Source organism: Cryptosporangium sp. NPDC051539 (assembly GCF_044454545.1).
Classification (GTDB): domain Bacteria; phylum Actinomycetota; class Actinomycetes; order Mycobacteriales; family Cryptosporangiaceae; genus Cryptosporangium.
In genome coordinates, this window is sequence record NZ_JBITDV010000002.1 from 542,781 (window position 1) to 599,454 (window position 56,674).

Sequence of the window (56,674 nt, forward strand, 5' to 3'; positions counted from 1 at the left end):
CTCACCGAGGCCTAGAACATGATCGAACTCGACCACCCGCACATCGTGCGCGTATTTGAGTACGCCGAAGAGTACGAACCCCCCGCACCGATGCCTGAGGCCGATCCGGCTCTGGCCGCGGTCACCTTGCGAGGCCTGGCCAAGACACCACCCACCGGCCCGCCTCCGCCCGCGATTTTGCCCTCAGCCGGGCAACTGCCGCGGCCACCGCGCCGGAAATGGACTGGCTCGCCAAGGTTGGTGCCCCCTCCGAGTCGATCGGACAAATATTCATGCCCGACGTCAATGACGCCTTAGACCCGCGCCACCCGAACGACCCGCCTTCACCGGAGATCGAACAAACGCTCGGGCCGGAGCCGGCACTCGCACCGGGGCCGATCGTGCACACCGATCCGCTCTCCGCGACTACGGTCCATCCGATCCCGGCAAGCCAAGCGCCGCCCGAGCCACCTGTACACGGGGCCGCGGACATCGCCGGCCCGGCATCGGCGGGTGGCGCGCCGGTAGCCAGCCGCGAGGGCACCGGACCCTCGCTGCGGCGATCCGACGCACCCCGATTTCTTCGTGGGAAGCTGGTGGTGCTCGTGACCGTCGTGACGGTCCTCACCGCGTCAGCCGTGGCTGGACTGGCCTGGCAACAGCTGCGGAAGCCAGAAGCCGACAGCGATACCGGGTCGACGGCGACCCATCGCCTCTCGCGACGGCCTCTGGTCCTCACTGGCCACACCGGCCCGGTCTATTTTGTGGTCTTCAGTCCGAATGGCTCAACGCTCGCCACTGCTAGCGACGACGGCACCGCACGACTCTGGGACGCCACCACCGGCCGAACCACCCATGTCCTCGCGGGCCACAAAGGCCAAGTCTGGAACGTGGTCTTCAGCCCGGATGGCACAACCCTCGCCACTGCGAGCTTCGACAACACCGTGCGGCTCTGGGACACCACCACCGGCAAAACCACCCACATCCTCACCGGTCACACCAACAGCTTGGCCGAGCTGGCCTTCACCCCCGATGGCGCAACCCTCGCGACCACCAGCGCCGACGGAACCGCGCGGCTCTGGGACACCACCACCGGAAAGACCACCCACGTCCTCACCGGCCACACCAACAAGGTGGGACAACTGGACATCAGTCCCAACGGTAAAACGGTCGCGACCGGCAGTGACGACGGCACCGTTCGGCTGTGGGACACCGACACCGGGAAGACCACCCACATCCTTAACGGTCACAAGGACGCTGTCTACGACGTGGCCTTCAGTCCCGATGGCACAAGCCTCGCCACCACCAGCGCCGACGGCACTGCGCGGCTCTGGGACGCCACGACGGGGACGACCACCCATGTCTTGACCGGCCACGAAGGCCCTGTGTGGCACGTGACCGTCAGTGCCGACCACACCCGTCTCGCCACCAGCAGCGCCGACGGCACTGCACGACTGTGGGACACCACGACCGGGACGTGCACCCATGTCTTGACCGGCCACAAAGACCCGGTACGGGACGTGGCTTTCAGCCCGGACGGCACCACCGTGGCCACCACCGGCTTCGACCGCACCGCGCGACTCTGGAACACCACCACCGGCAGGAACACCCGCATCCTGAATGGCCACATCGGATCCGTGTGGGATGTGACCTTCAGCCCCGACGGCACAACTCTCGCCACCGCCGGCCTGGACAAGACCGCACGACTCTGGCCCCTCAAGTAGGCGGCGCGCCACTCGTCCGCGCCGAAGTCCCGGATCGATGTCGGCTCGCGCGGGCCGGTGGGCGCGAACCGCCATGCGGCGGTCCGAGGCGCGGGTTGACGGCTCCGGGATACCGCGGTGTCCGTCGCGGCCATCTGTTCGACACCCCGGAGCGGCGTGCTCGTTACTCGTGCCGTTCAGACGGAAGCATTTGTTGTCTTTTCACGGCATGCACACCCGATTGCCTCGGGGAGGAGCACCGCCGCGGTCGATACCGCGCCGACCGATCCGATGCCGGCGCGGCCCGCGGGACGCTTGACGGCCGCGCCACCGGCCGTCGTCTGCGCCGTTGACCATCCGGAACCCATTAGTCGAATTCCCGTGCTCGTCCCCCCGGGAGTGGAGTGCCGGTGTCCTCCTCCGGGTGGACCCTCGCGGCAGCGGGGGACCTCACGCGCGTCAGGTCCGACCGGCGGTGGACGCAGATGTCCGCCGCGCGGGGAGAAACCACGGAGAGGCATGCCTGGCGGCGGAGACGACACGGAGTCGCAGGGGTGACGAAAAAGACTTATCGGTCTAGGACGCTCATTCGTACCGGCAACACCGCCGGTACCGCCTGAAGGAGCAGCCCATGGCCCGGATCCTCGTCATCGACGCCGACCAGAACACCGCAGGCGAGCTGGCCCGCCGGCTCCGCGACGCCGACCACCACGTCGACCACGCCACCGACGGGCTCGACGGACTGCGCCGGTTGTTCCGGGCCCGGCCCGACCTGGTGCTCCTCGACCTCAGCCTCAACGGGCTCGACGGATGGCAGGTACTCGGCCGCATCCGCGACCTCACCGACGTCCCGGTCCTGATCCTCACCGCCCACCGCCGGGAATCGGACAAGGTCCGTGCTCTGCACAGCGGCGCCGATGACTACGTCACCAAACCCTTCGCCACCGGCGAGGTACTCGCCCGCGTCACCGCGCTCCTCCGCCGGACCCGAACCGTTCACTGGTCCGCCGAGATCTACCGCGACGACCGGCTGCTCATCGACCCGGCCGGCCGATCCGTCCAGATCGACGGCAGTCCGGTGGATCTGACCGCACTGGAGTTCCGCCTGCTGCAGATGCTCGCCCGCCACCGGGGCGCCGTACTCACCACGGCCCAGCTCCTCGACCGGGTCTGGGACGACCCCACCGGCGTGGGTCCCGAACGCGTCAAATTCGCCGTTCTCCGGCTACGCCGCCGGCTCGGATGGAGCGACCGCGCCGACAGCCCGATCCAGTCGGTCCGCGGGGTCGGCTACCGCTACCGCCCCGCGCCCGTATCCGCGGCCTCTGCATCCGTCGCGGCGTGAAGCAGGTAGGCCCGGGAAGCGGCGGGGAAAATCGTCCGCGATCACGGAGGCGGGAACTCGCTCGCCCATCCCCCTCAACCCGTCCGGACAATTCGCGCGTCAGCGGAACACGTGTCGTCACCTAGGCGCCCCACCTCCGTGAGGTGTGCTGGCGTCAGCTCCTCGACCCGGCCGGCTGAACAGATCATTTATCGATCTGCTCATCGCCTACTGGCGTCCCTCACAGAACGACTGTCGAGTATCCGACGGTCCCTCGATGTGCGCCGAAGTACGTAGAGGGTCTGGCCCGGCCCGGTTCTCATCAACACGTTGGCGGTCGGTCGCCGGCCGAGAGGTCCTATCGAAAGGAAATCCGACATGGGAATGCCCATCCACCGGATCCGAGGTCGCGCGTTCCTGGTTGTCGCCGCTGTGGTCGCGCTCGTCGCGGCGTGGAGCGGCCCGGCGCAGGCGCTTGCCCCCCATTCGCTCGACTGTTTCGGAAACCTCCTTCCCACGAACGTGCTCTACGCCGACCAGGCTGGCACCCCGGAGACGGACGCGAACGGGGGCTACCAAGTCTTCGGTACCGCCGCCGACGAGGTGATCGTCGGCTCCTCCGGCGGTGACCACATCGACGGCGGCGGCGGTACCGACATCATCTGCGGTGGTGACGGCGACGACGGCCTCTACGACATTCTCGACAGCGCGCACGCCACCATTGATGGCGAGGACGGCGTGGACACGATCATCGGCAGCACAAACCACGATGTCCTCAATGGGGGCGACGGTGCGGACATCATCTACGGCGAGGAAGGAAAGGACACCATCCACGGGGATAACGGGCCCGACACCGTCTATGGCGGCAAAGGCGACGACACCCTTTACGGTGACGACGGCAAAGACGTCCTCCACGGGGAAATCGGGGCCGACACGATCTACGGCGGCGACGGCGCGGACGACATCCTCTGCGGTGAGGGGAACTCAGGTGACTACGCCGACGGCGGCGTCGAGTCACCCACGGGCATCGATACTGTCTTTGCCAACAGCGGGTGCGACGTAACAGTCAATATTCCCTGACGAGTGCGGACGCCGGCGGGGTCCGTGGCCGCAGTAGTACCAGGCGCTGGGGGGACCCTGCACCAGGGTGTTCCGGCGCATCGCGCTCACGGATCTGGCTCGAACCGGCGTCCGGCCGCCGCGGACGCCGTGCGTCCGTCGTGCCGTGTCAGGTCTCAGCGGTGTCCTGGCTCGGCGGGACACAAGCTGCCGAGGGGCGGCTCGCCCAGGATGCTCGGCTCTTGGCGGGCGCGGCGGTCGGAAGTCCGAGCAGAGGCCTTGGCCGTCGATGCACGAGTCGATGCACGACGCGATGAGGCGACTTCAGGTGCGCGGGCTCCCGGCGGCGCGGTCGAATTCCGTCACCGCTGCAAAGCTGATCGAGGTCGTCGAAGAGGCGCGGAGGAGATTGGCCAGGCGGTGGTGCTTGCTGCCGATGGGACGACGCCGGCGTTCTCCGGACCATCCCTCCATGTGTCAGGCGGTCGATGTCCGGTTGCGGGGCATTACCGCGTTTCAGAGGCCGTTTCCGAACGATCGGGAGACGGCCTCGTCCGCGCCGGGTGGCGCGGACGGCGGCCGGCTCGGCTGAGCGTCAGTTCGCCCGGCAGCTGATCTCCATGCCGTCCTCGACCGGAAATGCCACGCTGACGTATCCGTTGGCCGGGTGGCGCACGTAGCGCAAATACTCGGCCATCGAGTCGAAGGTCGTGTCGTCGGCCACCACCAGCGCCCCCGGCGCCAGCCTCGGCTCGAGTGCTCGCAGCACGTCGAGGCAGGCGTCTTTCCATCCGTCCAGCAGGACCAGCCCGATCGGTCCGGGCACCTCGCGCAGTGTCTGACGCGCGTCTCCCGGCAGCAGGGTGACCTGGTCGGCGACGCCGGCCTCCGCGAGGTTGTCGCTTGCGGCGGCGAGCTTCCCGGCGCTCAGCTCGCTGCCGTACACGTGCCCGGTTCCGTTGTCGGAGACCGCGGCGGCCAGGTAGATCGTCGAGATCCCGAACGAGGTTCCGAACTCGACGACCGTCGCGGGGCGGGCGGAACGCGCCAGAGCGTAGAGGAGCTCGCCTCCGGCCGCGGAGATCGGCATGTAGACGTCCGCCCGCGACTCCGCGCGTTCGTGGTCCGGTGCGGCGAGGAACGCGCGGGGGTCGGCGAGGTCGGTGACCTGCTCGTCGTCGTGCGCGGCGGCGGCGAAGAGGCGGTCGAGAACACCGCGGACGGCCGGGTGCGTCAAAGTTGAAGTCATTGCCCTAGAGTAGACGCAACGTCGCGTCTACTCTAGGAGGGGCCGTCAATGCAGGGCCAGAGCGGGCATCACGGCAACCGGCACGGCCGCAGCGAGGCCGCGCGGGAGGCCGTTCTGGAGGCGGCCGACGACCTGCTCACGGAGCGGGGCTTCGCTGGAGTGACGGTAGAGGGCATCGCGGCGCGCGCCGGAGTCGCGAAACAGACCATCTACCGGTGGTGGCCCTCCAAGGTCGACATCCTGCTCGAAGCGCTCGGATCCGATCTGGCCCAGCACCTCACCCCGGCCGACCGCGGCACGCTCGCCGAGGATCTGCGCGACCACCTCCGGGCACTGGCGCGCTTCCTGACCCGGTCCGATCCCGGGATGGTTCTTCGAGCCCTGGTGGGGCAGGCGCAGCACGACCCCGTGCTGGCGGCGCGGCTGCGGACGGAGCAGCTCGCCCCGCAGCGCGAGCGCGAGTCGGGGCGGCTGCACCGCGCCATCGAGGCCGGGGAACTGTCGCCCGGCCTCGATCCGGAGAGCGCCGTCGACCAGCTCGTCGGGCCGGTGTACTACCGGGTCCTGGTCACCGGGGAGGCCGTTCCCCCCGCTTTCACCGACGCGCTCGTCGACGGCTTCCTCCGCGCCCACGGGACCGTGTGAGCGTCAGCCGGCGCACTTCCCGGCGGCCGGGCCCGCCCCGGTGAGATCGGCGGAGTTCAGGTCGTGCCCGGTGACGGTGAGGCGCAGCCCGGCGTCGACCGCCTCGGCGCTCCGGTAACTCAGGCCGTCGGGCAGTTCTGGCAACTCGCGGTCGAGAGGAAGGCCCTGACCGCCACCTACCTTGTCGAGCAGGCCCCCGGCCGGGCGGCGCACGCCCATGACCTCGATCTCGGTGGGCTCGACGGAGAGCGTACGGCCGGTCAGCTTCGGCTCGGCGATCAGCGTCACCGGCAGACCGAAGCCGGTCTCGACCTCCAGGAACAGCTGCCCGCCGGAGGTCCGGACCGAGGAGATCCTCTCCGAGCGTCCCGCCAGCGCGCTGACGTCGGCGGTGAGTGTGACCTGAACGGCGCCGACCCGCATCGACCCGTCGTCAACGGACACGTCCCGGAGCGTCGCGTCCACCGTGGCGGCGCCGAGCATGGTCCCGCTGAGGTGGGTACGGACGTCGACCCTCTGGAACGACGAGCGGAGGAGCTGGGGGAGGAACAGTGGCCCGGCGACGTCGACCTGTGGCTCGCTGCCCAGCTTCGCCGCGCAGGCGAGCCGGTCACTGATCCGGCCGGTTACGAGGGTTTCCGCGACGCGGTCGGCGGCGAACGCGATAAGCACCAGCACGGCGACGGTGGCGGCGGCCCAGATCGGCCGGCGGCGACCACGCCGGGCGTCGGCACGCCGGGCCTTCCCGTCGGCACGCCGGGCCTTCCCGCCGGTTCGCCGGGCCTTCCCGCCGGTGCGCCGCGTCCGGTGTTTCCACGGCCGGAGTTCTTGGTTCACCTCACACTCCGGCGGAAGTCGACACGTCGGCCGGGGCCTTTTCGTGCGGGGCCGACGTGTCTTCGACGTCGAGACGGGGGAGCAGGCGACCCAGCCGGGCCGGCAGCCACCAGGCCCGGGCGCCGAGCAGACCGAGTACGGCCGGCACCAGCGTGAGCCGCACGAGGAAGGCATCAAGCAGCACACCCACCGTGAGCGCGAACGCGATCGAGCTCAGCGTCGAGTTCCCGGAGACGACGAAGCTGCCGAAGACGCCGGTCATGATCAGCGCCGCCGCGACCACCACGCGGGCCGAGTGCCGGCCGCCGACCGCGATCGCCTCGCGCGGAGCGGTGCCGGACACCACCGCCTCGTGGATCCGTGACACCAGGAACAGGTGGTAGTCCATCGCGAGCCCGAACAGCACGGCCATCACGATGACCGGGTTGAAGCTCACCAGCGGACCGGTCGCGTCCTTGGTGATCGTGTCGCCGAGCCAACCCCACTGGAAGACCGCAACGGTGACGCCGAGCGTCGCACCGAGCGAGAGCAGGTAGCCGAGTGCCGCGGTCAGCGGCACCAGGACCGAACCGAAGACCAGGATCAGGAGGACGACCGAGAGCCCGACGACGACGAGCGCGAACGGCACGAGGGCGTCGGTGAGGAGCACGGAGACGTCGATGCTCTGCGCGGTCGAGCCGGTGACCTGGAGGGTGGCGCCGGTCTTGCCGGCCAGGAGGTCGGACAGGCCACGAATCGTGCTGACCAGATCGCTGGTCTCCGGGTCGGTGGGTCCGGTGGCCGGCACCACTTGGATGAGTGCCCAGCCGTGGTCGTCGGACAGGCGTGGGGGTGCGACCGCGGCGACGCCGTCGAGGTCGGCCAGCGACGTGGCGACCGTGTTCGCCGCCGCCGGGGGATCGGCCGAGGCCGAAACGTCGGCGAGGACGAGGAGCGGCCCGTTGGTGCCCGGGCCGAACGCGTCGGCGACCGTGTCGTAGGCCTGTCGCGCGGACGTGCCGGTGGGTTGAGAACCGTTGTCGGGCAGCGCGAGCCGGAGCCCGGCCGCCGGGACGGCGAGGACGCCGAGAGCCAGGATGCCCACGATCAGAACCGGCAGCGGCCGCCGCGCCGCCGCCCGTACCCACCGTTCACCCGCCGGTGTGGACGTCCGGCCGGTTCCCGAGTCGCCGGGGGCCGCCGGGCCGGCCGGGAGAGGGCCGGTTCGGGGGCGGAGCCGATCACCGGCGATCGCGAACAGGGCGGGCAGCAGCGTGATCGCGACCAGCACCGCGACGACGATCATGCCCGCACCGGCGAGACCCATGACGGTGAGGAACGGCACGCGTGCCACGGCGAGGCCGAACAGGGCGATCGCGACCGTCGAGCCGGCGAACACCACCGAGGAGCCGGCCGTGGCGACCGTCGTCGCGAGGGAGTCCCGGACCGAGGCCCCGGACGCCAGCTCGCTGCGGTAGCGCACCAGCAGGAGCAGTGCGTAGTCGATGCCGACCGCGAGCCCGAGCATCATCGCCAGCGACGGTGCGGTCGTGGAGATCGTGGTCACGTCCGACGCCAGCCAGATTCCGAGCAGTCCGGCGGCGACACCGGTCAGCGCGGTGAGGATCGGCAGACCCGCCGCGACCACCGAGCCGAGGGTGACCGCGATGATCACGAGCGCGAGCACCACCCCGACCGCCTCGGCGGCGTGACCGCCTTCTCCGGAGCCCTCCTGGTATGCGCTGCCGGTGAAGTCGAGGTCGATTCCGGCGCTCCGGGCGGGAGCCATCGACGCCTCGATCGCGTCGAGCGTCGTCTCGTCGACGTCGTTGCGGTCCACGTCCAGCTGGACCTGCGCCATCCCGACCGAACCGTCGGCGGTGAGCGTGCTGCCCTGCTTCGGCGCCACCACCGCCGCCACGTGCGGCACGTTCGCCACCGCGTCGAGCCCGGCGCGCAGCGCCTGTGCGTCGTCCCCGCCGGTGAGTGCTCGCCCGTCGGGAGCCGTCAGGACGATCTGGACGCCGGCGCCCCCGGCGGAGGGGAACTCACGGTGCACGGTGTCGAGCGCGGTCTGCGACTCCGAACCGGGGACGCCGAACTCGTCGGCCAGGTCGCTGCCCCAGGCGGCGAAGCCCGCGCCGAGCAGGACCAGGATCACCACCCAGGCGCCGACGACGGCGTGCCGCCGCCGGTGGACGAAGTGACCGAGTCGTCGTAAAAGCCGGGCCATGCGTCTCCTTCGAAGTGTTCGTCATCGACGAACCCAGCGAAGCGCGGCCGGTTCACGGTGAACCTACGGCGAACCTGACGGTTCGCTGACGGTTTCGGCCAGGAGCAGCTCGACGGCCACGGTCGCGCCGCCCCCGGGTGTCGCCGACGCGGTGACGGTCCCGCCGTGCGCCTGGACGAGCGCGCGCACGATGGCCAGACCGAGGCCTGAACCCTGTCCCCGGCGGGCCGAGGCGGACCGGTGGAACCGTTCGAAGATCCGCTCGAGCTCGGCTTCGGCGATGCCCGGTCCGTGATCCACCACGTCGACCCGCACACGCTCGCCGAGAGGCGTCGCGCGTACCTCGATCGCGGTGCCGGGCGGTGTGTGCTGCACGGCGTTGGCCAGCAGGTTACGGACGACTTGTTCGAGACGCTTCGCGTCCGCACGGACCACCGGAGCGCCCGTGATCTCCAGACCGATCCCGCGCCCCGGGTCGACCACCCGGACGTCGTCGACGAGGTCGGTCAGCAGGGGAGCGAGCGGCACGTCGACGAGATCGAGCGGACGGCTCCGGTCCATCCGGGCCAGCAGATCGAGCTCGTCGACCAGCAGGCGCATCCGCCCCACCTCGGACTCCATCCGGCCGAGGGCCCGGTCGAGCTCGGCCTGGTCGGTCAGGCCGCCCTGCGCGTAGAGGTCGAGCCAGCCACTGAGCGTCGTCAGCGGCGTCCGCAGCTCGTGGGAGGCGTCGAGCATGAACGAACGGACGGTCTCCTCGGCGCGGGCGCGCGCGGCGAACGCGCCGGCGAGCGCGTCTCCGAGCCGGGTCAGCTCGGGCGCGCCGCCGTGCACGGCCTCCCGGAACCCCTCGTCCGCGCCCGACCGGCCCTCGGCGGCGGCCGCGGCGGCGGCGCCGGCCATCCGTTCCAGCGGCCGGAGGCCCCGGTGGAGGGTCCAGGCGGCCAGCGTGCCGAGGACGACCATGGCGACGACCGCGAACGCGGCGCCGGCCCGCTCCAGAGTCCGCACGACCTCCTCGTCGTCGCTGCGGTCCGACGCGAGCACGATGTGGGCGATCGCGTGCTCGTCGGGGCCGTCGACGACGACCAGGCCCGGTGTCGCCGTGCGGATCACCCGGTAGGTGCGGCCACCCTGATCGATGCGCGTCAGCTCGCCCGCCGGGCCGCGAAGGCCGGTCCGGACGAGCTGGTCGAGGCCGGCTCCGCCTGGATCGGCGGCCGCGCCGCGCCGATCCACCGAGTAGACGATCCGGCCGTCGGCGTCGAGATAGGTGACGACGACGTTAGCGGCGCCGGGCAGGCGCGCCAGTCGTGCCTCGCTGAGTTCGACCCGGTCGCGGCCGCTCAACAGCCCACCGATCGTCCGGCTGATGGCGCGCAGCCGGTTCTCGTCCCGATGCTCCAGGTGGTTGCGTGTCACCACGGAGGCCAGCAGCGGCGCACCGGCCAGACCGACGAGCAGGATCACCAGGAGCGGGATCAGCAGCCGGCCGCGCAGCGACAGGCGGGTCACTCCGGCAGCCGCGCGGCGTAACCGAACCCTCGGACCGTCGCGATCAGCGACGGCCCCTCACGATCGATCTTGCGTCGCAGGCTGGAGACGAACCGCTCGACGACGTTGGTGTCGCCGAAACCGGTGCCCCACACGTGCGCGAGCAGCTGCGACTTCGAGAGCACCCGGTCGGCGTTGCGCAGGAGGTACTCCAGGAGCCGGTACTCGGTCGGCGAGAGCTCGACCGGCTCGCCGTCCCGGGTGACCCGGTGGGTGAGCGGGTCCAGGGCGAGTGGCCCGAGGCGCAGGGTCGCGTCGGCCGGCGCGGATCCGGACCGCCGCAGCAGTGCCTCGATCCGGGCCGTCACCTCGGCGACGCTGAACGGCTTGGTCACGTAGTCGTCGGCGCCGGCCCGCAACCCCCGTACCCGGTCGTCGACGTCGCTTCGCGCGGTGAGGAACAGCACCGGCACGTCCGACTCCCGCTGCCGGAGGACGCGGACCAGTTCGAAGCCGTCCAACCCCGGCATGCTCACGTCGAGGAGCACGACGTCGGGCACGGGGGCGCCGGACGCCGGGTCGAAGTGCGCCAGCATCTCCATCCCGTCGGCGGCCTCGCTGACCTCGTAGCCGGCGAACCGGAGCGTCGAGGTGAGCATGGCGCGGACCGGCTCCTCGTCGTCGACGATCAGCACTGTGCTCACGGCACCCGATCCTAGGGCCGCGGTTGCACCGGATCCCGGAGTGACGGTGAGGGTGTCCGCCGCCGTCAGAAGGGTTCGTCGAGCTCGAACTGCACGCTCTGCATCGACGCCACGTGGTCCCTCGGTACGGCGACGTGAGCCGGGTGAACGAGGTAGGCAGCGAAGTCCTCCGCGTGCTCGAACTCCGTCACGACGGCGTAGTCGGCATTTGCCGGACGGACGCCGAGATCGGCCCCCTGCCGAGTCCGGACGGCGAACGGGAGCCGGGCCGGAAGATCCGCGAGCGCGGCCCGGAACGCTTCCACGTCGGCGCTCGAGGCGGAGTCCTTGAAGACCAGGGTCAGGCAGTGAATGAGCATGCGTCGACCTCCTCAGACCGCTCAGACTCCCCAACGAGCGCCGCACTGTCAACGGTGAAGAGTGAGCGTCTGTTGACACTCACGCTCTCCGAACCCGGAAAAATGCCACCTGGAGTCAAGATACGAGTTAGCGGTCATTGACACTTGTGACGTTCCGCGCCTACGTTCTGACGACCGGCGCTCGACGGTGCAGCCGGGCCCTCCCATCGCGCACAGAGGAGTGACGATGAAGCTGGGATGCTCGTTCGCGACGTCATTGGCAACCCCCGAGCACATCCGCATCGCGGAAGAGCTGGGCTACGAGCGAGCGCTGTGTTACGACTCGCCCGCCCTGTACCCCGACGTCTGGATGGCGCTCTACCGGGCCGCGGAGCTGACCGATCGCATCGTGCTCGGGACCGGCGTCCTGATCCCGGCGCTGCGTCATCCGATGGTCACCGCGTCCGCGATCACCACGCTGGTCAGCGCCGTCGGCGAGGACCGGGTGATGGTCGGCGTGGGGAGCGGCTTCACCGGCCGGATGGCGATGGGCAAACCGGCGATGCGGTGGGCGGAGGTCAAGCACTACATCGAGGTCGTCCAGGCTCTGCTGCGCGGCGAACGAGCCGAGTGGGACGGCGCGATCATGCAGGTGATCCACCCCGACGAGCGCTTCGGTCCCGGCCCGGTCTCGGTGGCGTGGGGGGTCGCGGGCGAAGGCCCGATGGGCACCCGGGTCGCCCGCGACGTCGGCGCCGAGTTGTTCCGGATCAGCGCGCCTGAGCCGGGCTTCGACGACCAGATGATGATCGTGTCGGGCACCGTGCTCGACGAGGGCGAAGACCCCGGCTCACCGCGGGTGATCGATGCGGCCGGTGGGTACGCGGCCCTGTTCCTGCACTGGGCGGTCGAGCACGACCAGATCGACGTACTGCTCGGCGAGGCCGGGCACGTGTGGGCGGCCGCGTACGACCACATCCCGAAGGACGTCCGCCACCTGGCCATGCACGACCGGCACGTCGTCGGTGTCAATGACATCGACCGGCCGTTCGTCAACGGCGCGGTCGTGACCGCGTCCGGCGCGGCGTTGACGGCGAAGGACTGGCGGGCGCGCATCGACCAGTTCGAAGAGGCGGGTGTCTCCTACCTGCACTACCAGCCGGCCGGCTCCGACATCCCCCGCGAGCTCGAAGCCGTCGCCGCCGTCTTCCGCAGCTGAGCACCCCCGAGAGGAGCGCTGACCCCGATGCGCGACCTGCGCTTCATCGAGCTCGAGCCGGACGGGCCGATCGCGACGGTGTGGCTCGACCGTCCCCCCGTCAACGCCACCGACACGCAGTTGTACAACGAGATCCACCACGTCTTCAGCCACGTGGACGACTACCTGCCGGACGCCAGGGCCCTCGTCCTGGCCGGCCGCGGACCGCACTTCTGCGCGGGCAACGACCTGGCCGAGTTCCAGACCATGGATCCGGACAACGCGCCCGAGCGACTGCGGACCGCCCGGGAAGCGTTCTGGGCGATCTACGACTCGCCGACGCCGGTGATCGCCGCTGTTCACGGCGTCGCGGTCGGGTCGGGCCTGGCCATCGCCGCCTCGTGCGATCTGGTCGTCGCCGCGCAGGGCGCACGATTCGCCACTCCGGAGGTCAACGTGGGTGTCCTCGGCGGCGCGAAACACCTCTCGCGGTTGGTGCCGCAGGGCGTCGTGCGGCTCATGCACTACACCGGTGACCTGTATCCGGCGGAGCAACTGCAGGCCTACGGCGGCATCGTCAGCGTCGTCCCCGCCGATCAGTTGCTCGAGGAGAGCCGGAAGCTGGCGCGCTCGATCGCCCGGCACAGTCCGGTGGCCCTCCGCCTCGCGAAGCAGAGCCTCAACGGCATCGAGTACCTGCCGCTCAAGCCGGGCTACGAGTTCGAGCAGGGCCTGACCAGGCAGCTGTCCGGATACGACGACGCCAAGGAAGCCGTGAACGCGTTCCTGGAGCGTCGTCCGCCGCACTACACCGGACGGTAAGGGGGCCGGAATGCACAGCGACACCGAATCCGTCGAGCAGTTCAGAGCTCGTGCACGGGCCTGGCTCGCCGGCGCCGACATTCCCGTGGTCGAGGAGGCCCTCGACGCCCGTTTCACGGTGCTACGGCAGTGGCAGAAGACGCTCTACGACGCGGGCTGGCTCGGCATCGGCTGGTCGACCGACTCGGGCGGGCCGGGACGCGGCCCGCTCCACCGGCTCGTGTTCGCCGAAGAGCTGGCCCGCGCCGGCGCACCGTCACCGATCGGCCTCATCGGCCTGGAGGTGGTCGGCCCGTCGATCGACCGCTACGGCACCGACGCGCAGCGGTCGGAGTTGCTGCCCCGGCTGCTGTCCGGCGACGACATCTGGTGCCAGGGTTTCTCCGAGCCGGGTGCCGGCTCCGACCTCGCCTCGCTGCGCACCAGGGCCGTGGTCGACGGCGACGACTTCGTGGTCTCGGGCCAGAAGATCTGGACCAGCTGGGCGCACGAGGCCCACTGGTGCGCGTTGCTCGTCCGCACCGACACCACGGTGCGCAAGCAGGCCGGAATCAGCTACCTGCTCGTCGACATGAGCAGCCCGGGCATCACGACCCGGCGCATCGAGCAGATGACCGGAGACCGCGAGTTCTGCGAGGTCTTCTTCGACGAGGTTCGCGTACCGGTCAGCAGGCTGCTCGGTGCGGTCGACCAGGGATGGGCGATCGCGTCGCACACGCTGGGAAGCGAACGGGCGTCCGCCGCGGTCCGCCGCCGCGTCGAGTGCGAGGTAGCGCTCGGCGAGGCGATCGCCGAGCTGCGCAGCCATCTCGCGGCGGCCGGTGAGTCGTCCGAACGGCGGCGGCGGATCACCGGGACCCTCGGCCGGTGTTACGCCGCGCTGCGGACGCTCGACGGCCAGACCCGGCAGACCACGGCCCGCCTGGTCGAAGGCGTCGGTCCCACTCCTGTCGACTCCGTCGACAAGCTGCTGCTCACGCACGTGGAGCAGCTCGTTTTCGGTGAGCTCGCGCAGCTCTTGGGCCCGTTGCGCGCCGTGACCGACGCACGGCCTCTCGGCCTGCCCAGCGAGCGCTGGGCTCGTGAGCACCTCTACTCCCGCGCCGCGTCCATCTACGGCGGGTCCTCGCAGATCCAGCGCACGATCGTGGCCGAGAAACTCCTGGGGTTGCCCCGTGGCTGACGACTTCGCCCGCTTCGGCCAGGCCGTCGACGAGTACCTCGCGCGGCACTACGCCCCCGACCGGCGCCGTGCCTTGCTGGGCGCCGGAGGATTCGACGCCCCGCTCGCCGCCGAGCTGGCCGACCTCGGCTGGTACTCGCTCGCCGTACCCGAATCCCGGGACGGACTCGGTGTTGCGCTGTCCGACCTCGGCGGGATGTTCGTGCAGGCCGGGCGCCACCTGCTGATCGGGCCGCTGCTCGAGAACACGCTGCTGCCCGCGCTGCTGCAACGCACCGGCGACTGGGCACGGTCGGACGCCCTGGCGGCCGCGGTCCGGACCGGCGTGCCGGTCGCGCTGGTCGATCCGGGCGTCTCCGACGACTGCTCCACGGACCTCGGGTCGGTCTCGCTCACCGGCGACCGGCTGCACGGCAGCGTCGCTGCCGTCCGGTTCGCTCCGCACGCGAGCCTGCTGGCCGTCGTCGCGGGCACGGTTCTCTGTCTGGTCGATCCGCACGCCGACGGCGTGCGGATCCGAGCACTGCGTAGCGCTGACCCCGCCGTGTCGTTCGGTCGCGTCGACCTCACCGACGTCCACGTCGACGCGGTGCTCGGCCGGGACGACACCGAGCTGATCACGCGGATCAGGGCCTGGGCGCGGCTGTTCCTGGCGTGCGAACTCGACGGGCTCGCCCGCGGCAGCCTCGACCGGACCGTTCAGCACCTGAAGACGCGCGAGCAGTTCGGCCGGCCGATCGGAGGCTTCCAGGCACTCGCGCACATCGCCGCCGACATGCACACCGCGTCGGCCGGACTGCACAGCCTGTGCTTGGCCGCGCTCGCCGACGCCGGCGACGCGACCGACGTCGCCGACCTCGAGCTCGTCGCCGCGTCGGCCAAGGCTCACGCGGCCGAGACGGCCGTACGGATCTGCGAGGACGCGATCCAATTGCACGGCGGGATGGGCTTCACGACGGAGAGTGACGTCAGTTGGTTCTACAAGCGCGCGGTGGCGCTGCGCGCTTGGTACGGCGACGAACACGAACTCCACCGCAGGATCGGCGCCACCCTGCTGGACCGCGCGACGGAGGCCCTCGCATGAAGCCGACCCGACTGGACCCGCAGCGCCGTCTCGACCACACGCGGTCGGGCGCCTGGACCGGAACTCTCGTCGACTCCCACCTGACCGCCGCCGCGACGGCCACCCCGGGCCGGGTCGCGGTGATCGACCGGGACCGATGCTGGAGCTACGCCGACCTCGACCGCGCGGTCGACCGGTTCGCCGCCGCGCTGCAGGCGCAGGGCGTCGCCGCCGGGGAGGTGGTGTCGTGGATTCTTCCCAACTGGGCCGAGGCCATCGTCGTGCACCTCGCCGCGCTCCGGATCGGTGCGGTCAGCAACCCCATCATCCCGATCTACCGCCACCGCGAGACCGCGTTCATCCTCCGGCAGGCACGGACCTCGGTGCTCGTCGTACCCGGCGTCTTCCGGCGGTTCGACTACCCCGCGATGGTCGAGGAGATCCGGGCCGGACTGCCCGACCTCACGACCGTCGTGGTGGTCGGCGAGCCCGCCCACGAGGGCCACGTCTCCTTCGAGAAGTTCCTCGCCGGGGGAGACCCCGAGGCGCTGCGCCGCGGTTCACGGGACGCCGGTGACGTCGCCCTGCTGCTGTACACCTCCGGCACGGTCGCGGCCCCGAAGGGGGCACTGCACAACCACGACACCCTCGACTACGAGAACCGCAGCATCATCAACTTCTTCGGTCTCACCGGGTCCGACGTGGTGTTCATGCCCTCGCCGGTCGGTCACATCATCGGAGTCCTGTACGGCCTGCAGCTGCCGTTCATGCTCGGTACGACCGTCGTCCTGCTCGACGTCTGGGAGCCGGGCAGGGCCCTCGAGCTCATCGAGCGGCACGCGTGCAGCTTCGTGGTGGCCGCGACCCCGTTCCTGCTCGGCCTCGTCCAGCACCCGGCGCTGGCCGACCACGACGTCAGCTCGTTGCGCGTGTTCGCCTGCGGCGGTGCGGACGTTCCGCCGGAGCTGGTGCGCAGCGCCACCACCGCGCTGGGGTGCATGGTGAGCCGGGGCTACGGGTCGACCGAGTTCCCCACCGCGAGCGCGTGCAACGACTCCGACGACCTGGGCAAACGCGCCACGACGGACGGCCGTCCGATCGCGGCCGCGGAGGTGCGCGTCGCCGAGGACGGTGAGCTGCACGTCCGGGGCCCCGAGCTGTTCCTCGGCTACCTCGACAGTTCCCTCAACGACGACGCGTTCACGGCTGACGGGTGGTTCCGCACCGGCGACCTCGCCCGCATCGACGCCGACGGTTACGTCGAGATCACCGGCCGCCAGAAGGACATCATCATCCGCTCGGGCGAGAACATCAGCGCCAAGGAGATCGAGGACCAGCTCTTCGAGCACCCACAGGTCGCCGAGGTCGCGATCGTCTCGTCGCCCGACCCCGTGGTCGGCGAACGCGTGTGTGCCGTGGTCGTTCCCCGACCCGGTCGGAGCGTGACGCTCGGCGAGCTCGTCGCGTGGCTCGAGGCACGGCGAATGGCCAGGCAGAAGTTGCCCGAACGGCTCCTGCTCGTCGACGAACTGCCCCGCAACGCCAGCGGCAAGATCCAGAAATTCAAGCTACGCGAACTGGCCCGCACGACGACAACCGCACGATGACCAAGGGGACACCCATGCAGCAGCACGACCGCACCGAGTTCGCTTCGGGGCACCAGTTCCTGGAGGGCCTGCGCTGGCACGACGGCCGGCTGTGGGCGAGCGACTTCTTCAGCAAGGAGGTTCTGACGTTCGCGTCGGACGGCAGCGCCACCACGGTGGCCGTCGTCGACGGCGCACCCTCCGGGCTGGGCTTTCTCCCCGACGGCACACCGCTCGTCGTCTCCCAGGCCGGCGCCACCGTCGAACGGATCGAGCCGGACGGCACCACCAGCACGTTCCGCGAGTTCGGCCCGATCGCCGGCGGCCCCGGTAACGACATGCTCGTGACCGGCGAGGGGCACATCTACGTCGGCAACTTCGGTTTCGCGATCGGCGCGGAGGATCCCAAGCCCACGTCGCTCGGACACATCGATCCGCAGGGCACCCTGACCGCGGTCGAGGGCGACGTCCTCTTCCCCAACGGCATGGCGATCACGCCGGACGGCAAGTTGCTGCTCGCCGAGACGTTCCGGCACCGGATCACCAGCTTCGACGTCGGCGCGGACGGAACGCTGTCCAACCAGCAGGTGTGGGCGCAACTCGGCGAGGCCTACAACCCCGACGGCATCGCGCTCGACAGCGACGGGGGGATCTGGTTCGGTAACGCACTCGTCGAGGGCGATGCCAGCGGCTTCTACCGGGTCGTCGAAGGCGGCGAGATCACGGACAAGGTCCCGGTTCCCGACGCGCAAGCCATCGCCTGCGCCTTCGGTGGTGACGACCTCGCCACCCTGTACCTGGCCTGCAACGCCACGACCCTTGCCGACTTCGTCCAGGGCAAGTCCAGCGCGACGATCGCCACCGCCTCGGTCGGCCGCGCGGGAGCACCCGGGTCGGCCGGCGGCTGAGGCCGGCCGCGTTGTGGCCTAGGATCGCAAGAAACCACGAGGAGGGCCGCACGCGTGAGCCCCGCCGCCCCGAGCCTGCCGGCCGCGGAGCCCTCCTCGTCCCGGTCGCGCGAACGACGCGACGAGATCGCGCGGAACGCCGGCGAACTGTTCGCGGCGCGCGGGTTCCACGCCGTCCGCATGGACGACATCGCCGAGGCGAGCGGCGTCACCGCCCGTGTGCTGTACCGCCACTACTCGAGCAAGCAGGCGCTTCTCGCGCACGTCGTGCTCGACGACCAGCAACGGCTCATCAACACGCTCACCCGGCTGACCGCCTCGCCCGCGGAGGAGCGTGACCTCGACTCGACGCTGCGGACCATCGTCGACGCCGCGCTCGAGAGTCGTCGGCTGTCTCCCCTGTGGCAGCGCGAGGCCCGCCATCTCGACGCCGACGCGTATCAGCGCGTCCGCGACCACACCCGGTCGATGGCCAAGCAGTTCACCGCGCTGCTCCTCGACCCCGGCCGGCCGGGCCTCGACGCCGCAACCGCCGAGGTCAGAACCTGGGGTGTCGTCAGCATCCTCACCGGTTCGGGCCTGCACGAACCGGCTCTTGCGCGACCACACCTCGATCGCGAGCTGGTCGCGTCGAGCCGGCGTGTGATCGACCTGCCCGCGGAGCCCGTCACCCCGGCCGAACGGACCGCGGCGACCGGACGAGCCCCCCTGTCGCGGCGCGACCAGCTCATCGACGCGGCGGCGAAGGCTTTCCGCGAGCGAGGATTCGGCGGGGTCAGCGTCGACGACATCGGGGCTCAGGTCGGGTTCGTCGGACCCGCGTTGTACCGGTACCACGACAACAAGGCCGAGATCCTCGTGGCGGCGGTCAACCGCTTCGACGAGTGGACGGCGCTCGAGGCCTATCGCGCCATGCACGCACCGGGCCCGGACGACGGCGTGCTGGCCCAGCTGGTGCGCGGCTACGTCCGGGTCGCCCTCGAGGCGACCGATCTGCTCGCGGTCTCCCTGACCGAGCGGCCCCATCTGCCCGACGCGGTCCGCGACCGATTCGACCGGGTCCAGGCCGATCAGAACGCGGAGTGGGAACGGTGGCTGCGGGTAGCGCGGCCGGACGTCGGCGAAGCGCAGGCGGCAGTTCTCGCGCGTACGGCCAGGACGATCATCCACGACTGCGCGCGAATCCCGCACCTGCGCCGTCACCCCGATCTCGGGGGCGAACTCACGAACGTCGTGCTGGCGAGCCTCGGTGTCCCACCGACCGCACCGCCCGGCCGGTGAGCTACCGCGCCGCACGGTCGAACGCGCCGACGACGTTCTCGTTGTCGGCGCGTGAGACGACGCAGACCGCGTACTTGCGACCGCCGCGCTGGCCGGGGGTCGGGTAGACGGCGTTGTAGGTGTACTCCGGGCCGAGGCCGCGCTGTTCGAACAGCGTCCCGCAGGCCTCTCGAGCGGCGGCGGACACGGTGGCGGGTTTCGGCAGGCGCTCCGACGGCCCGTACAGGATCGGATAGCCGAGGATCGCTCCCCAGTGCGACCGCGCGCACCGGGTGAACCGGACCCGGGACAGGTCGGCGAAGTACTGCGCGCGGTCGGAGATGCAGGCCCCGACCGGTGGGTTCTTCGGCAGCGCGGAAAGACCGAGGCTCAGGCTGAGTGCGGTGTCGGTCGCCGGGCGGCGGTGCGGATCGACCAGGCGATGGCGTGGCAGCCAGCTGTCGTCGAACCGGTGCAGCGCGCAGCCGGCGTAACGCGCGCCCGAGTTCCAGCGGTCTTCGCCGGGCCAGACCCCGTCGGCGAAGTGGTCGACCAGGCCCTGATCGGCCAGCATCCACAGGCACTCGAAGTTCACCTCCTGCTGCACGGCGTCGTCGCCGGGGTAGGACGACCACCGGGTGAGGTGCACGGAGCCGAGGATCTCGCCCCAGTGCTGCTCGCCGCAGTCGACCGACGGTACGGTCGCGCGGTTGTCGTACCAGGCCCGTCCGGTGGCGATGCAGGTGCCCGCGGGGGCGATCTGGTCGGCGGCGCCGGCGATCACGGTGACCGGGTCGGTGTCGTCGTCGGTGTAGCGGTAGTGGAATCCCCAGACCACCCAGCCGGTGGCGACCGCGGCGAGAACCAGCAGAGCGACGGCTCGGACGCGGCGCCACGAGCGGGGAAGCGGCGGACGCCGGTCGCGGGGTTCGTCGAGGGGACGGATGCGCCTGCGGTCGACGATCTCGTTGGCGTCGTCGAAGTTCGCGGTGACCAGGGCCAGGGTCTGCGGGTCGGAGGCGTACCGCTGGGCGGTACTCAGCCAGCGACGGGCGGGCTTCTCGGCGGCGGCGCCCTCCTCGGCGATCAATCGAAGCGCACAGTCGTTGATGGCGAGCGCGAGGTCGTTGCGCAGACGGCTCACGCGAACCCCGTCCGTCTCGGCGCCCGGGACGTCGAGTTGCCGGACCAGGCGGAGGGCATCCTGGCGCAGCATGCTCATCGCCGCCGCCGGGCCCTCGGCGTCGAGGGATGCCGGGACGTCGCGCAGTGTGGCCTCGATCGCGGTGTAGAGCGGTTCGGCCGGGGTTCTGAGCAGGTCCAGGATCGTTTGACGTGGAGCGGGCCACGCCAGGGCGGCGCGCCGGAGGCCGGGCCGGTGGAGAGTGAGCGCGACCACGGGCTGGACGAGCGCAGCCGGGAGTTCGGCGCGGAGCAGGTCGATCGTGGCGTCGTCGGCGCCGCGGTGCCGGACGTGCTCCCAGAACCCGGGGTCGTCGAGTTGGGCGCGCCAGGCCCGGGCGGCTTCGCTCCACCGGGCGTCGAGTTCGTCGGCGGATTCGCCCTGGCCGTGGGCCTCGCCGTCGATCGCCTCGTGATGGGCCCGGACGGCGGCGTCGTGGCGCTGGTGCAGGGTGGCCGGGCACGGGCAATCGGCGGTCGGGGTATCCCATAACCAGAACAACTCGTGGACGATCCGCCGTGACGGATCGAGGATCACGTCGAACGCCGGCCCCCCGTGCCGGTGCCGGCGCACGCGGCGACGGTCGGCGTCGGTGGGCAGCTTGGTGATACGGAACGCGTTGCGCTGATACAGAGCCGGGCCTGCGAGCTCCCGCAACGTCGCCGTGAGAATCGCAGCAACCATGGCCGCCCCGCACGCCGCGTCGTCGATGTCGGGCACCAGTGGAGCAGCGGGCGCTACATGAGCCCTACATGCTCGGGCCGGGCCGGTCGCGTCACTCGGCGTCCCACCGGCAACCCCTTGACAGGCTGGTCGGCTGTCAACCACACTCCCGAACATGGGGGCGTACAGACGTACATCCTCGACAGCTTCGAGGCGCGAGGTATGTGCTCAAGGCACAGCCTCCGCGTGTGCCGGCCACTTTTGAGTTTTCACCTCGGTAACTGGCCGATCTCATTGTCGACAAACGACAATCTGGCCTAGGGAGTCGTCATCAGCTCACAGCTAGCAGTGCCGACAAGTGACCCGCCAGCACCGTCGCGTGCCGTCGATGGCAAGAAGCCGCATCTGATCCGGGCCTTGATCCTCCGGCGAGCCGGTTGGGGGGTGCTTTCGGTCGTCGCGGTCGCGGTCATCGTCTACGCCGCCACGGCGGTCCTCCCCGGAGACGCGGCCCAGGCGATTCTCGGCAAGCAGGCGACTCCCGAACGCCTCGCGCTCCTTCGTCACCAACTGGGCCTCGACAAGTCGGCCTGGGCGGGATTCGCCGATTGGTTCACCGGCCTGCTCACCGGAGACTTCGGTACGTCCCTGCAGACTCAGCAACCGGTCGGTGCCCTGCTCGCCCCGCGGCTGTGGAACTCCGCGGCGCTGGTGCTCCTCGCTGCGGTCGTCTCGAGCGTCATCGGCGTCGTATTGGGAGCGGTCACGGCCGCCCGCCGCGACGGGTTACTGGATCACGTTCTCAGCATCGTTTCGCTGGTCGCGAGCGCCCTGCCGGAGTACATCGTCGGTGTCTTCGTCGTCCTGTTCCTGGCGGTCAAGGTCCATGCGTTGCCGGCGATCTCGATCCTCGACCCGGGTGGCCATATCTGGGACGATCCCGGCAAAATCGTCCTCCCCGTGCTGACGCTCACCATCGTGGTCGTGCCCTACATCCTGCGAATGTGCCGCGGATCGGTGGTCGAGGCGCTGGACAGCGACTACGCGGAGGTGGCGAGGCTCAAAGGGGTGAGCGAACGCCGGCTGTTGTTCCGGCACGCGTTGCCCAATGCGCTCGCCCCCACCATCCAGGTCATCGGGCTCTCCCTGATCTACCTGGCCGGCGGCATCGTCCTGGTCGAGACCGTCTTCCAGTACCCGGGCATCGGGCTGGCGCTGGTGAGCGCCGTCAGCACCCGCGACGTGCCGGTCATCCAGGCGCTCGTCGTGCTGCTGTCGACGTTCTACGTCGTCCTCAACATCCTGACCGACGTAGCGGTTCTCCTGGTCACTCCCCGACGAAGGCTCCCGCGATGACCGACTCCGGCCCGAACCCCCGGCGCGAGCGCGGGGCGATCGCCCGGGCGCTCCTGGCCGCGCTCCGGTCCTGGCGGGGCCGCATCGGTCTCGGCCTCGTGCTCCTCGTGCTCGCGGTCGCCTTCGTCGGCCCGTTCGTCGCGCCGCACTCGGCCACCGACTTCGTGTCCCCGCCGAGTTCGCCACCCGGGGACGGGGCGATCGCCGGCTCCGACGGTCTCGGCCGGGACGTCCTCTCCCGTCTGCTGCTCGGTGGCCGATCGATTCTCTTCCTGGCCGCGGCGTCGACCGCGCTCGCGCTCGTCGTGGGCGCTCTGGTGGGAGTGACGGCCGCGTACCGGCAGGGCTGGGTGGAGACCGCGCTCATGCGCGTCGTCGACATCGTGCTGGCGTTCCCGCAACTGGTCTTCGTGCTCCTCGTCGTGAGCATCCTCGGCACCGACGCCTGGCTGCTGATCGTCACCGTCGCGCTGGCCCAGGCGCCACAGATCGCCCGGGTCGTCCACGCGGCCGCGCAGGACGTCTGCGAGCGCGACTACGTACGGGCGGTCGCCTTGTGGGGCGTGCCTCCGCGCAAGGTCATCACGCGGCACGTCCTGCCCAGCCTCAGCACGCCCCTGGCGGTGGAGGCCGGCCTGCGGCTGAGCTTCGCGATCGTCATCATCTCGGGTCTGAATTTTCTCGGTCTCGGGGTCCAGCCACCCGACCCCTCCTGGGGCGTCATGATCAACGAGAACCGGCTCGGCATGCCGAGCAACATCTGGGGCGTGGTGGCGCCGGCGGTGGTGCTCGGCCTTCTGGCCGTCGGAACGAACCTCTTCACGGACGCGTTCGCGCGCGCCGCGTTCGGCGAGGACCGCGCCGACGACGCCGTCATCGGCGCCGGGGTGGTGACCGCGGCATGACGGGCCTCAGCGTTCAGGGGCTGACGGTCACCAGCAGGTCGACGCCGATCGTCGCGGACGTCAGTTTCGAGCTGCGCCCGGGCCGGGTGCTGGGCATGGTCGGTGAGTCCGGGTCGGGGAAGTCGACCGTCGCCGTGGCACTCCTGGGACTCGCGCGCCGCGGGTGCGAGATCACGTCCGGCTCGGTCACCATCAACGGCCGCGACGTCCTCGCGATGAATCCGGGCCGGCTGCGGGAGGCCCGCGGTTCCCTCATCAGCTACGTGCCCCAGGACCCGGCGTCCGGACTCAACCCCGGCAAGAGAATCGGCTGGCAACTGCGCGAGGCGCTCACGGTTCACCCCGGCGTGCTGGGGAACGGTCAGTCGACCGAGGACCGGATTCGTGAGGTGCTCGCCGAGGCCGGGCTCCCGACCGACGGCGACCTCCTGCGCCGCTACCCCCATCAACTCTCCGGCGGGCAGCAACAGCGCGTCGCCATCGCCATGGCGTTCATCGCCCGGCCGGAGGTCATCGTCCTCGACGAGCCGACGACCGGACTGGACGTCACCACCCAGCGACTGGTCCTCGACACGGTCCGCGACCTCACCGAACGACACCAGGTCATGTCGGTCTACATCAGCCACGACCTGGCGGTCGTCGCGCAGATCGCGCACTCCGTCGCCGTCATGTACGCCGGGCGGATCATCGAGGTGGGGCCGGCCGCGCAGATCTTCGCGAGCCCCGGTCACCACTACACCGCCGGCCTCATCGCGGCGGCGCCCTCGGCGGTGCGGGCCTCGACGCTCCAGGGCATCGAGGGCCGCCCGCCGCGGCCCGGAGCCTGGCCGGAAGGGTGCGCCTTCGCCGATCGCTGCACCGGCGCGCAGCACGACTGCCGGACGGCGTTGCCTGCACTGACCGTGGTCGGCACCGATCAGGAGGCGCGATGCCTCCACCCGGTCGACCCGGGAACGTTGCGGCTGGCAGACCGGCCGGCGCCGACGCCGGTACCGCAACGGGCGTCCGCGCTGACCGTGCGCGGCCTGATCGCCGACTACGCCGGGAAGCGGGTACTCCACGACATCACCCTCGACGTCGACGCCGGCCGGTGCACCGCCGTCGTCGGCGAATCCGGCTCCGGCAAGACGACGCTCGCGCGCTGCCTGGTCGGGTTGCACAGTCACTGGGCCGGCGAGGTCACTTTCGAGGGCAGCGCGGTGCGGCCGGGGGCTCAGGACCGGGACTCCGAGCAGCGCCGCAAGATCCAGTACGTCTTCCAGAACCCGTTCGCCTCGCTCAATCCCCGGATGAGCGTCGCGGAGAACATCGAGGAGCCGCTGCGCCACTTCACGCGGTTCGGCCGCCGGGAGCGTCGTGACCGGGTGGACGCGATCCTGACCGAGGTGGCGCTCAGCGGTGCCTACGCCGACCGGATGCCCGATCAGCTCTCCGGAGGTGAACGCCAGCGGGTCGCCGTCGGCCGGGCACTGATCGCGGAGCCCGAGTTGCTGGTCTGCGACGAAATCACGTCCGCGCTGGACGTCTCGGTACAGGCACTCCTCATCGAGCAGCTGCGTCGTCTGCAGCGCGAGCGCGGCTTGTCGATGCTCTTCATCACCCACAACCTCGCGGTGGTCCGCAGCCTCGCGCAGGACGTCGTCGTCCTGGAGTCCGGCCACGTCATCGAGCAAGGACCGGTCGAGACGGTGCTGACGCACCCGAGCCACCCCTACACCGAAAAGCTGCTGGCCGACCTGCCCGACCTGGGTCGGCCCACCCCCAAGCACAAGGAACCGGTATGAGCAACAGACCTCTGCCCGACCTGTCGCGTCGGAAGTTCCTGCAGTACACGTCGCTGGGCGTGGCCGTGGCCGCGCTGGCCGCCTGTTCGTCGGACGCGTCGACAACGGCGAACGGTGCGACCGGCGCACCGCGGAAGGGCGGCACGCTGCGCGTCGGCAGCACCGGCGGCGGCACCACCGACACGCTCGATCCGCAGGCCTGGGCCACCCTGCCCGATCAGCTGCGGGTGCAGCAGCTGTTCGACCCGCTGGTCTGGCAGGGCGCGGACGGCAAACCCCAGCTCGTGCTGGCCAAGGAAATCACGCCCAACGCGGATGGCACCGAATGGACCATCACGATTCCGAGCGGCGTGACGACCCACACCGGGAAGCCGTTCACCAGCGAGGACGTGCTCTACAGCTTCCAGCGGATCATCACCAACAAGGCACCCGGGGCGTTCCTGCTCGGCCCGATCGATCTGAAGGGCTCCAGCGCACCGGACAAGACGACGACCAAGCTCAAGTTCTCCCAGCCCTACGGCGTCCTGCTCGACCTGCTGGCGTTCCCGTACTTCTACATGGTGCCGAAAGGCTTCGATCCGAAGAAGCCCGACGGCACCGGCCCGTTCAAGTACGAGAGCTTCACGGCCGGCGTCGAGAGCACCTTCGCGAAGAACCCGAACTACTGGCAATCCGGCCTCCCGTACCTGGACAAGATCGTCGTGACGAACATCGACGACGAGTCCAGCCAGGTCAGCGGGTTGCAGGCCGGTCAGATCGATGTGATCAACGCGCTCTCCGCGAGTTCCGTCAACGTTCTCAAGTCCGCTGGATTCACTGTGAAAGTCAATAAATCCGGTAACTGGGTTCCTTTCACGCAGCACTGCGGGCTCGAACCGTTCAAGGATCCTCGGGTCCGCGAGGCGTTCCGGCTCATCCCGGACCGCAAGCAGATGCTCGACCAGGTATTCGGTGGCTACGGCACGATCGGCAACGACGTCTTCAGCCCGTACGACGCGGGGTTCCCCACCGACCTGCCGCAACGTCAGCAGGACATCGACCGGGCCAAGTCGCTGCTCAAGGCAGCCGGCCACGCCGACCTCAAGGTCACGCTGACCACCGCCCCGGCCGCGGCCGGTGAGGTCAGCATGGCGCAGGTCTTCGCCACCCAGGCCAAGGCGGCCGGCGTCACGGTCGAGATCGCCCAGAAGGAGGTCGGGGCGTACTACACCGACTCCTACCTGAAGGTGCCGTTCGCGATGGACTACGGGACGAACCAACCGTTCCTCGCCAACGCGTCCCAGCTCATGATCGGCACCACGTCGTATTACAACGCGAACCACTTCGACGATCCGGAGTACACGAGCCTCTACCAGCAGGCGGTCGCGACGGTCGACGAAGCCAAGCGGAAAGCTCTCATCGGCCGGATGGCCCACATCGATCACGACCGCGGCGCGTACATCGTGCCCGTCTTTTCCCCCGCCATCGAGGCGTACTCGAACAAGGTCGGCGGCGTGACGACGTCCGTCACGGGCGTGAGCCCCAACAACGCCGACTTCAAGCACATGTGGCTGGCCGGATGACCGGCCCATGACCGACGCGCACGCCCCGGACGCCGGAACGGCTCAGGCCAAGCTGCCGCCGCTGGATCAGCGCACCACCCCGGAAGGGGCCCACCGTGTTCTGCGTCTGGCCATCCTGGGCGGTCTCTTCGTGCCCGGATCGCAACTGCGCGAGGCCGGCCTGGCCGCCGACCTCGGGATCAGCCGCGCGCCGCTGCGCGAGGCGTTCTCCCGGCTGGAGGAAGAGGGCCTCCTGGTGCGGGTCCCCTTCCGTGGCGCGTTCGTCGCCGAAGTCAGCCCCCGCACGATCGAGGAGATCGCCGCCCTGCGATACCTGCTCGAGCCGTACGCCGCCGAGCGGACCGCGACCCACCTGGGCGAGCAGACCGGCGTCCGGGTGCAGGAACTGGTCGGGGCATTGCGGTCCGCGGCTGACCAGCAGGACATGGTCGCGTCCGTCGACGCGCACCTGGCCTTCCACAGGTTCTTCTACCAGCACTCCGGCAACGCGCTGCTCGCCGAGACCTGGAGCGGCTGGGAGAACCGGCTCCGGTTGTTCCTCGCCGTCGACCACCGGGTCTACGACAACCTCGACGAACTCGCCAGCACCCACGAGCGCCTCGCCGAGCTCATCGAGACGGGCAACATGCAGCGCTTCCGCACCGAGCTCGCGCACCACGTCCACAAGGCGCCCGGCGCCCCGCTCGACGAATAGAGGCCGCGTGAAACTCCGGGAGATCAGCTGCTACGCCGTCGACATCCCGACCCAGCACGACACCTACGTGATGTCCCACGGCCGGGTCCTCACGGCGTTCCCGAGCACGATCGTCAAGGTCACCGCCCAGGACGGCACGGTGGGTTACGGCGAGGCCTGCACGCTCGGCAGCAACTACCTCGACGGCTTCCCCGAGTCCACCCACGCCACCGTCCGGCTGCTCGCCGACTGGGTCCTGGGCTGCGACGTGTTCGAGGCCAACGTGCTCGTCGACGGCATGGACCACCTGGTCATCGGCAACCTGAGCGGCAAGGCCGCGATCGACGTCGCGATGTGGGACCTGCGGGGCAAGCTGCTCGACCGACCGGTCGCCCAGCTGCTGGGCGGTGTCAAGAGCACGAGCATGCCCGGTTTCAAGGCGATCAGCCTGGGGTCCGCGGAGGCCATGGTGGCCGAGGTAGCCGAAGCCGCGGGCCGGGGCTACCGGGCCTGGCAGCTCAAGCTGGGCGACGACCCGATGGCCGACGCGGCCCGGGTGCGCGCCGTCGCCGCGGCGCTCCCGTCCGACTCCACGTTCCTGACCAGCGACGCCAACAAAGGCTGGACCGTGGCGCAGACGCTCCGCTTCGCCGCGGGTATCGACGGCGTCGACACCTACCTCGAGCAGCCGTGCCCGACGATCGCCGAACTCCGCGCGCTGCGCTCCGTGCTCGCCCGGCCGCTCATGGCCGACGAGGTGGTCCGGACCGAAGCCGACTGCCTCGAACTCCTCCGGGCCGGCTGCGCGGAGGCGATCAACCTCAAGGTCGTGCGGGTCGGAGGGCTCACCAAAGCCGCGCGCATCCGCGATCTGGCCCAGGCCGCCGGCTGGATGATCCTCGCCGACGAACCCCAGGGTGCCGACCTCGCCACCGCCGGCCTGACCCACTTCGCCGCCACGATCGATCCGAACCTGCTCCTGGCCACCGCCTACTTCATGGGCGAGGACATGAAGATCTCCTACCGCCCCGACAGCGACACCAGTGGTCCCCGGCTCGTCGGCGGCCGGGTCGAGTACGTCGACGCCCCCGGCCTCGGCATCCGGATCGACGAGAGCGTCCTCGGCGAGCCGATCTTCACCGTGACCGCACCGAACTGAAAGGTCCACCGTGGACAGGCTTCAGAACTTCATCGACGGCAAAGCCGTCGAGCCGCTCAGCGGCGAGTACACCGACGTCATCGACCCCACCACCGGCGAGGCCTTCGTGCAGGCCCCGCTCTCGGGACAGGCCGACGTCGACGCCGCCTTCCGGTCCGCCGCCCGCGCGTTCACGACCTGGAAGCGGAGCACCCCGGGGGAACGCAGCCTCCTGCTGTTCCGTATCGCGGACGCCCTGGAAGCCCGGAAGGACGAGTTCGTCGAGGCCGAGTGCCGCAACACCGGCAAGCCGGTCGCGTTCGTCCGCGACGCGGAGTTCCCCGGCACCATCGAGCACCTCCGGTTCTACGCCGCGGCCGCGCGCGACCTGCGAGGGCTCGCTGGCGGTCAGTTCCTGTCCGGCTTCGAGTCCACCGTCCGCCGGGAGCCGGTCGGTGTCTGCGGTCTGGTCTCCCCGTGGAACTACCCGCTGAACATGGCGGTGTGGAAGTTCGGACCCGCCCTCGCGGCCGGCAACACCGTCGTCCTCAAACCGTCGGACACGACCCCGGTCACGTCGCTGCTGGCCGCCGGGATCATCGGGGAGATCCTCCCGCCGGGCGTGCTCAACGTCATCGCGGGAACACGCGAGACCGGCCGGCTGATCGTCGCGCATCCGACCCCGGAGCTGATCTCGATCACGGGCAGCGAGCGGGCCGGCATCGAGGTCTCCGCGGCGGCCGCCGCCGACCTCAAGCGCGTCAGCCTCGAACTCGGGGGAAAGGCCCCGGTGCTCGTCTTCGAGGACGTGGACGTTCGCCGCGCCGCCGAGGCGATCGCCGGGGCCGGATTCCTCAACGCCGGGCAGGATTGCGAAGCGGCCTGCCGTGTTCTGGTCGCCGACGTGGTGCACGACGCATTCGTCGACGCGCTCGTCGACGCGGCGAAGTCGACGGCCTACGGCCCCCCGTCCGACCCGGACGCGACCTACGGCCCGCTCAACAGTGAGGCGCAGCTGACCAAGGTCGAGAGCTTCTTCACCGACCTGCCCGCCCACGCCACGGTGCTCACGGGCGGCAAAGCCGATCGGGCCGGCGGTGGCTACTACTTCGAGCCGACCGTCGTCGCCGACGTCCAGCAGCACGACCGCATCGTCCAGGAAGAGGTCTTCGGACCGGTCATCACCGTGCAGCGGTTCAGCTCGGAGGACGAAGCCGTCGCGCTGGCGAACGACGTGCGCTTCGGTCTGGCCGCCGGGCTGTGGACCACGAACCACGACCGGGTCCTGCGGGTCGGGGCCGACCTCGACTTCGGCAAGGTCTGGGTCAACTGCCACCTCGAGGTGGCCGCCGAGATGCCCAACACCGGCTACAAGCACTCCGGCCACGGCAACGACCTGTCCGTCCTCGCCATCGAGGAATACACCCGGGTCAAACACGTCATGAGCGCGGTCGCGCCGGCCTGAGCCACTCCGAACACAAAGGACTAACGCATGCCTGAGCACACCGCTTTCCGGGGCGTTCTCGCCGCCGTCGCCACGCCGTTCGACGCCGACTTCGACGTCGACGAGGCCGGTCTGCGCCGGCTGGTCGACGACCTGATCGCCGACGGCGTCCAGGGGCTGGTGCCGGTTGGCTCGACCGGCGAGTTCGCCTCCCTGAGCAACGCCGAGCGTCGCCGGATCGCCGAGATCGTCCTGGAGCAGGCCGCCGGTCGTGTCCCGGTCATCGTCCACACCGGGGCGATCACCACGAAGGAAGCCATCGGGCTCTCCCAGCACGCCGCGAGCTCCGGAGCGGCGGGCCTGCTGCTGCTCCCGCCGTACAAGGACCAGCTCTCGGCGGCCGAGAACGCCGCCTACTTCGAGGCCGTGGCCGACTCGACCCCGCTGCCCGCCATCATCTACAACCTCCCGGTGGTCACCGGTGTCAACCTGACGCCCGAGGACGTCGCCGGTATGGCGCAGCGCAGCCCGAACATCGCCTACGTCAAGGACACGTCCGGCGACTGGCACCAGCTGACCCGGTCCATCCACGACTACCGCGAGGTCTTCACCACGCTGGTCGGCTGGGACACGATGCTGCTCGGGGCCCTGGTCGAGGGCGCCGCCGGCTGCATCCTCGGCTCCACCAACGTGACGGCCAAGCCCTTCGTCCGGGTCTACGAGGCGGTCCGGGCCGGTGACCTCGTCGCGGCCCGGGCCGAGTGGAACCGCGTCTACCCGCTCACCCGGTTCCTGCTCTCCGGCGGTTACGTCGGCGGTCTCAAGGGCTCGATGGAGGCCGCGGGCCGGTCCATCGGCGCCTCCCGTGCCCCGATCGCCGGCCTTTCCCCCGAGCGGCAGACCGAGATCGCCACCATTTTGAAGGCGATGGAGAGCACTGCGGCATGAGTACTGACATCCCGGACGTCCTCGTGGTTGGCGCTGGCCCCTCCGGCGGCATGGTCAGCGCCGTGCTGCGCGCGGGCGGGCTCTCCGTCACCTGTCTGGAACAGGGCGACTGGGTGACCGCGTCGGACTTCCCGGCCAACCACCCCGAGTGGGAACTGCTGGTGCAGCACCAATGGGCGCACGACCCCAACGTGCGCAAACTGCCTGCGGACTACCCGACCGAGCTCTCCGGCTCGGACATCACGCCGGTCATGTACAACGCGGTCGGGGGCTCCAGCCTGTTCTTCGGGGCGCAGTGGCCCCGCCTGCTGCCCTCCGACCTGAAGGTCGCGTCCACCGATGGTGTGGCCGCCGACTGGCCTCTCACCTACCCGGAGCTCACCCGTCACTACGACGCCGCGGACCGGATGATCGGCGTGGCGGGTCTGGGCGGCAACCCGGCCTACCCCGAGGGCCTGGACTATCCGCTGCCGCCGCACCCACTCGGGCCGCTGGGCCGCACGGCGGCAACCGGCCTGAACGAGCTCGGCTGGCACTGGTGGCCCGGCACCATGGCCATCCCCAGCGTCCGGTTCCGCGAACTCGCCCAGTGCGAGCGGTGGGGGACGTGCGAGTGGGGCTGCCCCCGGGGCTCCAAGGCCTCGGCCGACCTCGCCTTCTGGGTGCATTCGCTGCGTTCCGGGGTGCAGCTGATCACCGGCGCCCGGGTCCGGGAAGTCCTGGTCGACGCCCGGGGCCGGGCCCGCGGCGCGGTGTGGCTCGACCGGGACGGGACCGAGCACGAGCAGCTCGCCCAGGCCGTCGTGCTCTGCGGCAACGGCATCGGGACGGCCCGGCTCCTGCTCAACTCGGCGCCCGACGGGCTGGCCAACTCCTCGGGGCTCGTCGGCAAGAACCTCATGCTGCATCCGAACGCGGCCGTGCTCGGGGTTTACGACTCCGAGATGCGCAGCCACCGGGGCCCGCTGGGCGAGACGCTCGTTTCGCTCGAGTTCTACGACACCCGCCCGGAGCACGACTTCGTCCGGGGCGTGAAGTTCGGCGCCCACCCGTTCCCCGGCGTCCTCAACCAGATCGAGTTCCAGCGCGGCCTGGAGTTCCGGGACCTGTGGGGATCCGCGATCCACGACGTCGTGGCCGCCCACTCGCGGAGCTTCTTCTTCTCCGGTCAGATCGACGACCTACCGGAGGAGACCAACGCCGTCACCCTCGACCACACCCTCACCGACGCGCACGGCATCCCCGCACCGAGGATCAGCTACCGCATCAGTGAGAACAGCCGGAAGCAGCTGGCCTTCCTCGCCGACCGGATGGACGAGGCGCACCACGCGGCCGGCGCCGTGCGTACCGTCCGGCTGCCGCTCGCCACCGACCAGCCCGGACACCTGCTCGGGACGGCGCGGATGGGGCGGGATCCCGGCAGCTCGGTCGTGGACCCGTACGGCCGGGCGCACGACGTCCCCAACCTGTACGTCGCCGACGGCAGCGTGTTCGTGACGGGCGGAGCGGTGAACCCCACCGCGACGATCGTCGCCCTGGCTCATCGCGTCGCCCGGCAGATCGTGGCCACCGCCGGCGATCAGCAGGTGGTCGCATGAGCGCACCGCTGTCGGTCCCGGTGCGGTCCCGGGCACCGCGCCACCTGACGGAACGCGAACGCCGCACTCTGGCGGCCGTCGCCGACAGCCTCGTCCCACCGACCGCCGCCAGCCCGGCCCCGAGCAGCGAACCGGACTTCTGGGACAAGGTCGACGTCGCCCTGGATGCTCGCGCCGAGGCGTTCGCACTGATCACCGAGTCGTTGGCCGCGCTCGCGGAGATTCCGGCCGACGCCCTGTTGACCACCCTGGAGGAGCTGGCCGGAGCCGCCCCCGCGGCTTTCCAGGCTCTCAGCACCGTCGTCGCCGGCGCGTGGCTGCTGACCGCGGCCACCCGCGACCGCATCGGCTACCACGGGCCGCGGCCGGACCGGGCCGGTGTCGAGGAGGCCGCGGACGAGATCTCCGACGGGATCCTCGACCCGGTCCTGGCCCGGTACGACCACCACTCACCCCGCTGGGTCCGTTGATCCGCCGGCTCGCGCCTCCAGACAGGACGTTCCCGATGATCGACGACGACGCTCTGGACGATTTGCTGCTGCGCCTCATCGCGACCCCGGGCCTGTCCACCGACGAGGCGGCGGTCGCCGCGGTCCTCACCGGGCAGTTGCGGGACCTCGGCCTGGAGGTCTCCGTCGACGAGCTGGGCAACGTGATCGGCCGTCGCGAGTACGGGCCCGGCCCGACCGTGATGATCGACTGCCATCTCGACACCGTTCCCGTCGTCGACGCCGGCGAATGGACGCGCGATCCGGCCGGAGAGAAGGCCGGCGGACGCATCTACGGCCGGGGCGCCGTCGATATGAAGGGCCCGATCGCGGCCGTTCTCCACGCGCTGGCCGCACCCGGCACCCGCACGAGCGGAACGGTGGTCTTCGCCGGCACCGTCGCGGAGGAGCTCGTCGAGGGCCCGGCCGCCCTGCACGTGGCACGGGCCGTCCGCCCGGACTACGTGCTCATTTGTGAACCCTCCCAGCGGCGCATCGCGCGTGGACAGCGTGGCCGGGCCGAGATCGTCGTCGAAATCGAGGGAGTCTCCTCGCACTCCGCGTACCCCGGGGAAGGCATCAACGCGGCCGAGGTCATGACCGACGTGATCGCCGTCCTGCGGGAACTGACTCCGCCGGCCGACGAGACGCTCGGCGACGGGATCCTCGTCCTCATCGACGTGAAGTCCGAGCCCTACCCGAGCCTGTCGACCGTGCCCGAGCGTTGTCGGGCCACCTTCGACCGGAGGACTCTGGTCGGGGAGAGCGAGGAGGACGTCCTGCGACCCGTCCGGGCCGTCGTCGACGCCGTCTGCCGGCAATGGAAGGCCCGTGGCGCGGTCACGATCGCCACCGAGGAGTTCCTGACCTACACCGGCCATCGCCTCCGGGCCCAGAAGTTCGCGCCCGCCTGGCTCTTCGACGGCGCCGCGCCGATCGTGGCCGGAGCAGTCGGCGGCCTGCGGGCCGCGGGCCTGGACTCCGCGGTCACCCACTACCGGTTCTGCACGAACGGCTCCGGAACGGCCGGCCACCTGGCCATCCCCACCATCGGCTACGGCCCCGGCTCCGAAAGCCAGGCGCACACGGTCGACGAGTACATCGAGCTCGACGATCTCCGTCTGGGCGCCCGCGGGTACGCCGCCATCCTCACCGCACTGCTCCGCCCGACCCTCCCGGAAGCCGACCGATGAGCCTGCCTGCCCTCACGCCCCGGATCGCGATCGTCAATCCGCACACCGACCCGACCCGTATCAGGAGCAGCTCCGGGCCGGCCGTCCGGGCTTTCCACGAGACACTGCCCGGCTACCGGCCGAGCCCGCTGGTCGACGCCCCGGCGCTGGCCGCCAAGGTCGGCGTCGCGTCGCTCTCGGTCAAGGACGAGTCATCTCGGCTGGACATGCCCTCGTTCAAGGTGCTCGGCGCCTCGTGGGCGACGTTCCGGGCTCTCAGCGCACTTGTCGGACCCGGAATCGGAAGCCTTCCGGAGCTCGCCGGTCGTCTCGTCGATCGGAACCTCACACTGGTGGCCGCCACGGACGGCAACCACGGCCGGGCCGTCGCCCGGATGGCCCGGCTGCTGCACGTCGGTGCGCACATCCTCGTCCCGCGCGACATGGTGGCCGCCCGCATCGAAGCCATCCGTGCGGAAGGCGCCGACGTGACCGTTGTGGACGGCAACTACGACGTCGCGGTGGCCGCGTCCGCGGCGCTGGCCGACGAGACGCACCTGGTCATCTCCGACACGTCCTGGCCGGGCTACGAACAGGTTCCGGCCTGGGTGATCGACGGCTACTCCACCATCGTCGAGGAAGTCCTGGCCGAACTCGGGACCTCGGGACGGCAGCGGCCGACGGTCGTGGTCGCCCAGATGGGGGTCGGGGCGTTCGCGTCCGCCATGATCCGCGGGTTCGTACCGACCGGCGCCCGTCTGATCGGCGCCGAGCCCACCAGGGCCGCCTGCGTCCTGGAGAGCATCCGCGCCGGGCAGCCGGTGCAGCTCGACGGGAACCTCGACTCCATCATGGCCGGCCTGAACTGCGGCACCCCGTCCCCGCTGGCCTGGCCGGACCTGCTCGCCGGTCTCGATCGTGTGGCCGCCGTCGACGACGACGACGCCGAGCAGGCCATGCGTGATCTGGCGAGCATCGGGGTCGTCTCCGGGGAGAGCGGAGCCGCGGGTTACGCCGCCCTGCTCGCGCACGCGGCCGAGCTCGGACTCACGCCCGACGATCACGTTCTCGTCATCTCCACCGAAGGAGCCACCGATCCCGTGGCCTACCAGCGGATCGTGTCCTACCGGAAGGACTCCCATGTCTGACCTCACCATTTCCACGCTCATCGACGGCGAGTCCGCCCCGGGCACCGGGGCGGAGGAGATCGAGGTGCTCAACCCCTCGACCGGCCGGCCCATCGCCTCCTTCCGCGAGTCCGGCGCCGACCAGGTCGACGCCGCGGTGGCCGCGGCGCGCGCCGCCGCCCGGGGCTGGGGGCGAACCACGCCCGGCCGGCGGTCCGAGGCCCTCACCGCCCTCGCCGATCTGGTCGCCACACACTTCGACGAGATCGCCGCGCTCGAGAGCGTCGACGCCGGAAAACCCATCACCGCCGCCAGGACGGTCGAGATGCCGGGCATCGTCAACGGCCTGCGCTTCTTCGCCGGCGCCGGGCGGGCGAGCGCCGCCCTCGCCGCGGGGGAGTACGTCGAGGGAAACACCGTGATGATGCGGCGGGAACCCGTGGGGGTCGTCGCGGCGATCACGCCGTGGAACTTCCCGCTCCAGCAGGCGGTGTGGAAGATCGCTCCGGCGCTGGCCACCGGCAACACGGTCGTCATCAAGCCGGCCGAGAACACCCCGCTGTCCACCGCCCGGTTCGTGCAGCTGGCCAACGAGATCCTGCCTCCCGGGGTGCTCAACGTCGTCCACGGCCGCGGTCCGACCACCGGTGAGGCGCTGGCGAGCCACCGCGACGTCGACCTCGTCTCGTTCACCGGCTCGACCCGGGCGGGCGCGCGGATCGCGTCGCTGGCGGGAAGCAACCTCAAGCCGGTCGTGCTGGAACTCGGCGGGAACGCCCCCGTGATCGTGTTCGACGACGCCGACCTGGACGTCCTCATCCCGAAGCTGGTGGTGGCGACCCTGTTCAACGCCGGGCAGGAATGCATGTCGGGCAACCGGATCCTGGTGGACCCCGCGCTCCACGACCAGCTCGTCGAGCGGCTGGCCGCGGGTATGGCCGCGTGGGTGCCCGGTGACGCCTCGGACGAGAAGACCCAGCTCGGGCCGTTGATCAGCGAGGCCCACCGGACCCGGGTGCGGAAGGCCGTCGAAGGCCGGAGCGCGTCGACCGAGCTGGTGATCGGCGGTGACGCGCCGGACCGTCCTGGCTTCTACTTCAATCCGACGCTGGTCACCGGGGTGGCCCAGGACGACCCGCTGGTCCAGGAAGAGGTGTTCGGTCCGGTGGCGACCGTGCAGACGTTCGGGTCCGAGGAGGACGCCCTGCGACTGGCCAACGACACCGCGTACGGGTTGGCTGCCTCGGCCTGGACCCGCGACGCCGGCCGGGCGATGCGCGCCGGGCGCGAGCTGAACTTCGGGAGCGTCTGGATCAACGACTACTTCGTCCTCGGGCCCGAGATCGCCCAGGGTGGCTTCGGTGCGTCCGGGTTCGGCAAGGAGGGCGGACTGCCCGGCTTGGACGAGCTGACCCGCCTCAAGCAGGTCTCGATCAGCCTCATCTGAGCTGCGGTAGCGTCGTAGGACAGGTTTCAGGTCGGAGGAGGGGCAGTGCCACGAGGGACGGTAGACCCTGAGCGGCCGCTTCGGATCGCGCTGGCCGCCCTGGACGTCGTCGCCGACAAGGGCGTGGAAGGCCTCACCCACCGGGCGGTGGCCGCGGTCGCGGGCATCCCGCTGGGGTCGACGACCTACCACTTCCAGACGCTGGACGATCTGCTCGCCGCCGCCGTCGTGGAAGCCAAGCGGGTCACGGACGCCGAGATGGCCGCGTGGGCCCGGCAGCTCGGGCCCGGCACCGATCTCGCCGCAGCGGTCACCGACTACGTGATGCACACGCTGACCGACCGCTGGGGCCGGCTGGTCGTGGAGCACGAGCTGTACATGGCGGCCTTGCGCCGTCCGCACCTGCAGCCGCTGAGCCGGGAGTGGGACGAGGCCTTTCCCACGGTGCTGTCCCGGCACACCGACGCCGTCACGGCCGAGACCGTGGCGATGGTCGTCGACGGAATGTTCGTCCGCGCGCTCATTCACGGCATGCCGTCGCGCGACCAGGTCGAAGTAGTGCTGCGCCGCCTGCTTCCCTGATCTCCCCGGTAGGGCTGTTGACCTGGCATACCTTCGAATGTACATTTGTACTTACTGACGCCCTGGGCCCGATCTGCCGGTGCCGGCGCGCGGACATTCCCGCATCTCAGCGAGCCCCGATCACACGAAGCGCCCGCAGCGCGTACCCCTCGCCTGAACCGGAGGACCAACTCCATGAGCAATCCAGACACCCACGTGCCGCGCTTCAACGTCTTCAGCGCGGACTACGAGCCGTCGCCGGAGTGGGGCGGCCACAAGCGCTTTCTCTACGAGTCGGAGGACGGGGCCCGGAAGGCCGGGAGCTTCAAGGAATCCGGCAAGTTCACCGAGGTGATGCCGTTCGACGAGTTCTTCTACGTCGTGGCGGGGAGTACGAAGGTCTCGATCGAGGGCGGCGAGAGCTTCGAGCTCGGCGTCGGCGACTGCGTGTACTTCCGCAAGGGCATGACCGTGCACTTCGACCACGCCGCGGACTTCCACGACGTCGCCGTACTGATGACCTACGACGACGATGTCTGAATTCCCGTCCGACGAGGTCGTCGACTTCCTCGCCGGCCGGAAGTTCGGCCACGTCATCGACGGAGAGGTGGAACCGGGCGGAGAGGCCAGGTTGCCGCTGGTCGACCCGTCGACCGGCGAGGTGTTCGCCGAGGTGCCGCTGGGTTCCTCCGACGAGGTCGACCGCGCGGTCGCGGCGGCCCGCCGCGCCCTGTCCGGATGGCGACGACGGACTCCGGCGCAGCGGGCGGACGCACTGCTCGCGCTGGCCACGCTGATCGACGACCGGCGCGACCTCTTCGCTCAGCTGGAGTCGTTGAACGTCGGCAAGCCGACCGTGACGTCCTATCCGGAGATTGCCGGGGCGGCCGACACGCTGCGATTCATGGCCGGGGCCATCCGCACGGTGCAGACGCCGGCCGCGGACGAGTACACCGAGGGCTACCTGTCCTTCGTCCGGCGGGAGCCCCTCGGCGTGGTCGCGGCGATCACCCCCTGGAACTTCCCGTTGTCGACGGCCGTGGCCAAACTGGCGCCGGCGTTGGCGGCCGGCAACACGGTCGTGCTCAAGCCTTCGGAGCTCACCCCTCTCACGACGGCGCTCTTCGCCGACCTCGCCCGCTCGGTGCTGCCCCCCGGCGTGTTCAACGTCGTGCTGGGAACCGGGGCCGGCGTCGGGCAGCCACTCGGCGGCCACCCGGACGTCGATGTCATCTCGATGACCGGATCGGTCGCCACCGGCGCGGCGCTGGCCCGGACCGGCGCCGATACCCTCAAACACCTGCGCTTCGAGCTGGGCGGCAAGACGCCCGTGCTCGTCTTCGACGACGCGGACATCGACAAGGCCGTCGCCGTGCTGCGGGCCGCCGCGTTCTTCAACTGCGGCCAGTGCTGCGGGGCGGCGACGAGGGTCCTGGTCGACGCATCGATCGAGGGCGAGTTCGTCGACAAGCTGCGCGACGCCGTCGCCACGCTGCGTGTCGGACCGCCGGACAGCGATCCCGAGATGGGACCGCTGGTCGGTGAGGCCCATCTGGAGAAGGTCGAAGGCCTGGTCCGGGGTGCGGTTCGGGCCGGGGCCACCGTGCGGGCCGGCGGCGGCCGGGTGGCCGGGCTCGACGGCTTCTTCTTCCAGCCGACGATCCTCAGCGCGATCCCGCCGGACGACGCCGTCCTCCGCGAGGAGATCTTCGGCCCGGTGATCACCGTGGAGACGTTCCGCACCGAGGACGAGGCGATCACCCTGGCCAACAACACCGATTTCGGTCTGGTCGCGCACGTCTGGACCGAGAACACCCGCCGGGCACTGCGTCTGGCCGACGCGCTCGAGCACGGAACCGTCGAGGTGAACGCGGCCCTGGTCGCACCGGTCGAGATGCCGTTCGGCGGCTTCGCGATGTCCGGCCTCGGCTACGAGAACTCGAGCTATTCCCTCGACGACCTGTCCCGCAAGAAGCACGTCGTCATCGCCAAGTAGGAGTACCGATGAGTCGCAACGATTGGCCCTCCGGGCTGGTGACCGCCCTCGTGACGCCGATGAAGGACGACCGGATCGACCCGATCGGCACGCGGGCGCTGATCGAGCAGCAGGTCCGGGCCGGTGCCGGGGGAGTGGTGGTGGCCGGCGGCACCGGGGAACACGGTGCGCTCGGCCTCGACGAGCGCACCCAGCTGGCCCGCGTGGTGGCCGAGGCGTCGGACGGCCGGTTGCCGTTCATCGTCCAGACCGGAGCGCTCGCCACCCGCGACGCCGTGAAGCTCAGCCAGGACGCCCAGGAGATCGGCGCCGCCGGGCTGCTGGTGCCCGCCCCGTTCGGCGAGCCGGTCAACTGGCGGGAGAAGCAGGCCTTCTACCGGGAGATCAACGACGCGGTCTCCATTCCCGTCATGCTCTACAACACGGTGACCGCCGGATTGATGGGCGTCGAGCAGATCCAGGAACTCGCCGAGCTCTCCCACGTCACCGCGCTCAAACAGAGCTCGGGCGACGGGACGCTGCTCGGAGACATCCTGACCTGGTCGAACGCGAACGACTTCGCGGTCTACATCGGCTGGGACGACCTGACCGTGCCCGCGGTGCTGGGCGGTGCCCACGGTGCGTTGCTCGGTGCCGGAAACGTGGTGCCGGAGCTGATCGTCCGGGTCCTCGACCTGTGCTCCCGCCGTGAACTGGGCGCCGAGCTCGAGGCCGCCTGGGGAGCGCTGCGCCCGTTCCTGCGCTTCCTCGGGACGTCGGAGAACTACGTCAGCGTGGTCAAGCTCGGCACCCGGCTGCGGGGCGTGGACGTGGGGGACGTCCGTGCTCCCTACCTCATGCCGCGGGCCGGTGAACGCGAGGCGCTTCTCCGTGCGCTGGAAAGCGTCGTCGCCGCATGACGCGGGTGGACGTCCTCGTCGTGGGTTCGGGGCCCGGCGGTGCGGTGGCGACCCACACCCTGGCGACCCGCGGGTTCTCGGTCGTCTGCCTGGAGCAGGGCGACTGGGTCAACACCCCTGACCTACCCAGTACCAAGCCCGAGTTCGAGCTGCTCACGCGGGGCGCCTGGTCGGTGTGGCCGAACCAGCGCCGGAGCCGGGCGGACTACCCGATCGACGTCGCGGACGCCGACGCCGACCCGATCATGTTCAACGGGGTGGGCGGTGGCTCGATCATGTACGGCGCGCACTGGATGCGGCTGATGCCCAGTGATTTCCGGGTCCGCACTCTCGACGGGGCCGGTGACGACTGGCCGATCCGCTACGAGGACTTGGAGCCCTTCTACGGTCAGGTCGACCGGTTCATCGGCGTCTCCGGGCTCGGCGGCGACCCCGCCTACCCCGAGCACGACTACCCGCTGCCGCCGCACCCGATCGGACCGGGCGGGGTCCGGATGGCTCGGGGAATGAACACGCTGGGCTGGCACTGGTGGCCGGGGTCGAACGCCATCCCCTCGTCGGCTTTCAAGAACATGGGGCAGTGCGTCCGGTGGGGGCTCTGCGAACGGGGTTGCCCGGTCGGGGCGAAGGCGTCGTTCGACTTGGCCTACTGGCCGCACGCCACCGCGGCCGGGGCCACGCTCCTCACCGGCGCCCGGGTCGCGCGCATCACGCTCGACCGGAGCGGGCTGGCCAACGGCGCGATCTGGATCGACGCCGACGGGATCGAGCACCGGATCGAGGCCAATGCCGTCGTCCTGGCCGGCAACGGCATCGGGACGCCTCGCCTCCTCCTCATGTCCGACGACCGGCACTCCGAGGGGCTGGCGAACTCGAGCGGCCTGGTCGGCAAGAACCTGATGTTGCACCCGGTCGCCACGGCGATCGGCCTCTACGAGGAGGAAATCGAGGCCTGGAACGGCCCCGCCGGTCAGTTGATGTACTCGATGGAGTTCGCCGACAGCGACCCCTCACGAGGATTCCTCCGGGGCGCCAAGTGGGCGTTGATGCCTCCGCTGGGCGTGCTGCACGTGCTCGACCACCTCCCACCGGACGACTTCGACCGGCGCTGGGGTGCTGCCGTCCATGACCTGGCGCGCTACACCGGACGGTCGCTGATCTGGTCCGCGGTCATCGACGACCTCCCGGAGGAGTCGAATGCGATCACTCTCGATCGGGCCTCGGCCGACAGCAGCGGGCTACCCGGAGTGAAGCTGGCCTACCGCCGGTCCGCCAACACCGAGCGCATGGCCGGCTTCATGAACGCCCGGATGGTCGAGGCCCACGAGGCGGCCGGGGCCGTTCGCACCTTGACTTCCCCGCTGACCGAGTCAGGTCATCTGCTCGGAACGGCACGGATGGGGGTGGATCCGCGCTCGTCGGTCGTCGACGCCTTCGGCCGATCCCACGACGTGCCGAACCTCTTCATCGCGGACGGCAGCGTGATGGTGACCGGCGGCTCGGTCAACCCCACGGCCGCGATCGCCGCGCTGTCCCTGCGGACGGCGACCCACCTCGCCGACACGGCGCGCGCGCAGCGGGTACCGGCATGACGACCGTCGCGTTCCTCTCACCGCGCCAGTTCGCGCAGATCCGGGCGCTCGCCGTCGTGCTGCTCCCCGGGGCGCCGGACGCGCCGTCCCCGGCGGCGCTTCCGGACTTCGAGGCGCTGGTGCTGCGCGCCGCGGCCGCGATCGGCGCCGACGGCCGGGCGCTGGCCGCGGCCGTCGAAGCGCTACCGGCGGAGCCGTCCCGGGAGACCCTGTCGGCCTTCGCCGTGCTCGACCCGGCCTCGTTCGAACTGGTCTCGCTGCTCGTCGTCGGCGCCTACTACTTGGCGCCGTCGGTGCTCGCCGCGTTACGGCTCCCGACCGAGCCGCGCCGGCCCGCCCACCACGAGCAGGCGGTCGACGAACTGGGCACCGGCCTGCTGGACGCGGTCCTGGAGCGCGGTAGCCCCATCAGGACCCTGGAGGACGTGAATCGCGTCCGGATCGTGGAATCGGTGAGCGAATGAACAGTGCACGCAATCTTGACGTCGCGATCATCGGCGCGGGGCCGGCCGGACTGCGGGTCGCCCAGCGGTTACGCGGCACCGGCGCGGCCATCCGGGTGTTCGAGAAGCTTCCGGACGTCGGTGGGCGCACCGCGACGGAGACGGTCGACGGGGTCCGCATCAACACCGGCGCCATGTTCGTCTACCGCGGCACCAAGACGGACGAACTCTGCCGTGAGCTCGGGATCAGCTACGAGCCGGTCGAGCCGAGGACGTTCGGCATGCACGTCGAGGGCCGGACCGTGCTCGGTAGGCGGGCCGAGGATCTCGCCGATCTCCTGCCGATCTCCGACGCCGCGAAGAACGACGTCAAGCAACTCGTCGAGTCGTTGTCGGCGGCCTACCGCGCGCACGGGAAGGATCTCGCCGGGGCCGACCATCTGGCGACGATCTCGCTGAGCGATTTCCTCGGCCCGCTGGGCGACGAGGCGCGCGAGTTGATCTGGTCCGCGGTGGCCGGCGCGTGTGTCGGGACGCCGGACGAGCTCTCGGCGAAGTTTGGCCTGCGTTATCTGGCCAGTTTCCTCGTGCGCGACAGCGCCAGCCGCGGCTACGTGCCGGAGGGAATGCAGTCGATCTTCGACGGCCTCTACGAGCAGGTCCGGGATCTGGTGTCGCTGAACACCGAGGTCCAGGAGATCACCGCCAACCCGGACGGAACCTGGTCCGTGGCCTGCTCCGGCGCGACCGTCACCGCTGATCATGTCGTGCTGGCGGTCCCCGGACCGACGGTGCCGGACCTCGTCCCGGGACTTCCCGGGTGGAAGCGAGCGGCGCTCGACGCGATCCCGACGCCGTCCCAGACGACCCTTGGCGCGGTGGTCGACTGCACGGACCGACCGGAATGGGCGGACATCTTCTATATCGTCACGGTGGGCACCCGGTTCCACGGTGTCACTCAACCCCGGACCGGGTCGCACTTCTCCCCGGGGGACCGCCGTCGCACCTACTTCGAGATGTTCCGCGGCCGGGATTCGCCGGACGACTCCGTGGTCGTCGAGGACTGGCTCGAGGACTTCTATCGCGTCCTTCCTGATGCGCGGGGACGGGTGACCGGGACATTTCTCCGGCGCTGGGACGCGGCTTTCGCCTATCCCCGCCACGACCGGGACCTCTACCTTCCCGGAGTACGCGAACCGGTGGGAACCATGCACTTCGCCGGCGACTACACCTCTGACACCGCGGGTTCCCACGGTGCGCTGACCGAGGCGGAGCGCGTCGCGGAGGAGCTCCGCGCTCGGCTGGGTGAGATCGGTACGCGGGCCCGGGCCTGATGCCACGCCACGCCACGCCATCGCCGACCTGGCCGGCGCCACCCTGCGCCACCCAGGTCACCACCGGTGACCCGCGTCCCGGGGGAGCGGGATGAGCGAGCCGGAGGGGCGAATCGAGTCGTCCATCATCAGCTTGCTGGCTCAGCGCGCTACCGGGGCCAGCATCTGTCCCTCGGAGGTGGCACGGCAGCTGGGCGGCGAGGACTGGCGATCGATGATGGAACCGGTACGGGCCGCCGCCCGGCGCCTGGTGGCGGCCGGAGACGTCGAAATCACCCAGGGTGGCGAGGCGGTCGACCCGGAGACGGCGAGGGGCCCGATCCGGATCCGGAGAATGCAGAGATCTCCGTAGGCCGGTCGCCCCTCTCGACGGCGGACGCTAGCGCGCGGTGGCGAAGTGGTCGCGCAGGAACTCGGCGCTCGTGGTGGGCTTGCGGCCCAGCAGCTTCTCGAGGTCACCGGGCTGGTCGTCCCATTCGCCGCCGTTGATGGCGTGGAACCAGCTCAGCACGAACTCGGCGGCGGGACCCGGCAGGCCGCCGGCGACCAGGTCCGCGAGGTACTCCTCGTCCGATAGCGGCAGGTACTGGACGGCGGTGCCGCGGATCTCCGAGAGGATCTCGGTGACCTCGGAGAACGAGACCGCCGGACCTCCGTGCAGGGCGTAGGTCCTGCCCTCGTGACCCGGATCGGTCAGGACGACGGCCTGGGCCTCGGCCAGATCCTCGCGTGACGCCCAACCGACCTTGCCGTCCCCGGCCGGGACGCGGACGCCGGACTCGAACGGGTCGTCTCCGAGGTAGCCCTGGACGTTGTCGAGGTACGGCGGATGGCCGAGGATCGTGGACCGGAGGCCGGATGCCTCCAGCGTCTTCGTGGTGAACGTGTCGGCCGCGGTGACCTGCGGCAACTCGACCCCGGAGCCGGCCTTGCGGATGATCGGCGTGTAGACGAGGTGCTCGACGCCGGCCTCCTCCGCCGCGGCGATCACGGTGGCGTGCTGGGTGCTGCGGTCGGTGAAGGCCGGGGCGGGAACCAGCAGCACCTTCTCGACGCCCGCGAAGGCGCGGATCAGCGAGTCGTGGTCGAAGTAGTCGCCGGTTCGGATCTCGACGCCTCGGGCGGCGAGGTCCGCGGCCTTCTCCGGGTCGCGGGCCAGCCCCACGAGCTGGGTCGCGGGGCGTCGCTCGAGGAGGTGCTGGAGGGTCAGGCGGCCGAGGTGGCCGCTGGCGCCGGTCACGAGGATCGTGCTCATGCGGAGGTCCTTTGCGGTTGCGGAGGTAGGAGCACGGGTCGTGCCTGGGGTTTCTCGGTACGATCCTGGATGATGGTCGTCATTTTAAATAAGATGACGACCATCATCTGCAAAGTCAAGGCGACTCGAAGAGGACTGCCGCATGCCACGGATCTCCGAGCAGGACATGGCCCGGACGCGTCAGCGCATCGTCGACGCGGCGAGCCCCCGATTGCGCGCCGACGGGATCGACGGGATCGGAATCGCCGCGCTCATGAAGGGCGCCGGCCTGACCCACGGCGGCTTCTACAACCACTTCGCCTCGAAGGACGCCCTCGTGGTCGCCGTCTGCGAGGACGCCTTCGCGGCCTCGCTCGCCACGCTCGCGCGGACCGTCGACGAGGCGAATCCCGACCGGCCCTCACTCGCGCAGATCGTGGCCGACTATCTCTCGCCCGAGCACCGCGACCAGTCCGACGGCGGGTGTCCGTCGGCGGCGCTGGTCAGCGACGCCGGGCGCCACGGACCCGAGATCCAGGCCGCCTACGCCCAAGGCGTAGTGGGCTACCTCGAGGGATTCGACGCCGCGCAGCAGCTCGAGGCGACCGAGCGCGGCGAGACGCTGGACCCCGAGGAGGCCCGGCGCCGATCGATCGCGCTGCTGAGCGAGATCGTCGGGGCGATCGTCCTCGCGCGCGCGATCCGGCTAGGAGACCCTGACCTCTCCGACGAAATCCTGACCGTCAACCGGCAGCGGCACCTCGAAGACCGGCAGAGCCGCTGACGCACCGCGAGGCGTGGCTCACGACCGCGGCGTTCCCGCTGCGGGGGCGCCCCGCCCGCCGTGGGGATCGTCGGTGGACGGGGCGCCGGCCGGACGGTCTCAGCCGACGACGTCGACGTCGGGCATGCCGTCGGTCGGCGGCGCGTCGTCGGCCGCGGAGTCGTCTTCGGTGATCGCGGCGTCGCCGACGTCGGTGACCAGCACCGGGGTCTTGGGAACGCCGACGCCGTCCTTGAACTCGATGACCTCCAGGCCGTTCATGCCCTGGTGGCTCTCCTTCGACCAGCGGAACCTGCCGTACGCCGGGCTCGGCCACGAGGCGCCGGCCTTCTCGATCACGGTGACCACCCTCTCTCGCGTCAGGTTCTTGCCCGCGGCGAGCAGGGCCGAGACCACCGAGTAGGCCTGGGAGAAGCCGTACATGTCGAAGCTGTTGAGCGGCCGGCCGTTGCCGTACTGCTTCCAGATCTTCTCCCAGAGCCGGGTCCACGGGTCACCGGTGTCGGAGGTCACCGGCATGTACTTGGTCGACAGCACGCCGTCGAGCAGCGAGGTGCCTTTGACCTTGCCGTCCGAGTACTCGTCGAGGAACTCGCCGACGAACTGCGGGTTGCTGCCGGTGCCGCCGTAGTACCACGTCGGGTGGAAGTTGAGCTTGAGAGCGACCAGCTGGGAGAGCGCGGTGTACTGAATCAGGTTGAACGCCAGCACGATGTCGGGCTTGGCGGCCTGGAGTGCAGCGATCTGCGGCCCCACGTCTTCGGTGCCCGCGGTGTACTTCTGGACGCTGACGATCTGGCCGGCGCCGAGAATCTCCCGGACGCCCTTCTCGGCGAACTGCCCGATGTCGTCGTCCTGGAGGAAGAGGCCGACCCGCGCGGTGGGCATGTGCTGCTTGACGTAGTGTGCCGCGATCTTGCCCTCGATCTCGTAGTCGGGCTGCCAGCCGAACGTCATCGGCTGGTCGGCGACGTTGTTTCCCCAGGGCGCGCCACTCGTCACGAACAGGTCGGGGATCTTCTCGCCGTTGAGGCGGTCGACCACCGCATTGTGGGTCGGCGTGCCGAGGGAGCCGACCATGGCGAAGACTTGGGACTGCTGGACCAGTTCGTTGGTGACCGTGCTGGTGTTGGTCGGGTTGTAGGCGTCGTCCTTCACGAGGTACTCGATCTTGCGGCCGTACACGCCGCCGTGGGCGTTGATGAACTTGTAGTAGGCCTGCGCACCGTCGGGGATCTCGCTGTAGCCCGGTGCGGCGAGGCCGGTCAGCGGGAAGGTGCCGCCCAGCTTGATCGTCGTGTCGGTCACGCCGACGGTCGAGCCGACGTCACCTCGGTCGCCGTCGTCCCGGCTCTTTCCGGCACCGCACGCGGCGACCAGGGCGGCCACCGCCACGACAGAGACGACCGAGGTCGTCGTTCGCGCCATGCGTCTCATTTCTCTCTCCTCGGATCGGCCACGGCGGGTGCTTCGTGGCGAGTGGTGGACGTCGTCATGCCAGGCCCCTGCGGCGGCGCCAGGCCCGGCGGATGCTCCCGACGAGTCCCGACGGAGCCGTCAGGATCACGGCCATCACGAACAGGCCGTAGATCAGCGGGGACAGTTGGGCCGCCGAGAGGTCGTCCATTCCGGCGTGCGTGCCGATCTGCCTGACGACCTGCGGGAGGAACGTCAGCAGCGCGGCGCCGACCAGCGCGCCGGTGAGGCTGCCCAGCCCGCCGAGCACGACGACGCAGAGCAGCAGCAGCGACAGCGACAGGCCGAAACCGCTCGGCGCGGCGATGGACACCGACAGCGCCATCACGGCGCCGGCGAGCCCGGCACAGGCGGTGCTGACCACGAAGGCGACGACGCGGGCCTGGCGCGGGTTGACGCCGGCCAGCTCGGCCGCGACGTCGTCGTCACGCAGGCTGCGCCAGACCCGGCCGACCCGGCTGCGCGAGAGGTTCGCCAGCGCCACGAACGTGACGAGCAGGCACAGCCAGGCGACCAGCGCGATGTACCCGGTGCTGTCCAGCGCGGTGCCGGTCAGGAAGAACGTGGCGTCGAGCAGCCAGCCGGGCGCGGACGGGACGACCAGCGTCAGTCCCTGTTCGCCGCCCAGTTGCTCGGTGAAGACGATCGCCACGGCCGGTACGGCCACCGCGAGCGCGAGGGTCGCGCCGGCGATGTACGGCCCGTGCAGGCGGGCGGCGGCCACGCCGACGAGGGCGCCGACGACGACGCTGACGAGCGTCGCGACCAGCAGGACGACGACCAGCGGCAGGGGGCTCTCGCCGTCGGCGAGCAGCAGCGCGGTGGTGTAGGCACCGATCGCCATGAAAGCGCCGTGGCCGATGGAGAGCTGGCCGGACAGGCCGGTGAGCAGCGTCAGGCCGGCGGCGGCGATGGCGAGATATCCCATGCTCGTGAACTGGGTGACGCGGAACGGACCGAGGACCTGCAACAGCACCAGCACCACGACCAGGCCGATCACCGCGATCCCGGCATGATGGGCGAGCCGGGTGGCGAGCGGGCCACGAGTGGGGAGCGAGAGCGCGGCCACGGTCAGACCCTCCTGGCGGCGACGTGGGAGAACAGTCCGCCCGGCCTGAGCAGCAACACGGCGATGAGGATGACGAGCGAGGCGATCGGGACCAGGCCGGCACCGCCGAGCCAGTGGTAACCGCTCACGAACGACAGCGCGAGGCCGAGGACGAGACCGCCGACGACCGAGCCGAGCGGGCTGTCGAGGCCGCCGAGGACGGCGGCGACGAAGCCGTAGACCATGACCGAATCCATGAAGCCCGGGGAGACGGGGCCGCGCCCGGCGATGAGGACGCCGGCCAGTGCTCCGGCCACGGCGGCGAGCGCCCAGCCGAGGGTGAGCATCCGGCCGACACGCACGCCCAGCAGCCGGGCCGTCTCCGGGCTGAAGGCGGTCGCCCGCATCTTCAGGCCGAGGTCGGTCTGGTGGAAGAGCAACACCAGCAGCGTCAGCAGCACCATCACCGCCACGAGAGTGAAGATGCCGAACCCGGTGATCGGGATCGAGTGGCCGCCGGCCTCGACACCGGAGAGGCCGAAGACGGCCGGAAACGCCCGGTACGTCGAGCCGAAGACGATCGCGGCCACCGCGTGCAGCACGATGAACAGGCCGAGCGTCAGGATCACCGCGTTGAGCTCGGACTTGCCCTCCACCCGGCGGATCAGCGCCCGCTCGACGACGGCGCCGAGGACGAATCCGGACACGAGCGCGCCCGCGAACGCAACCCACCAGTTGATGCCGTGGTCGATCAGCGTCAGGGCGATGTAGGAGGTCAGCATCGCCATCGGCGCCTGCGCGAAGTTGACGACCCGCGTGGAGCGCCAGATGAGACAGAGCGCCAGCGCGAAGGCGGCGTACACGGCGCCCAGGGTGAGGCCACTGAGCAGGGTGGCGACGAGTTGTTGCACGAGGACTCCTCCGTCAGAATCCGAGGTAGGCGTGGCGTAGGTGCTCGTCGGCGGCGAGCTCCGCCGCGTCGCCGGTGACGACGACGCGACCGAGGTTGAGGACGACGCCGAGGTCGGCGATGGAGAGGGCGCTCCGGGCGTTCTGCTCGACGAGCAGGACGGTCAGCCCCTGGGCGTCGACCAGGTCGCGCAGCATCGCGAAGATCTGCGCGACGATCCGCGGCGCGAGGCCGAGGGACGGCTCGTCGAGGACCAGCAGCCGGGGCGCCGCCATCAGCGCCCGGCCGATGACGAGCATCTGTCGCTCGCCGCCCGAGAGCTGGTGGGCCCGCAGGGCACGGCGGTCGCCGAGGACCGGGAACAGCTCGTAGGCCCGCGCGATCGGGACCTTCTCCGCCCCCTTCCGGCGCCCCAAGCCGCCGAGCCGGAGGTTCTCCTCGATGGTCAGCTCGGCGATGACGCCGCGCCCCTCGGGGACGTGGGACAGGCCCAGCCCACTCATCACCTCGGCGACGGCGCCGGTGACATCCCGGCCGGCGAGCCGCACCCGGCCGCTCTCGGGCTTCACCAGGCCGGAGACGGTCCGCAGCAGCGTCGTCTTGCCGGCGCCGTTGGCCCCGAGCACCGCGGTCACCTTGCCCGGCGGCACCACGAACGAGACGCTCTCGAGGGCGGTGACCGGGCCGTACCGGGTGACCAATCCTTCGACCTCGAGCATCAGTGGACCTCCGCCGCGGAGTGCTCGGGGCGCTGCGGGGGCTCGATCTGCTCTCCGAGATAGGCGGCGAGCACGGCGGGGTCGGTCCGGATCTCTTCAGGAGTGCCGTCGGCGATCACCCGGCCGAAGTCGAGCACGGTGATGTGGTCGCACACGCTCATCACCAGGTCCATGTGGTGCTCGACGAGCATCACCGCCATCCGGCTGGTCAGGGACTTGATCAGCGCGCCGAGCTCGTCCATCTCGTCGTTGGAGAGGCCGCTGGCCGGCTCGTCGAGGAGCAGTAGTTCGGGCTCGATCGCCAGCGCCCGGGCCAGTGCGACCCGCTTGCGGATCGGGTAGGGCAGGCTGGGAGGTAGCCGGCCGGCGTACCGCACGATGCCGAGTTCCTCGAGAACGGCGTGGGCTCGCTCGGCGAGCGCCTTCTCGTCCTTCAGCGACCGGCCGCCGCCGATGAGCGAGGACCAGAATCCCGCTCGGGCGTGGACGTCGGCGCCGACCATGACGTTCTCCAGCACCGTCATCCGGTCGAAGAGCCCCAGCGCCTGCAGCGTTCGGGCGATGCGGTGTTCCGCGAGCTTCCAGGGCCGCACCCGCGGTAACGGCTCGCCGCGGAAGGAGAGCTCGCCCTCGTCCGGCGCGACGAAACCGCACAGCACGTTGAAGGCCGTCGTCTTGCCGGCTCCGTTGGGCCCGATCAGGCCGAGTAGGTCGTGCGGCCGAACCTGCAGCGAGACGTCGGTCAACGCCTGGAGGCCACCGAACCGGACCGAGACCCCTCTCAGGGCGAACAGCGGCTCCGACGGTTGTTCCTGCTCTCTCATGGTGCTTCCTTCCACGACCGGAGCCCGCCGGCCGGGCTCGCAGAGCTACGCCCGCCGCCCGTAGGGGTGAGCGGCGGTGAATGCGGACGAGAACCGGCTAGGCGAGCCGTCCGAACTCGCTGCGGTGGAAGATCAGAGGCTGCCCGGGGCGGTGGGCGACGGCATGCAGTTCGAGGAGCACGATGACGTGATCGCCTCGCTCGAACTCCTCCCGGATCGTGCAGTCGTAGTGGGCGATCCCCTCGGTGAGCAGCACCGCACCGCGGTCGGTGATCTCGAAGGCGACGCCGGTGAAACGCTCACCGGCCGGGCCGGCGAGCTGACGGCACAGCGCGCCGTGGTCCTCGGCCAGCACCGTGACGCCGAGGTGCTCGGCTCGACGCAGCTCGGGCCAGGTGGTCGAGCCTTTCGCGACCGAGAACGACACCAGCGGAGGCTCGAGGGAGACCGAGGTGAACGAGGAGGCCGCGAGCCCCACCAGCTTCCCGTCGACCCGCGCGGCGACGGCCACCACGCCGGTCGGGAACGCGCCGAACGCGTCGCGCAGCACGCGGCTGTCCCACTGCTTGCTCATCGATGACATGAGGATCACGCTCCGTGTGCCGTCGCGTACTCGACTACCAGATCGGTGACGGCGTCCAACGCGGCGTGGCCGATCGCGTCCGATGCCCCGATGGGATCGCCGAGCACCCCGTTGACCGAGACCGCGTCGACGCCCTCGATGAACGCCTGACGCAGGAACTCCTCGTCGACCGGGCCCAGGTACCCCGCCGCCGCCCGGCCGGCCCGAACCCTCTCGGGGTGCAGCGCGAGCATCACCGAGGTCTCCGCCACGTCCGCGTGGCCTCGGACGCGGGACCCCAGAGCAGCGACCGACTCCGCGGACTCACGCCACGCGTCGAGGACCGCGGCACTGTTCCGGTAAACGATGACCTGGAGCGCCGGGGCGAGCGCTGCCGCCAGTCGCGGCTCGAAGTCGCGCATGACCGGGTAGTTGCCGAGGTGGCCGGAGAAGAGGACCACCCGGGTGAACCCGTGCGCGGCCAGGTTGGCGCAGTGGTCCAGGCAGATCGCCTCCAGGGTGGACGCACGCACCGAGAGGGTGCCGGGAAAGCCGAGGTGGTGAGGGGAGTAGCCGACCCGAACCGTGGGCAGCACCAGCGCGGTGGCGAGCCGGTGGGCGATACGGACCGCGAGCGCGTCGGCGTGATCGCTGTCCATCGACAGCGGGAGGTGCGGTCCGTGCTGCTCCGTCGCGGCCAGCGGAAGGATCGCCGTGCGGTCACCGGCCGCGATCGCCTCCGCGATCTCGGCGCTGGTCAGGTACTCGATCCGCCGCTCGGGACACGTCATCTCCGGTTCCCTCAGCTCTGGAGTCGCGCCTGGAGAGCGAACTCGTCGTGCTCCGCGGCGCTGTACATCTCGTCCACGACTGCGCTGAACGAGGTGAGGACCGCAGCGCGACGGATCGTGCCCTTGGCCGTGAGTTCGCCGGCCGAGAGCGCACGCGGCGGGACGCGGAAGTCCTTGAGCTGGAGGGGCCGGGCCAGGTCGGCATTGAGCTCCTCGATCCAGGCTCGCAGACCGTCCCGCAGTTCGTCCGCGTCGAGCCCCCGGCCCTTGCCGGTCGGCCAGAGGAGGACCGTGAGGTACTTGCGGCCGTCGCCGACCACCACGGCCTCCTCGACGAGGGGACTGGCCTTGAGACGCACCTCGATCGGCTGTGGGCTGATGGTCTTGCCGCCGCTGGTGATGATGATGTCCTTGGCCCGGCCGATGAGTTTGACCTCTCCGGACGCGTCGATCTCGACGAGGTCTCCGGTGCGGTACCACTCCCCGTCCCACGCTTCCGCGGTCGCCTCCGGGTTGTTCCAGTAGTCGCGGAACAGCAGCGGCCCCTTCACCAGAAGCTCGCCCTCGCTGCTGGTCGTGATCGCGAAGCGCGGGTCGGGCATGGCCTTGCCCACGGTCCCTGGGGGCGGAAAGGACCGGTCCCACTGCGCGAGGACCCAGCCGCAGGTCTCGGTGGTGCCGTACAACTCCCGCAGGTCCAGGCCCCACATCTGCCACAGGGTCTGCACCTCGGCGGTCATCGCTCCGGACGCGGTCCAGGCGACCTCCGCACGGTCCAGGCCCACCTTCGCGCGCAGGGGCAGGAAAACGTGCTCCAGAGCGTGGTCGTACCGCGCCTGCAATTCGGCCGGCACGGCGTCGCCGCGACCACGTGCGGCGGCGACCTCCCTGGCCGTCACCATCGCACTCTCGTAGGCCTCCCGGAACGGTGCGGGCGACTCCTTGAGCGCGGTCAGCGCGTCGCTGAGCAGCCACTCGTGCAGCCGCGGCGGCCAGACCGCCCCCATCGGACGGACGCCGCGGAGGGCCTCGGCGTACTGATCCAGGCGGCAGAAGGTGACCACGGCCCTGGTCATGATCGGCCCGAAGACGCCGGACAGGGCCGGAGAGACGTGAGACAGGCCCAGGAAGGCGATCGAGTCGTGGCGGGAGCTGAGCGACGCCGGGTAGAGCAGGCCGCCTCCGAGGACGGAGTACTGCAGGGTGCGGTGGGTGTGCGTGACGCCCTTGGGGGCTCCGGTGGAGCCGGAGGTGTAGAACAACGCGGCCGGCTGGTCGATGTGCCCGACGTCGAGCAGTTCGCCGAACAGCGCCGGGTTGGCCGCGTCGTGGGCGCGACCGGTCTCGCGCAGATCGGCCCAGGTCGTGCTGACGACCGTTGCGGGCAGCCCTGACGGGACGCCGTCGAAGCTGATCACGGCACCGAGGGCCGGGAGTTCCGGGGCTACTGCGGCAACTTTCTCGACGTCGGCGTCGCTGCCCACGACCAGGGCGACGGCCTCGCTGTGTTCGACCAGCGCCCGCACTTCGGCAGCCGAACTCGTGGGGTAGACGCCCACCGGGATCGCACCGGCCGAGAGGATGCCGAGCGCCGTCACGACCCACTCCGTCCGGCCCGGCGCCATGATCGCGACCCGGTTGCCGGGTGCGATGCCGAGGACCACCAGGCCGAGCGCGACCTCACGTACGGCCGAGGCGTACTGCGCCCAGGTGGTCGGGATAGGGCGCGTTCCGTCCCACTGACAGAACGCGACCGCCCCCGGCTCGACCTCCGCCCGGTCCTGCACCATCTGGGCGAAGGTACGTTCGACGGCCTCGAAGCCGGCGGCGCCGCCGCTCAGTACCGGCACCCGGCGTTCGTGGCCGGCGGCGGTGGAGGCGGGATCTGTCACCATGGTCATCGCTCCGATTCGTGAAGTCGGCCCGGCGTGCCTGCCCGGCCCTGCCACCACCCGTCGCGGAGGCTCCTGGCCACGGGGTCGTCGAAGTACGAGGCAGCCTTGACGAGCGTCGTCTCGGCGTCCCGTCGGTCGGTGAGGTCGTCGTAGTCGTTGACGGCGTGCTTGAGTGCCGCGTAGAGGACCGGAGCTCGTCGGCCGGCCTCTCGGGCCCGGTCGAGGGCCTGTGCCCTCAGCCGGCCGGGCTCCACGATGGTGTCGACGAGGCCCGACCGCGCCGCGTGGCCGGCACCGACGAGCTCACCGCCGAGCAGCAGGTCGCGGGCGGGCCGCGTCCCGACCAATCGGATGAGGCGATGGATGCCCTTCTCGGCGGGCAGGAGGCCGTGTCTGATCTCGGGAAATCCGAACCGGGCGTGGGGCACGGCGAGCACCGCGTCCGCGAAGAGCGCGCACTCCATGCCGCCGCCGACGCAGTCGCCGTTGACGGCGGCGATCACCGGAGCCGGGTACCGCTCCATCGCGACGAGCAGATCGTGGAACTCCCGCATCCGGCCGTCGAGCTCGGCGGCCGCGGCTCCGTCCAGTTCCTTGAGGTCGCCGCCGGCGCAGAAGAACCGCTCTCCGGCCCCGGTCATCACCACCGGCGGCGGGTCGCTTGCGGCGTGGTCGCGGAACAGCGCCGCCAGGGCACGTAACAGGGGCCGGTTCAGGGCGTTGGCCGGCGGCCGGTCGAGCGTGGCGACCACGACGCCCGCGTGTTCCGCCGTGCGCAGCCCGGCCGCGGCCGCGCTCGCGGCCCGTGCGGTCGGCGCCGTCATCGGAGGCGTCACCCCTCTACTTGCTCGCGCCGGTGACGAGGTCCGAGCGGTCCTCGCGGTGGGCCGAGGGGAAGCGCGGGGCCCGCTTCTCCCGGAAGGCCTGCCGTGCTTCGAGATAATCGGCGCCGGCGAAGCCGAGGGCCTCCAGGGCAGCCGAGAGCTCGTGCTGCGGCAACGCGTTGGTCAGCCATCCCATGTTCAGCGACCGCTTCGTCCCCCTGATGGCCTGCTGCGATCCCAGGGCGAGCGCGGTGGCGATCTCCAGCGCCCGGTCCAGGACCCGCTCCCGGGGTTCGACGAGGCTGACCAGGCCGATGCGCTCGGCCTCGGCCCCGGTCAGCTTGGCCGAGGTGAACTGGTAGTACTTGGTCTTGGCCATGCCGACCAGCAGCGGCCAGATGAGCGAGGAGTGGTCTCCCGCGACGACGCCGACCGCGGTGTGCCCGTCGGCGAGGACGGCGTCGCCCGCCGCGACGCTGATGTCGGCCAGGAGCGCCATCGACAGCCCCCACCCGATGGCGGGGCCGTTGATCGCGGAGATCACCGGCTTGTCCATGTGCAGCAGGGTCATGATGCGTCGGCGCTCGCTCCGGCCCAGCGCCATCACCGAGTCCATCGTCGGATCGGCCCCGCGTACGTCCATACCCGTGCAGAACCCACGGCCGGCGCCGGTCACGACCGCCACCTTGGTGTCGGGGTCACGGTCGACGTCATCCCAGATGTCAGACATCGCGTCGAACATCGGCATCGTGAGCGCGTTGAGGTGCTCGGGCCGGTTGAGGGTGATGAGCAGCACGCCGTGCGGCTTGCGCTCGACGAGGATTTCGGCCGGGTACTTCGCGAAGACGTCGTCGGACGGCACGGTGGTCATCGGGTCTCTCCATTCTGGTCGGCGCCGAGGGGCTCGCCCTTCTGCCCGGCGGCGGCTCGCTCGTAGGCCTCGAGCTCGGCGTAGTGGGCAGGACGAGCGGCGCGGATGTCGGCGATGATGTCCATCGGCCCGCGCACGACCGACCGGGGATTCTTGAACGCGGGGATGACGTACTTGCCGAACATCTCGATGGACTTCATCAGCTCCCGGTGCGGGAGGCCGTCGATGCGCATGGTGATCGCGTCGACGCCCATGTCGGCGAACCGGCGGACCTGGGCGATGCAGGTCTCCGGATCTCCGACGATGAAACTGGCGGACTCGTCGAACAGGTAGCGCTGATTGGCGAAGTCGACGTTCTTGATCCGCGCGAGGTAGGCGTAGTCGCTGGACAGCTTCGAGAGCCGCTCGTAGGCGTCCGTGGACAGGGCGACGGTGTCGGCCAGCTTGGCCGCCCAGCGTTCCGCCTCCTCGGACGTCTCGGCGCAGTGCATCACGCCGGAGACGACCGCCACCTTCTGGGCCTGGACCGGGAAGACGTGCTCGGCGCTCGCCAACTCCTTGTCGTAGAGGTCGACCATCCTCTGCACGGAGTCGAACCCGCCGAAACCGCCGCCCATCATGGCGCCGATCCCCATCCGCGCTGCGGCGGTGACCGACTCCGGGCTTCCGGTCGCCATCAGGATCGGCGGATAGGGCTGCTGGACGTGCTTGGGAACCAGGCTGCGCGGCGGGATCTTGTAGTGCTCTCCGACGAAGGAGAAGACGTCGTTGGCCAGGGCTCGGCGGATGACCTCGATGCCTTCGAGGAGCTGGGCCTTGTTCTCCGTCGGCGAGACCTCGAAGGCGCGCAGTGCCAGCG

The 56,674-nt window shown here is 70.5% G+C and carries 52 protein-coding genes (1 of these 52 running past the window's edge); 33 read left to right on the forward strand and 19 right to left on the reverse strand.

From position 1 onward, the window contains the following. The first annotated feature begins 218 nt into the window (after positions 1-218). The 3 genes from ACIBZJ_RS08515 (at position 219) to ACIBZJ_RS08525 (ending at position 4,086) form a co-directional block, all read left to right on the forward strand. Positions 219-1,703 (forward strand): hypothetical protein, encoded by a 1,485-nt coding sequence (locus ACIBZJ_RS08515; RefSeq protein WP_395927031.1) that lies wholly within the window; start codon positions 219-221, stop codon positions 1,701-1,703. A gap of 610 nt (positions 1,704-2,313) precedes the next feature. Then, positions 2,314-3,027 carry a response regulator transcription factor gene (locus ACIBZJ_RS08520; protein WP_395927033.1) on the forward strand — a complete coding sequence of 238 codons (714 nt, stop codon included), beginning with the start codon at positions 2,314-2,316 and terminating at the stop codon, positions 3,025-3,027. A gap of 357 nt (positions 3,028-3,384) precedes the next feature. After that, positions 3,385-4,086: a calcium-binding protein gene (locus ACIBZJ_RS08525; RefSeq protein WP_395927035.1), complete on the forward strand. Its 702-nt coding sequence runs from the start codon at positions 3,385-3,387 to the stop codon at positions 4,084-4,086. A gap of 574 nt (positions 4,087-4,660) precedes the next feature. Here the strand turns inward: ACIBZJ_RS08525 and ACIBZJ_RS08530 are convergent. Continuing rightward, complete coding sequence (locus tag ACIBZJ_RS08530; RefSeq protein ID WP_395927037.1) at positions 4,661-5,314, reverse strand: O-methyltransferase; 654 nt, start codon at positions 5,312-5,314, stop codon at positions 4,661-4,663. Positions 5,315-5,362: 48 nt separating this feature from the next. Here ACIBZJ_RS08530 and ACIBZJ_RS08535 point away from each other — a divergent pair, with 48 nt between their 5' ends. Beyond that, positions 5,363-5,959, forward strand: a complete 597-nt coding sequence (locus tag ACIBZJ_RS08535; protein WP_395927038.1) for a TetR/AcrR family transcriptional regulator — start codon at positions 5,363-5,365, stop codon at positions 5,957-5,959. Positions 5,960-5,962: 3 nt separating this feature from the next. Here the strand turns inward: ACIBZJ_RS08535 and ACIBZJ_RS08540 are convergent, their stop codons facing one another. From ACIBZJ_RS08540 to ACIBZJ_RS08560, 5 genes are all read right to left on the reverse strand, one after another. Further along, a complete protein-coding gene (locus ACIBZJ_RS08540) occupies positions 5,963-6,796 on the reverse strand; it encodes a DUF2993 domain-containing protein (RefSeq protein ID WP_395927040.1) in 834 nt (277 codons plus the stop codon). 1 nt (position 6,797) lies between these two features. Further along, positions 6,798-9,008 carry an MMPL family transporter gene (locus ACIBZJ_RS08545; RefSeq protein ID WP_395927042.1) on the reverse strand — a complete coding sequence of 737 codons (2,211 nt, stop codon included), beginning with the start codon at positions 9,006-9,008 and terminating at the stop codon, positions 6,798-6,800. A gap of 63 nt (positions 9,009-9,071) precedes the next feature. After that, positions 9,072-10,523: a sensor histidine kinase gene (locus ACIBZJ_RS08550; RefSeq protein ID WP_395927044.1), complete on the reverse strand. Its 1,452-nt coding sequence runs from the start codon at positions 10,521-10,523 to the stop codon at positions 9,072-9,074. After that, the gene (locus tag ACIBZJ_RS08555; protein ID WP_395927046.1) at positions 10,520-11,206 is read right to left on the reverse strand and encodes a response regulator transcription factor; all 687 of its coding nucleotides are present in this window, start codon (positions 11,204-11,206) and stop codon (positions 10,520-10,522) included. The genes ACIBZJ_RS08550 and ACIBZJ_RS08555 overlap by 4 nt, the downstream gene beginning before the upstream one ends. A 65-nt stretch (positions 11,207-11,271) precedes the next feature. Then, positions 11,272-11,565, reverse strand: coding sequence for a Dabb family protein (locus ACIBZJ_RS08560; RefSeq protein ID WP_395927048.1), 294 nt, complete (start codon positions 11,563-11,565; stop codon positions 11,272-11,274). A 226-nt stretch (positions 11,566-11,791) separates the two neighbouring features. Between ACIBZJ_RS08560 and ACIBZJ_RS08565 the strand changes: the two genes are divergently transcribed. From ACIBZJ_RS08565 to ACIBZJ_RS08595, 7 genes are read left to right on the forward strand one after another with little or no spacing between them, the layout of a single operon-like run. Further along, on the forward strand, positions 11,792-12,763 hold the full coding sequence (locus ACIBZJ_RS08565) for an LLM class flavin-dependent oxidoreductase (RefSeq protein WP_395927050.1): 972 nt from the start codon (positions 11,792-11,794) through the stop codon (positions 12,761-12,763). Positions 12,764-12,790: 27 nt separating this feature from the next. Next, a complete protein-coding gene (locus tag ACIBZJ_RS08570; protein WP_395927052.1) occupies positions 12,791-13,564 on the forward strand; it encodes an enoyl-CoA hydratase-related protein in 774 nt (257 codons plus the stop codon). Positions 13,565-13,574: 10 nt separating this feature from the next. Next, the gene (locus ACIBZJ_RS08575) at positions 13,575-14,747 is read left to right on the forward strand and encodes an acyl-CoA dehydrogenase family protein (RefSeq protein ID WP_395927054.1); all 1,173 of its coding nucleotides are present in this window, start codon (positions 13,575-13,577) and stop codon (positions 14,745-14,747) included. After that, positions 14,740-15,831 carry an acyl-CoA dehydrogenase family protein gene (locus tag ACIBZJ_RS08580; protein WP_395927056.1) on the forward strand — a complete coding sequence of 364 codons (1,092 nt, stop codon included), beginning with the start codon at positions 14,740-14,742 and terminating at the stop codon, positions 15,829-15,831. The genes ACIBZJ_RS08575 and ACIBZJ_RS08580 overlap by 8 nt, the downstream gene beginning before the upstream one ends. Further along, the gene (locus ACIBZJ_RS08585) at positions 15,828-17,417 is read left to right on the forward strand and encodes an AMP-binding protein (protein WP_395927058.1); all 1,590 of its coding nucleotides are present in this window, start codon (positions 15,828-15,830) and stop codon (positions 17,415-17,417) included. The genes ACIBZJ_RS08580 and ACIBZJ_RS08585 overlap by 4 nt, the downstream gene beginning before the upstream one ends. A 14-nt stretch (positions 17,418-17,431) precedes the next feature. Next, positions 17,432-18,304: an SMP-30/gluconolactonase/LRE family protein gene (locus ACIBZJ_RS08590; RefSeq protein WP_395927060.1), complete on the forward strand. Its 873-nt coding sequence runs from the start codon at positions 17,432-17,434 to the stop codon at positions 18,302-18,304. 54 nt (positions 18,305-18,358) lie between these two features. Beyond that, a complete protein-coding gene (locus ACIBZJ_RS08595) occupies positions 18,359-19,585 on the forward strand; it encodes a TetR/AcrR family transcriptional regulator (RefSeq protein ID WP_395927062.1) in 1,227 nt (408 codons plus the stop codon). A gap of 1 nt (position 19,586) precedes the next feature. On the opposite strand, the gene ACIBZJ_RS08600 is transcribed toward ACIBZJ_RS08595, so the two are convergent. After that, complete coding sequence (locus ACIBZJ_RS08600; RefSeq protein ID WP_395927064.1) at positions 19,587-21,467, reverse strand: hypothetical protein; 1,881 nt, start codon at positions 21,465-21,467, stop codon at positions 19,587-19,589. Positions 21,468-21,827: 360 nt separating this feature from the next. Between ACIBZJ_RS08600 and ACIBZJ_RS08605 the strand changes: the two genes are divergently transcribed. From ACIBZJ_RS08605 to ACIBZJ_RS08705, 21 genes are all read left to right on the forward strand, one after another. Next, positions 21,828-22,766, forward strand: a complete 939-nt coding sequence (locus ACIBZJ_RS08605) for an ABC transporter permease (RefSeq protein WP_395927066.1) — start codon at positions 21,828-21,830, stop codon at positions 22,764-22,766. Then, entirely contained in the window at positions 22,763-23,671 is a 909-nt protein-coding gene (locus tag ACIBZJ_RS08610; RefSeq protein WP_395927068.1) for an ABC transporter permease, read from the forward strand. Before ACIBZJ_RS08605 ends, ACIBZJ_RS08610 begins: the two co-directional genes overlap by 4 nt. Continuing rightward, complete coding sequence (locus tag ACIBZJ_RS08615) at positions 23,668-25,455, forward strand: dipeptide ABC transporter ATP-binding protein (protein WP_395927070.1); 1,788 nt, start codon at positions 23,668-23,670, stop codon at positions 25,453-25,455. Before ACIBZJ_RS08610 ends, ACIBZJ_RS08615 begins: the two co-directional genes overlap by 4 nt. Then, on the forward strand, positions 25,452-27,017 hold the full coding sequence (locus tag ACIBZJ_RS08620) for an ABC transporter substrate-binding protein (protein ID WP_395927074.1): 1,566 nt from the start codon (positions 25,452-25,454) through the stop codon (positions 27,015-27,017). Before ACIBZJ_RS08615 ends, ACIBZJ_RS08620 begins: the two co-directional genes overlap by 4 nt. 7 nt (positions 27,018-27,024) lie before the next feature. Beyond that, entirely contained in the window at positions 27,025-27,711 is a 687-nt protein-coding gene (locus ACIBZJ_RS08625) for a GntR family transcriptional regulator (protein ID WP_395927076.1), read from the forward strand. Between the two features lie 7 nt (positions 27,712-27,718). Continuing rightward, positions 27,719-28,849 carry a mandelate racemase/muconate lactonizing enzyme family protein gene (locus ACIBZJ_RS08630; RefSeq protein WP_395927078.1) on the forward strand — a complete coding sequence of 377 codons (1,131 nt, stop codon included), beginning with the start codon at positions 27,719-27,721 and terminating at the stop codon, positions 28,847-28,849. Between the two features lie 10 nt (positions 28,850-28,859). Then, positions 28,860-30,293 (forward strand): aldehyde dehydrogenase family protein, encoded by a 1,434-nt coding sequence (locus ACIBZJ_RS08635; protein WP_395927080.1) that lies wholly within the window; start codon positions 28,860-28,862, stop codon positions 30,291-30,293. A 27-nt stretch (positions 30,294-30,320) separates the two neighbouring features. After that, positions 30,321-31,220: a dihydrodipicolinate synthase family protein gene (locus ACIBZJ_RS08640; protein ID WP_395927082.1), complete on the forward strand. Its 900-nt coding sequence runs from the start codon at positions 30,321-30,323 to the stop codon at positions 31,218-31,220. After that, positions 31,217-32,818 (forward strand): GMC family oxidoreductase, encoded by a 1,602-nt coding sequence (locus ACIBZJ_RS08645; RefSeq protein ID WP_395927084.1) that lies wholly within the window; start codon positions 31,217-31,219, stop codon positions 32,816-32,818. The genes ACIBZJ_RS08640 and ACIBZJ_RS08645 overlap by 4 nt, the downstream gene beginning before the upstream one ends. Continuing rightward, complete coding sequence (locus ACIBZJ_RS08650; protein WP_395927086.1) at positions 32,815-33,288, forward strand: hypothetical protein; 474 nt, start codon at positions 32,815-32,817, stop codon at positions 33,286-33,288. The genes ACIBZJ_RS08645 and ACIBZJ_RS08650 overlap by 4 nt, the downstream gene beginning before the upstream one ends. A 35-nt stretch (positions 33,289-33,323) precedes the next feature. Then, positions 33,324-34,499, forward strand: a complete 1,176-nt coding sequence (locus tag ACIBZJ_RS08655) for a YgeY family selenium metabolism-linked hydrolase (RefSeq protein ID WP_395927088.1) — start codon at positions 33,324-33,326, stop codon at positions 34,497-34,499. Further along, positions 34,496-35,626: a diaminopropionate ammonia-lyase gene (locus tag ACIBZJ_RS08660; RefSeq protein ID WP_395927090.1), complete on the forward strand. Its 1,131-nt coding sequence runs from the start codon at positions 34,496-34,498 to the stop codon at positions 35,624-35,626. The genes ACIBZJ_RS08655 and ACIBZJ_RS08660 overlap by 4 nt, the downstream gene beginning before the upstream one ends. Further along, on the forward strand, positions 35,619-37,052 hold the full coding sequence (locus tag ACIBZJ_RS08665; RefSeq protein WP_395927092.1) for an aldehyde dehydrogenase family protein: 1,434 nt from the start codon (positions 35,619-35,621) through the stop codon (positions 37,050-37,052). The genes ACIBZJ_RS08660 and ACIBZJ_RS08665 overlap by 8 nt, the downstream gene beginning before the upstream one ends. Positions 37,053-37,097: 45 nt before the next feature. Then, positions 37,098-37,634, forward strand: a complete 537-nt coding sequence (locus ACIBZJ_RS08670; RefSeq protein WP_395927094.1) for a TetR/AcrR family transcriptional regulator — start codon at positions 37,098-37,100, stop codon at positions 37,632-37,634. A 174-nt stretch (positions 37,635-37,808) separates the two neighbouring features. After that, the gene (locus tag ACIBZJ_RS08675; RefSeq protein ID WP_395927096.1) at positions 37,809-38,153 is read left to right on the forward strand and encodes a cupin domain-containing protein; all 345 of its coding nucleotides are present in this window, start codon (positions 37,809-37,811) and stop codon (positions 38,151-38,153) included. Further along, on the forward strand, positions 38,146-39,609 hold the full coding sequence (locus ACIBZJ_RS08680; RefSeq protein WP_395927098.1) for an aldehyde dehydrogenase family protein: 1,464 nt from the start codon (positions 38,146-38,148) through the stop codon (positions 39,607-39,609). Before ACIBZJ_RS08675 ends, ACIBZJ_RS08680 begins: the two co-directional genes overlap by 8 nt. A gap of 8 nt (positions 39,610-39,617) precedes the next feature. Next, entirely contained in the window at positions 39,618-40,508 is an 891-nt protein-coding gene (locus ACIBZJ_RS08685) for a dihydrodipicolinate synthase family protein (protein WP_395927100.1), read from the forward strand. Then, a complete protein-coding gene (locus ACIBZJ_RS08690; RefSeq protein ID WP_395927102.1) occupies positions 40,505-42,100 on the forward strand; it encodes a GMC family oxidoreductase in 1,596 nt (531 codons plus the stop codon). The genes ACIBZJ_RS08685 and ACIBZJ_RS08690 overlap by 4 nt, the downstream gene beginning before the upstream one ends. Next, complete coding sequence (locus ACIBZJ_RS08695) at positions 42,097-42,564, forward strand: hypothetical protein (protein ID WP_395927104.1); 468 nt, start codon at positions 42,097-42,099, stop codon at positions 42,562-42,564. Before ACIBZJ_RS08690 ends, ACIBZJ_RS08695 begins: the two co-directional genes overlap by 4 nt. Continuing rightward, positions 42,561-43,877, forward strand: a complete 1,317-nt coding sequence (locus ACIBZJ_RS08700; protein ID WP_395927106.1) for a flavin monoamine oxidase family protein — start codon at positions 42,561-42,563, stop codon at positions 43,875-43,877. The genes ACIBZJ_RS08695 and ACIBZJ_RS08700 overlap by 4 nt, the downstream gene beginning before the upstream one ends. Positions 43,878-43,968: 91 nt before the next feature. After that, positions 43,969-44,229: a DUF3253 domain-containing protein gene (locus ACIBZJ_RS08705; RefSeq protein ID WP_395927108.1), complete on the forward strand. Its 261-nt coding sequence runs from the start codon at positions 43,969-43,971 to the stop codon at positions 44,227-44,229. Positions 44,230-44,256: 27 nt separating this feature from the next. Here the strand turns inward: ACIBZJ_RS08705 and ACIBZJ_RS08710 are convergent, their stop codons facing one another. Beyond that, positions 44,257-45,132 carry an SDR family oxidoreductase gene (locus tag ACIBZJ_RS08710; RefSeq protein ID WP_395927110.1) on the reverse strand — a complete coding sequence of 292 codons (876 nt, stop codon included), beginning with the start codon at positions 45,130-45,132 and terminating at the stop codon, positions 44,257-44,259. Positions 45,133-45,274: 142 nt separating this feature from the next. Here ACIBZJ_RS08710 and ACIBZJ_RS08715 point away from each other — a divergent pair, with 142 nt between their 5' ends. Then, on the forward strand, positions 45,275-45,895 hold the full coding sequence (locus ACIBZJ_RS08715; protein ID WP_395927112.1) for a TetR/AcrR family transcriptional regulator: 621 nt from the start codon (positions 45,275-45,277) through the stop codon (positions 45,893-45,895). A 99-nt stretch (positions 45,896-45,994) separates the two neighbouring features. On the opposite strand, the gene ACIBZJ_RS08720 is transcribed toward ACIBZJ_RS08715, so the two are convergent. From ACIBZJ_RS08720 to ACIBZJ_RS08770, 11 genes are all read right to left on the reverse strand, one after another. After that, complete coding sequence (locus ACIBZJ_RS08720; protein WP_395927114.1) at positions 45,995-47,332, reverse strand: ABC transporter substrate-binding protein; 1,338 nt, start codon at positions 47,330-47,332, stop codon at positions 45,995-45,997. 55 nt (positions 47,333-47,387) lie between these two features. Continuing rightward, positions 47,388-48,440 (reverse strand): branched-chain amino acid ABC transporter permease, encoded by a 1,053-nt coding sequence (locus tag ACIBZJ_RS08725; RefSeq protein ID WP_395927116.1) that lies wholly within the window; start codon positions 48,438-48,440, stop codon positions 47,388-47,390. 2 nt (positions 48,441-48,442) lie between these two features. Then, positions 48,443-49,330: a branched-chain amino acid ABC transporter permease gene (locus tag ACIBZJ_RS08730; protein WP_395927118.1), complete on the reverse strand. Its 888-nt coding sequence runs from the start codon at positions 49,328-49,330 to the stop codon at positions 48,443-48,445. A 13-nt stretch (positions 49,331-49,343) separates the two neighbouring features. Then, positions 49,344-50,048 (reverse strand): ABC transporter ATP-binding protein, encoded by a 705-nt coding sequence (locus ACIBZJ_RS08735; protein WP_395927120.1) that lies wholly within the window; start codon positions 50,046-50,048, stop codon positions 49,344-49,346. Then, positions 50,048-50,872, reverse strand: coding sequence for an ABC transporter ATP-binding protein (locus ACIBZJ_RS08740; protein ID WP_395927122.1), 825 nt, complete (start codon positions 50,870-50,872; stop codon positions 50,048-50,050). The genes ACIBZJ_RS08735 and ACIBZJ_RS08740 overlap by 1 nt, the downstream gene beginning before the upstream one ends. Positions 50,873-50,969: 97 nt before the next feature. Beyond that, positions 50,970-51,446, reverse strand: coding sequence for a flavin reductase family protein (locus ACIBZJ_RS08745; RefSeq protein WP_395927764.1), 477 nt, complete (start codon positions 51,444-51,446; stop codon positions 50,970-50,972). A 14-nt stretch (positions 51,447-51,460) separates the two neighbouring features. Beyond that, the gene (locus ACIBZJ_RS08750; protein ID WP_395927124.1) at positions 51,461-52,225 is read right to left on the reverse strand and encodes a creatininase family protein; all 765 of its coding nucleotides are present in this window, start codon (positions 52,223-52,225) and stop codon (positions 51,461-51,463) included. An 11-nt stretch (positions 52,226-52,236) separates the two neighbouring features. Beyond that, on the reverse strand, positions 52,237-54,120 hold the full coding sequence (locus ACIBZJ_RS08755; RefSeq protein ID WP_395927126.1) for an AMP-dependent synthetase/ligase: 1,884 nt from the start codon (positions 54,118-54,120) through the stop codon (positions 52,237-52,239). A 2-nt stretch (positions 54,121-54,122) separates the two neighbouring features. After that, on the reverse strand, positions 54,123-54,944 hold the full coding sequence (locus ACIBZJ_RS08760; protein ID WP_395927128.1) for an enoyl-CoA hydratase/isomerase family protein: 822 nt from the start codon (positions 54,942-54,944) through the stop codon (positions 54,123-54,125). A 16-nt stretch (positions 54,945-54,960) separates the two neighbouring features. After that, on the reverse strand, positions 54,961-55,815 hold the full coding sequence (locus ACIBZJ_RS08765) for an enoyl-CoA hydratase-related protein (protein ID WP_395927130.1): 855 nt from the start codon (positions 55,813-55,815) through the stop codon (positions 54,961-54,963). Beyond that, positions 55,812-56,674, reverse strand: partial view of an LLM class flavin-dependent oxidoreductase gene (locus ACIBZJ_RS08770; protein WP_395927132.1) — the 3' portion only. Its footprint extends 340 nt past the window's final position; 863 of the gene's 1,203 nt are visible here — the last part of the coding sequence; its start codon lies off the right edge, out of view — the gene reads right to left on this strand; its stop codon occupies positions 55,812-55,814. The genes ACIBZJ_RS08765 and ACIBZJ_RS08770 overlap by 4 nt, the downstream gene beginning before the upstream one ends.

Coding starts and splice junctions, on each gene's coding strand:
- ACIBZJ_RS08515 (WP_395927031.1), top strand. CDS start 219: ATGGACTGGCTCGCCAAGGTTGGTGCCCCCTCCGAGTCGATCGGACAA.
- ACIBZJ_RS08520 (WP_395927033.1), top strand. CDS start 2,314: ATGGCCCGGATCCTCGTCATCGACGCCGACCAGAACACCGCAGGCGAG.
- ACIBZJ_RS08525 (WP_395927035.1), top strand. CDS start 3,385: ATGGGAATGCCCATCCACCGGATCCGAGGTCGCGCGTTCCTGGTTGTC.
- ACIBZJ_RS08530 (WP_395927037.1), bottom strand. CDS start 5,314: ATGACTTCAACTTTGACGCACCCGGCCGTCCGCGGTGTTCTCGACCGC.
- ACIBZJ_RS08535 (WP_395927038.1), top strand. CDS start 5,363: ATGCAGGGCCAGAGCGGGCATCACGGCAACCGGCACGGCCGCAGCGAG.
- ACIBZJ_RS08545 (WP_395927042.1), bottom strand. CDS start 9,008: ATGGCCCGGCTTTTACGACGACTCGGTCACTTCGTCCACCGGCGGCGG.
- ACIBZJ_RS08560 (WP_395927048.1), bottom strand. CDS start 11,565: ATGCTCATTCACTGCCTGACCCTGGTCTTCAAGGACTCCGCCTCGAGC.
- ACIBZJ_RS08565 (WP_395927050.1), top strand. CDS start 11,792: ATGAAGCTGGGATGCTCGTTCGCGACGTCATTGGCAACCCCCGAGCAC.
- ACIBZJ_RS08570 (WP_395927052.1), top strand. CDS start 12,791: ATGCGCGACCTGCGCTTCATCGAGCTCGAGCCGGACGGGCCGATCGCG.
- ACIBZJ_RS08575 (WP_395927054.1), top strand. CDS start 13,575: ATGCACAGCGACACCGAATCCGTCGAGCAGTTCAGAGCTCGTGCACGG.
- ACIBZJ_RS08585 (WP_395927058.1), top strand. CDS start 15,828: ATGAAGCCGACCCGACTGGACCCGCAGCGCCGTCTCGACCACACGCGG.
- ACIBZJ_RS08590 (WP_395927060.1), top strand. CDS start 17,432: ATGCAGCAGCACGACCGCACCGAGTTCGCTTCGGGGCACCAGTTCCTG.
- ACIBZJ_RS08610 (WP_395927068.1), top strand. CDS start 22,763: ATGACCGACTCCGGCCCGAACCCCCGGCGCGAGCGCGGGGCGATCGCC.
- ACIBZJ_RS08615 (WP_395927070.1), top strand. CDS start 23,668: ATGACGGGCCTCAGCGTTCAGGGGCTGACGGTCACCAGCAGGTCGACG.
- ACIBZJ_RS08620 (WP_395927074.1), top strand. CDS start 25,452: ATGAGCAACAGACCTCTGCCCGACCTGTCGCGTCGGAAGTTCCTGCAG.
- ACIBZJ_RS08625 (WP_395927076.1), top strand. CDS start 27,025: ATGACCGACGCGCACGCCCCGGACGCCGGAACGGCTCAGGCCAAGCTG.
- ACIBZJ_RS08640 (WP_395927082.1), top strand. CDS start 30,321: ATGCCTGAGCACACCGCTTTCCGGGGCGTTCTCGCCGCCGTCGCCACG.
- ACIBZJ_RS08645 (WP_395927084.1), top strand. CDS start 31,217: ATGAGTACTGACATCCCGGACGTCCTCGTGGTTGGCGCTGGCCCCTCC.
- ACIBZJ_RS08650 (WP_395927086.1), top strand. CDS start 32,815: ATGAGCGCACCGCTGTCGGTCCCGGTGCGGTCCCGGGCACCGCGCCAC.
- ACIBZJ_RS08655 (WP_395927088.1), top strand. CDS start 33,324: ATGATCGACGACGACGCTCTGGACGATTTGCTGCTGCGCCTCATCGCG.
- ACIBZJ_RS08660 (WP_395927090.1), top strand. CDS start 34,496: ATGAGCCTGCCTGCCCTCACGCCCCGGATCGCGATCGTCAATCCGCAC.
- ACIBZJ_RS08665 (WP_395927092.1), top strand. CDS start 35,619: ATGTCTGACCTCACCATTTCCACGCTCATCGACGGCGAGTCCGCCCCG.
- ACIBZJ_RS08675 (WP_395927096.1), top strand. CDS start 37,809: ATGAGCAATCCAGACACCCACGTGCCGCGCTTCAACGTCTTCAGCGCG.
- ACIBZJ_RS08680 (WP_395927098.1), top strand. CDS start 38,146: ATGTCTGAATTCCCGTCCGACGAGGTCGTCGACTTCCTCGCCGGCCGG.
- ACIBZJ_RS08685 (WP_395927100.1), top strand. CDS start 39,618: ATGAGTCGCAACGATTGGCCCTCCGGGCTGGTGACCGCCCTCGTGACG.
- ACIBZJ_RS08690 (WP_395927102.1), top strand. CDS start 40,505: ATGACGCGGGTGGACGTCCTCGTCGTGGGTTCGGGGCCCGGCGGTGCG.
- ACIBZJ_RS08695 (WP_395927104.1), top strand. CDS start 42,097: ATGACGACCGTCGCGTTCCTCTCACCGCGCCAGTTCGCGCAGATCCGG.
- ACIBZJ_RS08700 (WP_395927106.1), top strand. CDS start 42,561: ATGAACAGTGCACGCAATCTTGACGTCGCGATCATCGGCGCGGGGCCG.
- ACIBZJ_RS08705 (WP_395927108.1), top strand. CDS start 43,969: ATGAGCGAGCCGGAGGGGCGAATCGAGTCGTCCATCATCAGCTTGCTG.
- ACIBZJ_RS08710 (WP_395927110.1), bottom strand. CDS start 45,132: ATGAGCACGATCCTCGTGACCGGCGCCAGCGGCCACCTCGGCCGCCTG.
- ACIBZJ_RS08715 (WP_395927112.1), top strand. CDS start 45,275: ATGCCACGGATCTCCGAGCAGGACATGGCCCGGACGCGTCAGCGCATC.
- ACIBZJ_RS08720 (WP_395927114.1), bottom strand. CDS start 47,332: ATGAGACGCATGGCGCGAACGACGACCTCGGTCGTCTCTGTCGTGGCG.
- ACIBZJ_RS08735 (WP_395927120.1), bottom strand. CDS start 50,048: ATGCTCGAGGTCGAAGGATTGGTCACCCGGTACGGCCCGGTCACCGCC.
- ACIBZJ_RS08740 (WP_395927122.1), bottom strand. CDS start 50,872: ATGAGAGAGCAGGAACAACCGTCGGAGCCGCTGTTCGCCCTGAGAGGG.
- ACIBZJ_RS08745 (WP_395927764.1), bottom strand. CDS start 51,446: ATGAGCAAGCAGTGGGACAGCCGCGTGCTGCGCGACGCGTTCGGCGCG.
- ACIBZJ_RS08750 (WP_395927124.1), bottom strand. CDS start 52,225: ATGACGTGTCCCGAGCGGCGGATCGAGTACCTGACCAGCGCCGAGATC.
- ACIBZJ_RS08755 (WP_395927126.1), bottom strand. CDS start 54,120: ATGGTGACAGATCCCGCCTCCACCGCCGCCGGCCACGAACGCCGGGTG.
- ACIBZJ_RS08760 (WP_395927128.1), bottom strand. CDS start 54,944: ATGACGGCGCCGACCGCACGGGCCGCGAGCGCGGCCGCGGCCGGGCTG.
- ACIBZJ_RS08765 (WP_395927130.1), bottom strand. CDS start 55,815: ATGACCACCGTGCCGTCCGACGACGTCTTCGCGAAGTACCCGGCCGAA.